Raw genomic sequence first — 57377 nt, 5'->3', positions numbered from 1 at the left:
TCGCTGGGCATGATCTACCGGGCCACGGGCAGCAATGCGCGCAGCGTCGGTGATCTCGATCGCTACCAATACGCGGTGCAACTGGCGCAGTCCATCATGGACTCGCGCGACTCGGTCTACGAAAGCGGCTGGAACGAATCGGGCCAGAGCAATGGCTACCAGTGGAGCGTGCAAAGCGCGCCGTTCAAGACCGGCGTGGACGAGAGCCCGAACATCCCCGTGTTGCATGAGGTGCACATCAGCGTGCACTGGGCCGAGGGCGAGCGCGCGCGCGTATTTGAGCTCACGACCTTGCGTGCGCAGCGCCGGCCACCCGACCCGGCAGAGAATGTGGTGCCACCAGGATGAGCCGCGTTCACCCGCATTTTTTTGTGCGCAGCCTGCATGGCCAGCGCCGCCAGGCCGCCGGCTTTACGCTGGTGGAGATGCTGGTGGCCATGTCCTTGCTGTCGCTGATCGTGCTGGGTTTGGCCGGCGCCATGGGCACCATGGGCCGGACGGAGACCAGCATCGACAACCGGCTCGAGCGCATGGATGAGTCGCGCGCGAGCACCGATTTCTTGCGCGCCGTACTGGGCCGCATCTCCGCCAAACGGGTGCAGGGGCTGCAGCAGCAAGGCATGCTCAGTGCCACGCCCTCGGTGTTTTTCTTTGAAGGCGCAGGCCAGTCGATGACCTGGGTGGGGGTGATGCCTGCACGTTACGGCGTCGGTGGCCGCTACCATTTCCGGCTAGCGATGGGCAGCTACGACGGCGCGCCTGCCGTCATGCTGAGCTACCTGCCCTGGATCGACCAGCAGACCCTGCCCGATTGGGGCGGGGCACAGACCTACCCGCTGCTGCAGCATGCAACGGGCCTGTCTTTCCAGTACCTGGACGGGGCCATTGACCCGCCGCAATGGGGCAGCGACTGGGGCGTGGTGGACCGGCTGCCGCAGGCGGTGCAGGTGGTGATGTCCACCGAATCGATGGTGCTGGCACCGGTGGTGGTGCAGTTGCGCGTGATGCCCGCGGGCGATCCCCGAGGAGGCGGCGGCGGCGCGAGCCTGGGAGGCTCGGTCGGATGATGCGCTTACAGATTCAACGCCGCACGGCCACAGCATCCTCCCAGCAGGGGATGGCCCTGATCGCCGTGCTTTGGCTGGTCGCGGCACTGAGCCTGATGGTCACGGGCGTCAGCGGTGTGGTGCGCCAGGAAGCCAAGATGGTGGGGGTTGCCAAGGACAAGGTGACCGCGCAGGCGGTGGGCGATGCGGCTGTGGTCATGGTGCTGCAGCAGCTGTCGGCCGACCGCACGATCTTGCAGGAAACCACCGAAACCTCGGTCAACTACCAGGGCGCGCAAGTGGCGGTCAGTGTGATGCCGCTCAATGGCCTGATCAATATCAATGGCGCATCGCTGCCGCTGTTGACGGCCCTGATGAGCGTTGGTGGCGGACTGCCAGAATCTGCAGCCCAGGAGCTCGCCGTGGCGATCCTTGATCGCCGTGAACGCGCGTCGCTCGATGGCCGCCGCCCTGAGCGTTTTGAGGCGATTGAAGACCTGATGCAGGTACCCGGAATCGATTACGACCTCTATGCTAGACTCGCGCCCTTGATCACCGCGTCAACCACTGGCTCGGGAGGCGCCACGGTCAATCCGCTGGCAGCTCCTCCGCAAGTTCTGCGGGTGCTGGCCAATGGCGACGAGGGTATTGCAGCCCGCATTGCCGCATCGCGCGGATCCGGCCAGACAGGCCTGGATACCACGGGCCTGGACGCCAACCTGGCGCGACCCGGCGGGGCGCAACGCCGTTACCGGATAACCGCCCAGGTGCCGATGGCCGATGGACGTATTTTTCTCGTAGATCGCAGTGTGTACTTTGGGGCCAGAACGCGGGACGGTCTGCCCTGGTACACGTTTGAGGCGCGCCAGATGCTGCAGCCAGCATCCTGATCGAAGCAAAGAACCCTTATGGCAATTTCAACTGAATCGCGCTTTTTTGGGCTGGATCTGAACCAGCTCAAGGCCGATGTTTTCAAGACATGGCGCAGGGCGCCGCAGTGGCCGCCGCTGTCATGGTTGCGGCCCGAGCAGATGCTGCGCCTGGTGCCTGCCGAAGGCGCGCCCAGCGTGGTGTGGGAGAGCGGCCAGCCTGTGGCCAAGGCCGGGCGGGAGCCTGGGTTTTGGGCGGTGGAGCTGCCCGAGCACATGGTGCTGCGCAAGACGGTGGCCCTGCCAGCCTTGGACCCCCAGGATTGCGCCAGCGCTGCCGAGCTGGAAGTGCAGGCGATCAGCCCCTTTGCCGCAGACGAGCTGCTCTGGGGTTACACCGAGCTGAGCCGCAGCAGCAAGGCGGTCAAATTGCTGGTGGTGCTGGCCTCCAGGACCCAGACCGAGCCCTATCTGCAGGCTCGGGTCGCGGAGCAACTGCACCTGCAAACGCTCAAAGGGCAGACCAAGGCCGAATCCTTGGAGCAGCCCGAGGTATGGGTGTTTGCTCCGGAGCGCATCCCCGTGGTGTTCCAGGGCTTTGGCGAACACGCCCGTTATGCCTGGGGCCGCAAGCGGCTGTGGTGGAATGTGAGTGGCGTGGCGCTCGCCTTGCTGCTGTGCGCTGCGATTGCTGCCACCCCTACGGCGCAGCTGCGGCTGCGCGCGATTGAGGCAACCCATGCCTATGAAGGCATGGCCGCCAAGACCGCCGATGTGGTGGCCAAACGCGAATCGCTGATCCAGAGTGCCGACAAGGTCGCGGGCCTGTCGGAGTTGCTGGGCGAACGCATTGATGGGGTCCAGGTGCTCAGCATGCTGACGAATGTGCTGCCCGATGATACGGCCCTCCAATCGGCGCGTATCCAGGGCAGCAAGGTGACGATATCTGGCTTGACCGAGAATGCCTCGGCCTTGATGCAAAAGCTGAGCAACCAGGATGGTGTCAAGGACGTGCGCGCCCCCAGCGCCGCCACGCGCATGGGTGGCGGTAATAAAGAGAGCTTTACCATCGAGTTGGGGCTGGATGCCAAGGTCTTTGGTCCTAAGACGATACAAGAGGTGGAAGTGGCGCACGCCAAACTGGAGCCAGCGGCATCTGTACCATCCACGCCGGCTGTGGATGCAGCGGCACCTGCAGCATCCGCGCCAGCAGCTACCGCGGCAGCAGCTACCGCGGCAGCAGCTGTCGGTGCGGCCGCACCTGCAGCAGCATCGGGTGAGCAAGGTCCCGCCAAGGCCAATGCAGATGGCAGCAAGCCTGGTCCGACACTGGGCGGCACAAAACGGGGCCCGACGCTGGGCGGAAGCAAACCGCAATCTCCTCCTGCCTCCGAATCTGGAGGGAAACAGCCATGATCGTTACCCGTCCCAATCGCAAAGAACTGCTGATTCTGGTTGCCACGGCCTCGCTGGTATTGCTGCCTTTGATCGGTCTTGGCAGCTATGTTGTCAGCAAACATATGTGGGCGCAGGCGCGCCTGTCGGAGTTCGAGCCTCGCTATGCGCGACTGCGTGGCCTTGATCTGCAGCGTGAGGAGATTGACCAGTCGCTCGAGCGCGCCCTGCAAATTCGCGCTGACTACATTTACCCAGGCAGCCAGGATGTGGCACAGACCGGCAATGCCGTGCAGCAGAAGGTGCGCAGCCTGTTGACCACAGCAGGGTTGACGGTGGTCAGCAGCCAAGTGTTGCCGGCCAAGGAAGAAAAGGGTTTTGACCGCATTCCACTGTCGGTACGCGCCGAAGGGGACTTGCTGGCCGTAGATAGCGCGCTGGCCGTGCTGAACGAGCAGCTGCCAGTGATGCTGCTGGCCGATGTGGAAGTCAGAAACCAGGGAACCTTGCAGGTGATGAATGAGAAGGCGGCGCCTCGCCTCACCCTTCAGATGACCTTGAGCGTATTGAGGGAGCGTCCATGAAGCGCTATATCAGTGTCATTCTGGTAGCGACCAGTGTTGTGCTGGCCTTGGTGCTGGCCTGGATGTGGTTCACGCCTAGTGGGGGGCTGAAGAATTCCCATTGGGAAATGCCCAGAGGCCAAAAGGCGAGTCTTGAAGATATCGTGCCCCGACTGGGCAAGGCACAGTCCATGGATCACAGCCAGTTTCTGGCCATGCTCGATCGCCCCTTGTTCTCTCCTACCCGGCGCCCGCCACCTCCACCACCGGTGGCTGCTGCAGAAGCGCCACCTCCGCCACCCGACTACCTGGCCGATGCCGTGCTGAGTGGCGTTTACATCGGGGAAGATGGCAAGAGTGGCGGCATCATCATCAAGTTCCAGGGCAAGGACAAGTCTCTGCCGCTGCGCGGCACGTTGGATGGCTGGACCTTGAGCTCGGTGGCCGACAACCGCGTGTATTTCACCCGCGCGGGCGTGACCAAGGAAATCGCTTTGCAGAAGGGCAAGCTGCAGCAGGGCTATACCCCCGCAGCAGAGCCCGGTGTGCCCCAGCGGGCCCTACCTGCCCAGATCGGACAGCAGCCCTCCGTTAGCGATACCCCCACACCCCGTCGCCGCGCGAGCATTGGCGGCACTACGCCTGCAAAGCGCCCTTGAGCGCGGCAGTCTTTATAAATAGATAGATCCTAGGGTTAGAACCATGAAGTCTCCCATATTTTTCAAGACTGCACTGGTGGTCGCACTGGGCCAGATGGGCATGCTGCTGCCGCTCCATGCGCAAACCGCTGCCCCGCAGCCGTCTTCTCCATCGGCAGCACAAGCAAGTACTCAGCTGCCGGTACTGCAAGCGCCCAATATCATGATCAGCCCCAAGAAGGGCGGCGATGAGGAAGAGGAGTCGACCGAGCCGCGCGTGCTGCGTGGCACGGACAAGTTGCTCAATATCGACAAGTCGACCCCCATTGCCGGCGGTGCGCCGGTCAGCTTCCGCTTTGAGGAAGCGCCAGTGGCCGAAGTGGTTCGTACCGTGCTGGGCGATATCCTCAAGATCGACTATGTGATGCACCCGCCGCTGCAAGGCACGGTGACCTTGACGACCCCGAAGCCGATCGACCCGGACAAGGCAGTCTTCCTGCTGGAGGCCGCGCTGCAGGCCAACGGTCTGGCGATGGTGCGCGATGCCCGTGGTACCTACCAGGTGGGCAAGCCCGAGGTGCTGCGCAGTCTGGTGGGCAATGTGCGTATGGCCGGTGCTCCCGGCAGCATGGCCCCGGGTTATGGCGTGATCGTGGTGCCGCTGCAATACATTGGCGCCACCGAGATGTCCAATATCCTCAAGCCCATCATCCCGGCAGAGGCCCTCATCAAGGTGGATACCGTGCGCAATGTGCTGATCATGCAAGGCACACGTACCCAGTCCGAAGGCTGGATGGAGATGGTCAAGACCTTTGACGTGGACCTGCTCAAAGGCATGTCGGTGGGCATCTATCCGCTCAAGCACGCCTCGATTGAAGAAGTCAGTGCGGCGCTGCAAATGGTTAACGGCGGTGGTGGCCAGGCGGGCCAGGGACAAGGTGCAGGCGGTACTGCTGGCATTGCGGGTGGTTCTGCGAGCGCTGCCGCTGCACGCCGCCCCGGCCAGGCGACTGGCGCCGCAGTCAGTGGAGGCAATAACCAGCTGAGCGGCAATGCGGCCGCCGCAGCTGCGCTGCTGACTTCGTTGGGTGACTCCAACCCGCTGTTTGGTGCGTTGCGCGTACTGCCCATTCCGCGCCTTAATGCGCTGATGGTGATCACGCCGCGTGCCTCCTATCTAGATGAAGCCGAACGCTGGATTCGCCGTCTCGACGTGCCAGGCTACGGCGGCAGCGAGCCCGAGCTCTATGTCTACCGCGTGCAAAACGGCAATGCCAAGTACCTGGCCCAAGTGCTCAACGGCATCTTTGGCGGCCAGCAGGGCGCTGGCGGCAACATGACCTCGGGTGTTGCGCCCGGTCTCAATGGCGTCAACAACAATAACAACAACCGTATCGGCAGCGGCTTTAACAGCTTTGGCAGCGGTTCGGGCTTTTCCTCGGGCTTTGGCAACAACAATGCCAACCGCTTGGGCACCAGCGGCAACAACCAGCAGCAAGGCGGCACCCCCACCATCACTGCGACTGCCATTGGCGATATCCGTGTCGTGGCTGATGAGTTCAACAACACCATCCTGGTCTGGTCCACCGGCTCCCAGTTCCGCAAGATCGAGTCCTCGCTCAAACGTTTGGATGTGGCACCTATCCAGGTGCTGATTGAGGCCAGCATCATCGAGGTGTCGCTCAATGAGAACTTGCAATATGGTGTGGAGTGGTTGTTCCGTAACAGTGGCATCGGAGGGCGCAATTTCTCGGGCACCGGCAGCCTTGGCACTCTGAATAACACGACTCCCGGCACTATTGCTGCCGCAGCGGGCAATTTCACCTATTCGCTATTCAACAGCGGTGGTGATATCGCCGCCCGCTTGAGTGCGGTGGCGGGCCAGGGGCAGGTGAAGATGCTGTCCAGCCCATCTGTGATGGTGATGGACAACCACCCCGCGACCATCTCGGTCGGCGAGCAGATCCCCGTCAAGGTCAGCAGCTACATCACCACCAATAGCTACTTGTCGGACAACTACCAGCTCAAAGACACGGGTGTGATTTTGAATGTCACCCCTTCGGTCAATTCTGGCAATATGGTCAGCTTGCAGATCGACCAGTCTGTCATCGATAGCGCGGGCCTTGACGCCGCATCGCAACAGACCAAGTTCTCCAACCGCCAACTGACGAGCAAGCTGGCGGTGCGTTCTGGTGAGTCGATCGTCATGGGTGGCTTGATCAAAGACCAGAATGAAGATACCAATTCGGGCATTCCTTTGCTGAAGGACATTCCTATCATTGGTAAAGCTTTCAGCAGCACTACCAGAAGTTCCAAGCGGACGGAACTTCTGCTGGTGATGACGCCTCGAGTGGTACGCACCGACGTCGATGTGCGCGAAGTCAGTGAAGAGCTGCGTGACCGCCTGCGTGGCTTGAATGACGATGATCTGTTGATTCGTTCGAATGCCTCTACGCGTCCTGCGTCGCAGGTCGCCCCTGTGCAGCCTGTGCAGGCACAGTAATAAGCTATGTTGTAAAGATATTGAAAAATGACTTCAAATTTGATGATTCAATCTGCGAAAGCTTTGTTTGCAATGGGGGCTGCGGCCTCCATGGTCGCCTGCGCCAGCCTGCAGCCGGCCACGCCTGAAGAGACGGTCGCCAAAAACGCACTGGCTTTCACCAACGCACGTATCAAAGGCGACCATACAGCTGCTTACGGCTATACCAATGCGGCTTACCAAAAGGCACAGACGCTGGAGCAATACAAAAAGGCCTATCCTGGCACATTTGCGCAGTCTGCCGCGATCCATGACGTCAAATGCAGTGAGGAAAAGTGCGACGTCGGAATCGATTTGAAGGTCAAACCGCCGCTGATAGGCAAAAATCTGGGTACCATTGACATGTATTCGAAGCAAACTTGGTTGCTCGAAGACGGTCAGTGGCGACTCTATCTGGAGCCCTGAGCTCGCTGCCAAGTCAGGCGAGCTGTGTGGAATGTAGACGGTTGTTGTAAATTCTCAACAGCTACTGCAAAAAAACAGGGCCCTGGCTTTGCAAACCGCGAAGGCGCTATGCTATTATTTCTTAGCGTAAACAATCGTGGTAGTTGCGCTGACTAACTTTTTTTAACTGGAGTGTGTTTATGAAGAAAAATGTTCTGGCTCTGAGCATTGCTGCCATGATTGGCGGTTTTGCTGGTGCTGCTTCCGCTCAAACTTTTACTGCCCCATCGGCAACCAAGTTCGAGCAATCTGAAGGCGGCGTGGGTCACATTTTGGTGGTTCCTTACTTCACCACGCAAAATGACAACATGACCGTGTTCCACGTGGTCAACACCGACACCGTGAACGGCAAGGCTCTGAAGGTTCGTTTCCGTGGCGCTGCCAACTCTGACGATATCTTGGACTTTACCGTGTTCCTGTCGCCTTACGACGTGTGGACCGGTTCGGTGCAAGCGGATGCCAATGGTTCGTACTTCATGACGGCTGACAACAGCTGCACGTACCCCAACATCCACAACACCAAGGTCAGCTTCGTGCAAGACCGTCTGTCCAGCAGCTGGACCGCCGAAAAGCGTGTGAACAACACGAAGGAAGGCTACGTTGAAATCCTGAACATGGCTGACGTGACTCCTACGTCCGACCTGTTCAAGACCATCAAGCACGCCACCAACGGCGCGCCTGCTTGTGCTGATTCCGTGCTGGAGCAGACGCTGGCTATCAACCCAGAAACCGAAGAAGCAGCTGTGAAGCTGGGCTACAACACGCCTACCGGCCAACTGACCGGCGACTGGTACATCCTGAACGTGAACCAAACCACCACGTTCTCCGGTGCTGCTACCGCTATCAAGGCTGTGGACGACGCAGGTGTAAACGCTCGCGGTCAATTCGTGGCTTTCCCACAGGATGACCGTGCAGTTGCTGTGGCTGACATCGGTGACTACACCGCTGACCCACTGTTCAAGGTCGGTTCCAACATCGTGTTTGGTGACGCAGCTACTGGCACCCCAGTGACGACTCCTCTGGTTCAAGCCGTGAACTACGACTTCCCAGATCTGTCGACGCCTTACCTGACCACCACCACTTCCGCTGAAGCTCAAGCTTCGCTGTTGACCCAAGCTGTGGCCAACAATGGTGTGTCCAACCAGTTCGCTACCGATTCCATCATCGCTGCGAAGACTGACTGGGTGCTGTCCATGCCTACCCGTCGTTACAGCGTGGGTGCAAACTATGCAGCTGAGAAGTCTGGCGAATACCGTGTGTTCAACACCGGTGTGGTTGCTGCCGACACCACCCGTTTCTTCTCGTTTGGTAACACCTCGGTGGATGCCGACGGTAACATCTGCGTGGACACCGCCAGCAACACCTTCTACGACCGTGAAGAATCTTCCGTGCGTAACGGCGCTGTGATCTCCCCCGGCACCGCTAAGGTGATCCGTCTGTGCGGCGAAGTGAATGTGCTGGCATTCAAGGACACCGGTACCTCCGTGCTGGGCGCTTCGGTGGCTCGTCAGACCGCTGATGTGAAGTACGAAAACGGCTGGGGCACTGTGAGCTACACCCGCTCGCTGCCAGTGGTTGGTTCTTCGTTCATCAAGCTGACCAACAGCGGCGGTCTGGCCAACAACTTCAGCGGTACCTACGGTATCACCTGGCCTCACCGTTTCTCCAAGTAATTCATACTGTGGCCGCAAGGCCATAGCTTGAATCGCTGAGAGAACAAGCCAAAGGGCAGAGAGCAATCTCTGCCCTTTTTACATTTCTAAAACACTTGCCAATGCCATGGCCTGACACCAGGCTGTTTGATTTGGTATCCTAGCCTTTTTGCCAGTAGGACTGTGAATGCGAAACCGTTTGTTTTTTGCCCCTGTGGGCATGCTGTTGAGTGCTTTTGCTCTGGCCGCTTCTGCAGCAGCCAGTGACAGTCAGGTGCTGGTGTCTGGTGTGCCAGGTGCCGAAGTCAAGACCATAGATGTACAAGCTGAAGTACAGCGCCTGCCAGCTGAGATGCGCGCTCCCTTCCTGGCCAACAAGGATGGCATCCAGCAAATGGTGCATGCGCTGTTTGTGCGCCGCGCTATGGCGGCCCATGCGCGCTCCATCGGTGTGGCGGATGACCCCGAAATTGCCGCCGCTGCACGCATCGCCGCAGACAAGGTGATCTCGGATGCCTACTTGGCCAAGTTCAATGCCCAGCATACCCCGGATCCCAAGGTGATCGAGGCGCAGGTCAAGGCCCACTATGCGGCGAACAAGGACAGCATGGCTACGCCTGAAGAAGTGCATCTGGCCCATATCCTGGTCAAGGGCAAGGATGACGCAGCCAAGAAAAAGGCCGAGAAGCTGTTGGCCGAAGCCAAGGCGGGTGCCGATTTCGCCAAGCTGGCCAAAGAGAATTCTGAAGACCCTGGCAGCGCCTCACGGGGTGGTGATCTGGGCTTCATCGCGCGTGGCCGCATGGTGCCCGAGTTTGAAAAAGCAGGTTTTGCACTGAGCAAGCCGGGTGAATTTGCCCCCGTGGTGGAAAGCCAGTTTGGCTACCACGTGATCAAGTTTATCGAGCGCAAGCCTTCTGTGCCCAAGACTTTCGAAGAAGCACGCCCGGAACTGGAGAAGCAGTTCACGCAAAAGGCTTTGGCTGCGGCGCGCGAGGCAGAGGTCGAGAAAGTGACCGAAAAGGCCAAGTTTGACGAAAAGGCCCTGGAAGCGTTCTTGGCACAATCTAAGGCAAAATAAACCCTTGGTCATGCCTAGGAGGCAAGGAGGAGGCTGAAACAGTCTTCTCCTTTTTTCATGGGCGCTTTGTTTTTCAACTTCCAACTTTGATGCGCACCTTTTTGCACAGTATCCAAGAGGTCTGGAACGCCCGGGCGCTGGTGGGCGTGATGACACGCCGCGAGGTAGCGGCACGCCATGCCGGCACCGCGCTGGGCGTCATCTGGCCCTACCTGCAGCCGCTGTTGTCTGTGGCGGCCTACTACCTGGTGTTCGACATCGTGTTTGCGATGCGGCTGGGGGAGGGCGCATCCAGCCATGCGGTGGGCACCTTCCTGATCGTGGGCGCGCTGCCCTGGATGGCGTTTTGCGATGCAGTCTCGCGCGGCATGGGCAGCTTGCTGGAGGCGGGCTCCATCTTGCAGAAGAACCCGCTGCCACCAGTGCTGTTTCCGGTGCGCTCGGTGCTGGCCAGCTCCTGGATCTTTGGCCCCTTGATGCTGCTGTTGGCGCTGTGCTATATCCCCGTGCACCATATGCAATGGGGGGTACTGGCCTTGCTGCCGCTGATGGCGATGCAGCTGCTGATGACCTTGCTGCTGTCGTATGCACTGGCGATTTTTGCCGCAGCTCTGCGTGATACCGTGCAGCTGGTGGGTTTTACATTGTCGGTGGGTATCTACCTGACGCCGATCCTATTTCCGATCACGATGTTTCCACAGGGCTGGCGCTGGCTGCTGTGGTTCAATCCGATGGCGTCCTATGTGATGGGCTACCAGTCGGCACTGTTGCAAGGCCAGTGGCCGGAGCTGCAGGTCTGGGTGGTGAGCGCCGTGTGGATTGCACTGCTTGCCGTGGTGGTGAATGTGCTGGTGCGGCGCAGCCGTGACCAGCTGGTGGACTGGCTATGACGGGCGTGCAGATGGCAAAGACGCAAGAGGCTGCTGCGGTGCTGGTGGTCAAAAACCTGGGCAAGGAATACAAGCTCTATGATTCGCCGCGCCAGCGCGTCAAGGCGCTGTTGACTGGGCGGGCCATGCATCGCAGCCACTGGGCGCTGCGCGATGTCAGCTTCAGTCTGGGGCGCGGCCAGTGCATTGGCGTGGTGGGCGACAACGGGGCGGGCAAGAGCTCGCTGCTCAAGCTCTTGGCCGGCACCATGCAACCGTCCGCAGGCTCGATTGAACGCTCGGGCCGCATTACCGCGATTCTGGAGCTGGGCGCTGGTTTTCACCCCGATTTCAGCGGCCGCGACAACCTGTACTTTGCCGGCAGCCTGATTGGCATCAGCCAAGAGGAGATGCGCAAGCTCGAGCCCGAGATAATTGCGTTCTCGGAGCTGCAGGATGCCATCGACCGGCCGGTGAAAACCTATTCTTCGGGTATGAATGTGCGCCTGGCCTTTGCGCTGGTCACTGCCGTGCAGCCCGATGTGCTGATCGTCGATGAGGCGCTGGCCGTGGGTGACCAGAGCTTTCAGAAAAAATGCATCGAGCGCATTCTGGACTTTCGCCAAAAGGGCTGCACCATCCTCTTTTGCTCGCACAGCCCCTACCATATCCGCCATCTCTGCGATGCCGCACTGTGGCTGGAGCAGGGCCAGGTGCAGATGTTTGGCGAGACCGAGGCGGTGCTGGCGGCCTACGATGCACGCACCCGCAATTTGCAAAAGGAGAAAGACCGCCTGCAGTGGGGTGAAGATGCGCCGACGGACGCTCTGGCTACGTCAGACCATCCGGATTCGGCTGGTCCGCCCGATGCCCCGGATGCGCCCTTCGTCGTCAAGCCGCCCGATACCAGCCGGGTCGTTCCGCACGAAGGTGCCTGCATCCTGTCTGCCGATATCGAGAATCTGGATGGCGGTGATCCCCCGGTGCTGCGCAGTGATGACCTGGTGGTGACGATCAAGGTGCGCGGCAATGGTGATGAGGTGCCCAATGTGGGCTTCATGCTGGAGCAAAAGGATGGCGTGGGCATCACCTGCATTGCCACCCACGAAGAGGGGGCTGAGCCGGTACGTCAGCACGATGGAAGCTGGCAATCGGTGCTACGGTTTACCGATTTGCCACTGCACAGCGGGGACTACACCGTGAGCGCCTATCTGTTCGATCGCTCCGGCCTCGCGGTGTATGATCATTGGTTCCAGTACCAGACCTTCCGGTTTGTGTACCCCAAGCCCTTGCCAGGCCTCGTTCGCCTCCCGCATTCCTGGAGCTGAGCGCTGCGCACTGGCCGGCGAGCGCATTCCAATCTAATCTTTATGACCACGAGCTCCGAACATCCGCTCATTGATGATGCCATGCAGCTGCTGGCCGATGGCAATCGTGCTGGGGCCTCTGAGCTGCTCCTGCGCGCCCGCGCTGACAAGGCAACCTTGCTACAGGCGCATGCCTTGATTGAACAGTACGGGCTGGACGGCTGCTTCAGCAATATCTTCGGCCTTGACTGCAGCATCTCCGACAAGGACGATATCTTTGGTTTCTTCTGCGGTCACCCATCGAGCAACAACCCCTTGCGGGACTACCTGGCCGACGGCTGGCGCACCCTTGCCGAGCTGATGACCTTGCTGGAGAGCGTGGACAAGCCTCTGATGGGAACCCGGAATTTTCTTGAATTTGCCAGCGGGCATGGCCGTTTTACGCGGCATCTGGCCAAGGCTTTGGGCCCTGAGCGTGTGACGGTCTCGGATGTGGTGGCCGATGGTGTGGCCTTTGCGAAGGTGACTTTTGGTGTGCAGGGCTTTGCCTCGGTTTCCAAGCCTGAGGAGCTGCAGGCGCCGCGCCAATACGATGTGGTGTTTGTGCTGTCGCTCTTCACCCATTTGCCGCGCGCCACCTGGAACACCTGGCTCAAGGCCTTGTACGACCTGGTCGAGCCTGGCGGCGTGCTGGTCTTCACCACCCACGGCGCCAAGGCGACGGCCTATGACCGGGTCGTGCTGGATGAGGAGGGCTTTTTCTTCACCCCATTCAGCGAGTCGAACGCGATCGATTTTCAGGAGTATGGCCTGACCTTTACCTCCGAGCAGTTCGTGCGCGAACAGATCGATGCGGTCATGGGGCTGGACAAGCTGCTGAGCTTCTCGCCCGTACATTTCTGGAACCACCAGGACGCCTTTGTCCTGCAGCGGCCACTTTAAAAAGGCGTCTGATGGCTTGGATGGATCGACTGCGTGAACGCCTCTGGGGTATGTCCCCTTGGGATGCCGGCAAGATTTCCGACGAATGGTTTCGTATCCATTTTGAGTACGCCGCCGACGTCACCCACCAGTGGATAGGCAGTGTGCTGGATGTCAAACAGTCCCGGCTGCTGCAGTTTGGCTGCGGTGACAGCGTGACCGATCTGGGCATTGTGCTGCGCCACGGTGCACGGTCCATCCACTGTGTGGATGTTATGCAGGGCTACCGCAAGCTTCCCGAAGTCGCGCTGGCGCAATTGGGCATGGCCCGCCTGCCCGCCGCGCTGAGCTATCAAACCATCCAGCCCGGTGAGGTGCTGGCTGGCCAGAAGCCCTTGTACGACGGCATCATGAGCTGGTCGGTGTTTGAACATGTGAATCGGGAGCAGGTGCTGCCGATCCTGCGCGACCTCTACCAATGCCTCAAACCAGGAGGCCACTTTTTCCTGCAGATCGAGCCGCTGTATTACTCGGCCTACGGCTCACACCTGCGTCGTTTCAGCGAGCTGCCCTGGCATCATCTGCTGGCCTCCGAAGACGAGCTGTGGGCAGCCGTACAGGCGCACCGCGATGCGATCAAGGCGGACGAAGCAGATCTGGCGCTCGAAGACCTGGGAATGGAGAAGTACAAGCGCTACATCTTCGATGAGTACCTGGCGCTCAACAAGTTGACGGCGGACGAGTTGGTCTCGCTTGTCAAACAGGCCGGTTTTGCCATTCTGCGCGAGAAGCGTGGCGACACCGAACCCACTGCGCCAATCCCGGAAGCACTGCTGCAGCGTTACCCGCGTGAGGTGCTGGTGAACAACGAGATATTTTTAATGATGCAGCGTCCCGCCTGAGCTGCGCGCCGGGCAGGAACGACACAAGGACGATGCCATGCAACTGCTGCGCCGATTGCAGGACAGATTTTTGGGCTTCTCCCCCTGGGACGACAGCCGAATTACCGACGAATGGTTCCGTTCTCACTTCCACTACGCATCCGATGTGGTGGCGCAGTGGCTCAGCCCAGTGATGGATGTAAGTACCGCCCGGCTGCTGCAGTTTGGCTGCGGCGATGGCATCACCGATCTGGCCCTGGTGCTGCGCCATGGCGCGGGGGCCATCCACGGCATCGATGTGCGCCAGGAATACGCCAAGCTGCCCCGCATTGCGCAGGAGCAACTGGGCATGCAGCGCATTCCGGCGGCGCTGAGTTTTCAGACCATCACGCCCAGCGCGCCGCTGGCGGGCCAGGCGCCGCTCTATGACGGCATCATGAGCTGGTCGACCTTTGAGCATGTGCAGCGCGACCAGCTGCTGCCCATCCTGAAAGACCTGCTGGCCTGCCTCAAGCCCGGCGGGCATTTCTTCTTGCAGATTGAGCCGCTGTTCTACTCGGCCTTTGGCTCGCACCTACGCCGTTATGACGATGTGGCTTGGCACCACTTGCTGGTGGACGAAGATGCGCTCTGGAAGGTCATTGAAGCTTACGACGGCGAACTCAGCCCCGATGAGGTGGACTTTGGCTTTGCCGATTTTGGGCCGGAGGGCTACAAGCGCTTTGTGTTCAAGGAATACCAGGAGCTCAACCGCCTGACCGCCGATGAGCTGGTGGCGCTGGCCAAGGAAGCCGGCTTTACGGTGGCACGCGAAGAGCGCCGCCACTATGAACCGGGGCCCGTGCCCGAGGCCTTGCTGGCGCAGTACCCGCGTGAGGTGTTGACCAACAACGAGATCTTTTTGCTGCTGCAGCGCCCCGTTTGACCGCTGGCCGGCAGCCCGCTCTGGGCCCCGGCCAGTTTTCCGTCAGGCGGCGGGTTGGGTGCCTGCCGCAGCTGCTGCCGGCTGCAGCGGTGCCGAGACGCTGGCGCTGTAACTCAGGCGCTGCATGCGCTGGCCCAGGCCGCTGCGGCTAAAGAGCCGGCGGTTGATCGAGGCCTCACAGTGCAGCGGCGTGCGCACCAGCCAGCAGGTATGGCGCACTTCAAATGCGGGGTGGAAGTACGGGTCGCCCTGGTCCAGAAAATCGCGCCAGCGGCTGGCGAACAGCGCCGAGTCCTCGGGGTGCGGGTCATAGCCTTCGGCCTTGCCCCGGGTGATCGACTCATGGTGCACCAAGGTGGCCTGCGGGCAGTACAGCACGCGCCAGCCCAGCTGCAGGGTGCGCAGGCACAGGTCCACATCGCCAAAGCCCACGGCCAGCTTTTCGTCATAGCCGTCGATGGCATCAAAGGTTTCCTTGCGCATCAACAGGCAGGCAGCGGTCACGGCCGATACCTCGTGCGTGCTCACCAAACGGCCCATGAAGGCGATGTCGACGCGGTCGGGCGGCAGCTTCAGGAACTTGCCATAGTGCTCGGCGATGCCAAAGGCGCCCACGCAGACACCGGCGTGCTGGATCGAGGTGCGGTCAGGGTAGAGCAGCTGCGCGCCCACCATGCCCACGCTCGGGTCTTGGCACTGCGACAGCATGTGCTCCAGCCAGCCGCTCTCCAGCGCCTCGATGTCGTTGTTGCAGAACAGGTAGTGGCTGTAGGGGCGGGTCAGCTGGCGCACGGCCCAGTTGTTGATGGCCGAGAAGTTGAAGGGCCCCTGGTAGCGCAGCACGGTGGCGGTTCCTTCTTGCTCCAGTTGTGCAAAGTAGTCGAGGCTGGCCTGCTCGGTCGATGCATGGTCGATCACGATCAGGTCATAGGCAGCATGCTGCACGGTGGCGCGGATGCTGTCCACGCACTGGCGCACGAGGCTGCCGTAGTTCTTGGTCGGGATGATGATGGCCACGCGCTGGCCATCGGCGATCTGGTGCTGCGTTTCAAAGAAGTTGAACGACACCCCGGGGGCCGAGCGCGCCGCCACGCCGCTGCGGTCCAGGTGGCGCTGCAGTACGGCGGTCGATGTGCTCATCACCTGGGCCATCTTGTCGTGGCCGGCCGAGCCAGTGTGGGTGCGCCATTGGTAGAGGATCTCCGGCAGGTGCACGATGCGGCTGGCCGCTTCGCTGATCCTCAGGATCAGGTCGTAGTCCTGCGAGATGCCCAAGGCCTCGTCAAAGCCACCCAGGCTGCGCAGCAGCGCGGTGCGAAAGCCCACCATGTGCACGATATAGGGGTGGCTGCGCAGGTATTCGGGCGAGAAGGCCGGGCGGTGGAAGTACTGCAGCACCTCTTTGCCATCAGGGCTGACCAGCACTTCGTCCGAGTACAGCATGTCCGGGTCATCGGCCATGACGCTTTGGGCGACGCGGTAGATGGCCTGGGGCTGGAGCAGGTCGTCATGGTCGAGCAGTACGACAAACGGAGACGTGGCCAGCGCCAGCGCCCGGTTGCTGGCGTGCGACACGCCATGGTTGTTCTCGCCCAGGTGCAGCTTGATGCGCGGCTCCTGCGCGGCCAGCTCCTGCAGCATCTGGCGCACATGGGGCTTGGGCGATGCATCGTCGGCAATGCACAGCTCCCAGTGCGGGTAGATCTGGGCGCGTACCGAGTCGACCATCGCGGTGAGCATGGCCGGGTCGGTGTTGTAGGTGGGCACCAGGATGGAGATGCTGACGGGCTGCTTTAACGCGGCAATCTCGGCGCGCAGCACGGGCAGCACTTCGCTGGCCAGGCGCTGCTGGTAGTCCTGCCAGGCATCGGTAGGGGCGACGGGCACCGTCGGTGCATCGGGATGGCCCAGCGACAGCAGCTGGTGCTTGAGCATCTGGGTGCCGCCCGTGCGCCAGGCGCGCCAGAGCCTGCGGCTGTTGCTGCCCAACTGGCGTGGATCGGCGGCCAGCAGGTACAGGCTGCGGCCCAGCTGGCGCAGCTTGTGGGGCAGCTTGCGCAAGGTAGAGAGAGTGGATGACAAGGAGTGGCTCTTTGTTTTTTGTAGCGGTGGGTGCTTGATTTGCAAGCACTATTGGCGCATTTTATTTAATTGGCAGACTGGCGCAGGCCCGTCAGGTAATCGTGTCCGTAGCTCCAGGGCTGCAGGTACTGGGCCTTCCGCTCGACCGCAGCCGCCGGCGCCGGCAGCGGTGGCTGGCCGTCAACGTACTGGTGCTGGCGGATGTCCTGCATCAGCGCCAGCCATTCGTCGGCCGAGGTGCTCCAGGGGCGCAGCCAGGTCCAGGGGCGACCTGCCAGGCGTTCGGGGAAGGCGCCGATATCGGGCGCGATCACCGGCACCCCCGCCTGCAGGCAGGCGCTCAAGGTGTAGCTATAGGTCTCGGGCCACAGCGCCGGGAACCAGACCACATCGGGCTGGAGGCGCGCCATCAGCGCGGGCAGGTCGGCATCGTCATAGGGGCCATGGATGGTCAGGCTGGCATGGGGCTGGGTGCGCATGCGGCGGTGCGGGTAGCCCAGCAGGTGCAGCTCGACAGGCGCTTCGCTTTGGGCGGCGGCCAGCGCTACGGCTTCCATCACATCGCCCCCCTTGGCCAGGCTGACGCCGCCGAGGATAAAGACGCGCAGATGGGCATGGGGCGCCAGCGGCTGGCCCTTGGGCACAGGCAGCGAGGCGGCATCGGGGATGTCATGGTGCGTGACATAGCGCACTGGCGCATCGGGGAAGTACTGGTGCATGCGCAGTGCCGCATCCTTGCTGGGCGCGAGCACATAGCGCGCCTGGTTCAGGAACAGGCGGTGGCGCATGCGCCAGGCATCGATGTACTCGCCAGTCGGCGCCGGCTCGGCGCCCGAGCACTGCGGGCACTGCGGCACACCCAAGGCTGCATAGCGCGGGTTGTGGGTGGGCTCCATCAGGTTGATCTGCGGGCAGATCGCGTAGTAGTCGTGGGCGGTGAAGTCATAGCGCACACCCAGCAGCTCGGGCAGGCGCATCACTTCCAGGTTCAGCCCCATCAGGTGGTGGAAGTGGACATGGCTCACGCCCAGCTCGCGCAGCAGTGCCACCAGCGCTTCCGATTGCGTAGGCCAGTGGAACTCCTCGTCATAGCCTTCGGCGGCATCGAGCCACTGCAGGCGGATGTAGTTGTCTTCCAGCGGGGTCAGGGCCAGCGATACCGCGCGGTCGCGCAGGCTGTGGGCCAGCTCCTTGACATGGCGCAGCGTGCCGCCGCCCGCGTTGTGCAGCACCATCAGCACGCGCGGCAGCGGGTGCTGGCGCAGGCGCGCCTTGTCGATGGCATTGCGCGCGGCCTGGGCCGGGTTGGCCTTGAGATGCGCTTGCACCAGGCTGTCGTAGCGGGGGTGCAGTTGCAGCAGGGTCTGGTAGGCGGCCTGCTCGCGCGGCGTCTTGCTGTCGCCAAAGCTGACGCCGCCGGTGTGCAGCACCACGCTGTCCAGCGCCAGCAGATGGCGCCAGCCCAGGTCATGGGCGCGCATGCAAAAGTCGTTCTCTTCGCCGTAGCCTTTGCCGAAATGCGCCACATCGAACAGGCCGGTCTGCGCCAGGCAGTCGCGGCGGATGTACATGCAAAAGCCCACGCCGGTGGGCACTTCGACCGTCTGCCCGGCATTGGCGCTGGCGGCTAGGTGGTTCAGGCGCAGCAGATCGGCGTCGGCCGGCAGCGCATTCTTTTCGCAAAAGCGCGGGTAGCTGCAGATCGTTGCGTTGTTGGACAGCGGCGTGACGCTGCCCACGTCGGTGGCGCTGTAGGCCGCCCGGTGCAGGCGGTCCAGCCATTCGTGCGACACCTCCGTGTCGCTGTTGAGCAGCAGCACATCATGGCTGGGGTTGAGCGCCATGCCGCGGTTGACGGTGGCCACAAAGCCCAGGTTGCTGTCGTTCTCCAGCAGCTGCACACGGCTGTCCTGCTGGGCCAGCTCGCGCAGCCAGGCGGTCAATTCCGGCTCGGGGCTGGCGTCATTGATCACCACCAGCTGGCTGTTGGTTTGCGTCGCCGCCTGCAGCACCGATTGCAGGCAACGCTGCGTATCGCCCAGGCCCCGGTACACCGGGACGATGATGTCGACCATGGCCGCGGGCTGGGCGGCTGCCAGCGGGCGCACCGGCTCGGCCAGGGTGTCAGCGGGCGCTGCTTCCTCGACCACGACGGCGAGCAGGGTCTCATCCTGCACCTCAGCGATCATCTCCGCTGCATCGACTGCTTGCACTGCATCCTGCACAGGCTCTGGCTCGGGCACATGCACGACGGCCGGGGCGGGCGCAGGCCGGCCGCGCAACCGGGCCTTGGCGCTGGCCAGTTTCTGGCCCACGCGGTAGGCCTCCGAGGCCTCGATATTGCCCAGATGGGTTTGCAGGTTGCCGATATGGGTCTGCTGGCCCTGGATATGTTCTTGCTGCTGGGCAATCGCGGCTTCCAGGTTGTCTTTCTGCGCCTGCATATGGGCCTGCAGCAGCCGCAGCTGGGTGTGGGCATCGGCCTGGGCCTGCTGGGCGCGCAGCACCTCGGTGTCGGCATGGCGGATGCGGGCCTGCAGCTCCTGGGCGCTATCGGCCAGCGCGGCGTAGTCGGCCGACATGGGCCAGCCCAGGCTCACTTCCAGCACGGCGCCCTCGGTCTGCAGGCAGTCCTGCAGCAGCGCCGGGTCAATCGGCAGGTGCAGGTGCGGGTCATCGCCGGTCAGCAACAGCAGGGTGCTGCCCGGCGCGGTGGCGGGGGCCGGCTGCCAGCTGATCTGGCTGTGCGGCACCTGGGCCAGCGCTTCGGGCTGGTCGGCGTCCCAGCGCCAGCGCAGCGCGCCGCTGGCGTCATAGAGGCGCATCGCATGCAGGTGCAAAAAGCCAGGGCGGTCGGCCGGGTCCCAGCGCAGGCTGGGTTGGGCGCCTTCAAAGCGCGGCAGCGCAAAGCGAATGCTCTGCTGCAGGGCGCCAATCTGGCCCTTGGCAATCAGCTTGTGCGATTCGCTGAACTGGCCGGCATCGGCCCAGTACAGGTTGGTGGTGAAGCTGGCATGCGCTGTGTTGGCCTCGCTCTCGATCGCCAGCAGCGCATGGGCCTGGGCGGCAGCGGCATCGCTGCTGGGCCGGATGCTGCAGATGAACTGGTAGGCCAGCGCATCGGGCTGGGCCAGCAGGTAGCGCATCACGGCGGGCGGCAGGCTGTCGGCGGTGGTGCGGGCAAATTCGGATTCGTCGAGCGGGCGGTCGATGGTCTCGATCGACTGCACGCTCCACTGGCCCGCTTGCATCAGCCGCAGCAGCGACTGGCGGGTGAAAAAGCGCAGGTGGGTGGCGTCGAGCAGGCCTTCTTCGCGGTAGCGCAGCTCGCCCTGCATCAGCTCCATCACCAGGCCGCAGTAGCCGGCGTTGGGGATCGAGACCAGGATTTCGCCGTTTTCTGCCAGCAGATCGCGGCAGTCGGCCAGCAGTTGCTCGGGCTGGCGCAGGTGCTCCAGAACATCGGCGCAGACGATATAGTCATACTGACGCCGCGTAAAAGCCTCCGCCAGGTTGATCTGTTCCAGATCGGCCACGGCCAGATCGCGATAATACGGCCTGGCGAGCGCGGCCTCCTCGGCGCTGAACGTCACACCATCGAGGGTACAGGCCTTGTGCTCGTGCAGGTACTGGCCCAGCACGCCGGGGCCGCAGCCCAGATCGAGCACACGGGCGCCCGGCGGTATCTTGTTCGCCAGCACGGACAGCGAGCTGCGCTGCTGGAGATCGATGTGGCGGGTGTAGACGTGGTGTTCGCGGGTCATGGATATGGGAATGGGTAGGAATTCTGCCGAGATAGGCCTGCAGATGCAGGTGAAAGATGAATGACTGACAAGCAAAATCGTGTGGCAATTCTATTGTCTACATACAACGGCGAGCGGTTTCTGCCTGCGCAGCTCGATTCCCTGCTGGCGCAAAGCCATGCGGGTTGCGATATCTGGGTGCGCGATGACGGCTCCAGTGACCAGAGCCTGGCCATTGTCCGGCGCTATGCCAGCATCCATCCCAACATCCACATCCAGGCCGGCGAGAACTTTGGTTTTGTAGCTAGTTTTTACGAATTATTGCAAAACGTGGGCGCGGGCTATGGCTTCTATTTCTTCTGTGACCAGGATGACGTCTGGCTGCCCAGCAAGGTGAGCCGCGCGCTGGCGCTGCTGGAAGGCGAACAGGGCTCCGCGCTCTACTGCTCGCGCACCCAGTATGTGGACCGCGATCTGCAGCCCATCGGCCCTTCGCCCGATTACGACCGCCGCTGCATTGGTTGGGGCAATGCGCTGGTGCAGAACATTGCGACCGGTTGCACGATGGCCCTCAACCGCGCGGCGCGCGAGCGCCTGCTGGCGCAGCGCCCCGGCTTTTGCCTGGCGCATGACTGGTGGGCCTACCTGGTGGTGTCGGCCTTTGGTCAGGTGGTGTTCGACAGCGAGAGCCATATCCTCTACCGCCAGCATGGCAGCAACACCATCGGCATGCAAAAGCAGGGCCTGGCGGGCCAATGGGCGCGCGTGCAGCGCTTTTGGCGCCGGCTGCGCCAGGCGGGCCCGGGCTGGATCGACCAGCTGAGCGAGTTCGACCAGCTGCATGGCGCAGACCTGGCCGATGCCCAGCGCCGCCAGCTGCGCATGCTGATCCGCTCGCGCAGCAGCTGGACGACGGCGCTGCGTGCCTCGGCCCAACGCTATTACTGGCGCATGAGCAAGGTCGACACCTTGATATTGCGTGTGCTGCTGGCGCTGCGCCTGTACTGAGGCGCTGTTACAACTGGCGCGCTGGGCTGATTTCAGCGCGGGCCGCTGATGGATAATGCCCGCTGATGTCCGCCAGCCCCACCTCCCCGCTCCTTCCCGCTATCGCCCTGTCTGTCGTCAGCCATGGCCATGGGGCGATGGTGCAGCAGCTGCTCGATGCCTTGGCGCTGCACGGCGCTGGCGGCAACGGTGTCAGCCGCGTGGTGCTGACCTTGAACCTGCCCGAGCCTGCGCCCCTGGCACCTGCAGGCGGCTGGCCTTTTGTGCTGGAGCTGCGCCACAACAGCGTGCCCCAAGGCTTTTCGGCCAACCACAATGCCGCCTTGGCCGGTGCCACCGAGCCCCTGGTCTGCGTGCTGAATCCGGATGTGGACCTGCGCGGTGGCAACCCCTTCCCCGCGCTGGTGCGCGCGCTGCAGCGCCAGGGCGTGGGCCTGGCCTACCCGATGCAGGTGGATGAAAACGGCCATCTGCAGGACAGCGAGCGGGAGCTGCCCACCCCCTGGTCCTTGCTGCGCCGCTATGCGGTCAAACGGCGCGAGACCCGGGCCGAATGGGTCAATGGCGCGATGTGGCTGCTGCCCACCCCCGTCTGGCAGGGCATTGGCGGGCTCAATACCGCGTACTTCATGTACTGCGAGGATGTGGATCTGTGCCTGCGCCTGCGCCTGGCGGGCTGGACCTTGGCGCGTGCTGATTGCGTGATAGGCCATGCCGGCCAGCGCGCCAGCCACCGCCGGGCCCGCCATGCTTTGTGGCATATTCGCAGCTTGCTGCGGCTGTGGGCCTCGGCAGTTTTTTGGCGCGCCCGGGCCTTGCTCCGGCGCACCCCCACGGCAGCACTCACGATGACTGAATAATGATTTTCCTGGCAGTGGTCGCTTTTCTCTGTACGCTCATTGGCGCGGGTTTCATCGTGCGCCGCATGCGCGGCCATGCCAAACGCTATGGCAAGGATTTGCCCCAGCGCTTCCACATGGGCAACATCCCCCGGCTGGGCGGTCTGGCCATGTTTGTCAGCCTGGTGCTGACGGTGGGCGTGGCCGGCCTGCAGAACTGGTGGGGCTACTACGGCAATGCACTGCACTGGAACCAGTGGGTGCTGTATTTCTTCATGGCGATGCTGCCGGCGGTGGCTGGCGGTATTGCCGAGGACATGACCCAGCGCATGACGGTGCGCTACCGCCTGGTGCTGACCCTGCTGACCGGCCTGCTGGCCGTCTACCTGCTGGGCATGACCGTGCCGCGCATGGGCCTGGTCTGGCTCGATACGGCGCTGAGCGCCGCGCCCTGGCTGGGCATGGCGCTGGCCGTGCTGGCCATTGCCGGCCTGCCCCATGCCTTCAACATCATCGATGGCTACAACGGCCTGGCAGGCATGGTGGCGGTCATCATCTGCGCGGCGCTCACCCATGTGGCGCTGCAGCTGGGCGACCGCGAGCTGGCGGCGATCCTGGTGATCACCGCAGCGGCCACCCTGGGCTTCATGTTCTGGAACTACCCGATGGGCCAGCTCTTTGCCGGCGATGGCGGCGCCTATGTCTGGGGCATCGTGATCGCCTTCTGCAGCATCACCTTGGTGCAGCGCCACCCCATCGTCTCGCCCTGGTTCCCGATGCTGCTGCTCATCTATCCGGTCTGGGAGACCATGTTTTCCATCTACCGCAAGCTCGCGCGCGGCGACTCGCCGGGCATGGCCGACGCGCTGCACCTGCACCAGCTGATCTACCGCCGTATCGTGCGCAGCGTGCTCGATGAAAACGCCGCCCGCCGCATGCTGCGCCGCAATAACCGGACTGCGCCGTATTTGTGGGCGTTCACTTTGCTCACCGTGGTGCCGGCGGTCCTGTTCTGGCGCAACACCTATATCCTCATCGGTTTTTGTGCGCTGTTCTGTGTCTCCTATGTCGCTGCCTATCTGGTGATCGTGCGCTTCAAGCTACCAGGCTGGATTCGCTGATCAGCAGGCAGGCGGCACTTTGGGGCACAATGCGCGTTTTGCATCTTCTCCGCTGCTGTAAAGGCCTGCAACCATGACGACTCCTTCTCTCTCCATTGCCCCGCGCGACAAGGCTGAAATTCTGGCGCAGGCACTGCCCTACATCCGCAAGTTCCATGGCAAGACCATGGTCATCAAGTACGGCGGCAACGCCATGACCGACCCCGAGCTGCAGGCCGACTTTGCCGAAGACGTGGTGCTGCTCAAGCTGGTGGGCATCAACCCTGTAGTGGTGCACGGCGGTGGCCCGCAGATCGAGAACGCCTTGAAGCGCCTGGGCAAGGAAGGCAAGTTCGTGCAGGGCATGCGCGTGACCGACTCCGAAACCATGGAAGTGGTCGAATGGGTGCTGGCCGGCGAAGTGCAGCAGGACATCGTGGGCCTGATCAACCAGGCCGGCGGCAAGGCCGTGGGCCTGACTGGCCGTGATGGCGGCCTGATCCGCGCCCAAAAGCTCAAGTTGAAGGACAACAAGGATCCATCGGTCGAGCACGATGTCGGCCAGGTCGGCGACATCCTGTCCATCGACCCCAGCGTGGTCAAGGCGCTGCAGGACGACGCCTTCATCCCCGTGGTGAGCCCGATTGGCTTCGGTGAGAACAACGAGAGCTACAACATCAATGCCGATGTGGTGGCCAGCAAGTTGGCCACTGTGCTGCAGGCGGAAAAGCTGATGCTGCTGACCAATATTCCCGGGGTGCTCGACAAGCAGGGCCAGCTGCTGACCGAATTGACCTCGCGCCAGATCGATGAACTGATTGAGGACGGCACCATCTCGGGTGGTATGCTGCCTAAATTGGCCGGCGCCATCGATGCCGCCAAGAGCGGTGTCAATGCCGTGCATATTGTCGATGGCCGCGTGCCACACGCGATGCTGCTCGAAATTTTGACTGACACGGCCTACGGAACAATGATTCGTAGTTATTGATACATTTGATTGCGTAATTGATTTGTGCATCTAGCAATGCACATGATTTTTATCATTTTTCTGCAGTTCTTTTGCAGTAAGATGTTACAGAGGGCCCAAGGTTGCGCTGGCAACCTGTGAGGCGAGTGCCTTACTTTTATCAATAAAAAATACCTGGCGGTGTTGGGAGACTGCGTCGGGTGCAGCCTCATATTCAACGCATGTCTGATCAAGAATCTTCTTTCGCCGCCGACCTCGTCGATGCGCCGCTAGAAGCCGCTAACCCGGCACCTACCCGTAAACGTCCAAAACCCGGAGAGCGTCGAATCCAGATTCTGCAGACGCTGGCAGCCATGCTGGAGCAGCCAGGCGCAGACCGCATCACCACGGCGGCACTGGCCGCGCAAATGTCTATCAGCGAGGCGGCCCTCTACCGCCACTTTGCCAGCAAGGCCCAGATGTACGAGGGCCTGATCGAGTTCATCGAGCAGTCCGTCTACAGCCTGGCCGTGCAGATCACCGGCCGCGATGTGCCCGACCCCGCCAAGACCGTGGAGCAGGGCATTGCCCAGGCCCATCGGGTGGTGGCCATGGTGCTGCAGTTTGGCGAGCGCAATCCCGGCATGGTGCGCGTGATGCTGGGTGACGCGCTGCAGTCCGAAAACCCCCGCCTGCAGCAGCGCATGCAGCAGTTCTTCGAGCGCATCGAGACCACCTTGCGCCAGTGCCTGCGCGTGGTGCCCGGCGGCGATGCATCGGCTACGCCCACCGTGGATGCCAATGTGCGCTCCAGCGTGCTGATGTCCTTCCTGATCGGCCGCCTCCAGCGCTTTGCGCGTTCGGATTTCCGCCGCCTGCCCACCGAGCAGCTCGACGCCTGCCTGTCCTTGATGGCCCACTGACGCCAGCCCACCCCATCGCAAAAGCTGCTGAGCCAGACCAGGCCAGCAGCTTTTTTCATGCGGGGCACGGCCGTTGCCGTGGTTTACCCTTGCTTTGCACACCAGCGGTTGGCAGCACACTGGGTTTGTGCAAGAATCAAAAAAAGAACGACCGTGCTATTTTTTGATTTATGACCAAACCCCTTGCTTCCACCCCAGGCCCTGCCGAGATCGCCAAGCTGGCCAAAGGCGCCCAAACCCGTGCTGCGATTGTGGACGCCGCCTTGTCTCTGGCTGCGCAAGAGGGGCTCGATGGTCTGTCGCTGGGCATGGTGGCCCTGGCCATGGGCATGAGCAAGTCCGGCGTATTTGCGCATTTTGGCTCACGCGAGGAGCTGCAGTGCTCGGTGGTGCGCGAATACCACGAGCGCTTTGAGCGCGAGATCTTTGTGCCAGCGCTGCAGGTGCCGCGCGGGCTCGCCCGCTTGCTGCACATGGCCACCGGCTGGATGGGCAGCACCGCCCAGCCCAACGATGCCAGCCGCCTCTATGGCAGCCTCTACATCAGCGGTGCGGTGGAGTTTGATGACCGGCCCGGCGATGTGCGCGATGCGCTGTCCGAGTCGGTGCGCATCTGGATGGATGCGATGCGCCGCGCAATTGTGCAGTCCCAGACCGAAGGCCAGCTGCGCAGCGATGTCGCGCCCGACCAGGTGCTGTTCGAGCTGCACGGCATCATTTTGTCGCTGCACTATGAAACCCGCTTTCTCCATGGCCCGCAGGCGCTGCGCCATGCTGCCGCTGGCCTGCGCGGCATCTTGCTGCGCCATGCGGTGAACCCCGAGCGCGAGGCTGCCCTGATCGATGCCGCGCTCGCCCCATGCCTGGCGGCGCAGCCCGATGCGCCCGCTTCCGTTTCTGTTTGACCTCGTCATTTTTCCAAAGGACTTTCCATGCCTCAGTACACCCCACCGCTGCGCGACATGCAGTTCCTCATGCAAGAAGTGCTGGGCCTGCCCGCCCGTTTTGCCCAATTGCCGGCCTATGCCGAGGTGGACACCGGCACCATGGATGCGATTTTGGAAGAGGCCGGCAAGTTTGCGGTCGAGGTCGTGCAGCCGCTCAACCTGCCTGGTGATGCCGAAGGCTGCACGCGCAACACGGCCGATTCGAGCGTGACCACGCCCAAGGGCTTCAAGGAGGCCTATGCCAAGTATGTGGAAGGCGGCTGGGCAGCCCTGTCGTGCGACAGCGCTTATGGCGGCCAGGGTCTGCCCTTTGTGCTGAACCAGTGCCTGTATGAGATGCTCAACAGCGCCAACCAGGCCTGGGCCATGTACCCCGGCCTGTCGCACGGCGCCTATGAGGCACTCCATGTGTATGGCTCGGACGAGCAGAAAAAGCTTTACCTGCCCAAGCTCACCAGCGGTGAATGGACCGGCACCATGTGCCTGACCGAGCCCCATTGCGGCACCGATCTGGGCATGCTGCGCACCAAGGCCGAGCCGCAGGCCGATGGCAGCTACAAGATCACCGGCAACAAGATCTTCATCAGCGCCGGTGAGCACGACATGACCGACAACATCGTGCACCTGGTGCTGGCACGCCTGCCCGATGCGCCCAAGGGCAGCAAGGGCATCAGCCTGTTCCTGGTGCCCAAGTTCCTGGTCAATGCCGATGGCTCGCTGGGAGCGCGCAACCCCATCAGCTGCTCGGGACTGGAGCACAAGATGGGCATCCATGGCAATGCCACCGCGCAGATCGCCATCGATGGCGCCGTGGGCAGCCTGGTCGGCCAGGCCAACAAGGGCTTGCAGGCCATGTTTGTGATGATGAATGCCGCGCGCCTGGGTGTGGCCAACCAGTCGCTGGGTCTGATGGCCGTGGCCTACGAGAACGCGCTGGCCTATGCCAAGGACCGGCTGCAGATGCGCAGCCTCTCGGGCACCAAGGCCAAGGACCTGCCGGCCGACCCCATCATCGTCCACCCCGATGTGCGCCGCATGCTGCTGACTGCCAAGGCCTACAGCGAAGGCGGCCGCGCGATGATGATCGCCACTTCGGCCCTGGTCGACGAAGAGCTGAACCACCCCGACGAAGCCCTGCGCAAGGCCCATGCCGCGCAGGTCGCCTTGCTCACCCCCATCCTGAAGGCCTTTTTGACCGACAAGGGTTTTGAGGTGACCGTGCTGTGCCAGCAGGTGTTTGGCGGCCATGGCTACATCCATGAAACCGGTATGGAGCAGTTTGTGCGCGATGCGCGCATCAACATGATCTACGAAGGCACCAATGGCATCCAGGCGCTGGACCTGCTGGGCCGCAAGGTGCTGGGTGACCAGGGTGCGGCGCTCAAGGCGCTGGGCAAGCTGGTGCAGGGTCTGGTCGAGGAAGAGGGCGTCAACGAGCGCATGGCCGATTTCATCAACCCGCTGGCGCAGCTGGCCGGCCAGATGACCGGTATCACCACCGAGCTGGGCCTCAAGGCACTGCAGAACCCTGACGAAGTGGGTGCTGCCGCGACCGACTACCTCTGCGTGATGGGTCACCTGGTGATGGGCTACTGGTGGGCACGCATGGCCCAGACCGCGCTGCGCGCACTGGCCGAAGGCGATGTGACGGGCAAGACTTTCTACGAAGCCAAGCTGCAGACGGCGCGCTTTTACTTTGCGCGCCTCTTCCCCGAGGCGGGCCTGCGTGTGCGCACCATGCGCACCGGCAGCAAGCTCTTGATGAACACCGACGCCGCGCTGGCTTGACCGCCTGCAGTGCTGCCGAAAAACACCGAAGGAGACCCTGATGCAAACCTTGCTGAAACCTGTGCTGATGGTGGCTGGCAGCTTGGCGGTGGCACTGCCAGCGCTGGCTGCCGAGATGTCGCCGGTGGGCCTGTGGCGCACCTTTGACGAGAAAAGCGGTGAGCCCAAGTCCGAGGTGCGCATCAGCGACAGCGGCGGGGTGCTCAGCGGCAAGGTGGAAAAGCTGCTGCGCAAGGGCGCCGATCCGCAGGCCGTCTGCGACCGCTGCAGCGATGACCGCAAGGGCCAGCCGCTCGTGGGGCTGGAGATCATCCGCGGTGCCAAGCAGGCGCAGGGCAAGGCGGTATGGGAAGACGGCAAGATCCTCGACCCCGAAAACGGCAGCAGCTACAGCTTGAAGCTCACGCCTGCCGACAACGGCAACAAGCTCGATGTGCGCGGATCGATTGGCCCCTTTGGCCGCACGCAGACCTGGTCGCGCGTCGAATAGGTTTTGACTGAAACTGGCTGCCAGCCTGCAATTGACAAGCGCTGGCAGCTCTCAAAAGTGGAGTAACCATGTCCCGATTTGTGGTGAAGAAAGTGGCGGTGCTTGGCGCCGGCGTGATGGGCGCGCAGATTGCGGCCCACCTCGTCAATGTGCGGGTGCCCGTGGTGCTGTTTGACCTGCCGGCCAAGGAAGGCCCCAAAAGCGCGATTGCCCAGAAGGCGATTGCCAACCTGAAAAAGCTCAAGCCATCGCCCCTGGGTGTGGCGGCGGAAGCCGATCTGATCACGCCCGCCAACTACGAAGAACACCTGGCGCAGCTCAAGGACTGCGACCTGGTGATCGAGGCGATTGCCGAGCGCATGGACTGGAAGCGCGACCTCTACCACCAGATCGCGCCCTTTGTTGCACCCCATGCGATCCTGGCCTCCAACACCTCGGGCCTGTCGATCACGGCCTTGTCGGAAGCCTTGCCCGAGCAGCTGCGCCACCGCTTCTGCGGCATCCACTTCTTCAACCCACCGCGCTATATGCAGCTGGTGGAGCTGATACCGACCGCAGCGACCGAGCCCCAGGTGCTGGACCAGCTCGAAAGCTTTGCGACCAGCCAACTGGGTAAGGGCGTCGTCCGCGCCAAGGACACGCCCAACTTTGTTGCCAACCGCGTCGGCGTGGCTGGCATGCTGTCGACCATCGCCGAGGCCGAGCGCTTTGGCCTGAGCTACGACGTGGTTGACGACCTGACCGGCAAAAAGCTGGGGCGCGCCAGCTCGGGCACCTTCCGCACTGCCGATGTGGTGGGCCTGGACACCTTGGCCCATGTCATCGCCACCATGCAGACCCAGCTGACGGCGCAGAGCGACTCGTTCTACGCCAGCTACACGACGCCAGCGGTATTGACCCAGCTGATCGCCAACGGCGCGCTGGGCCAGAAGACCAAGGCAGGTTTTTACCGCAAGACCAAGCTGGGCATCGAGCGCTTTGACCCCGAGCACCAGGCCTATGTGCCTTCGGGCGAAAAGGGCAATGACGTCTACACCCGCATGCTGAAAAAGCCGGCCGGCGAGCGCCTGCAGCTGCTGCGCAATAGTGAAGGCGCACAAGGCCAGTTCCTCTGGGCCATCTTGCGCAACAGCTTCCACTACGCCGCCGTGCATCTGAAGGACATTGCCGACAATGCCCGCGATGTGGATCTGGCCATGCGCTGGGGCTTTGGCATGCAGCAAGGCCCGTTCGAGCTGTGGCAAGAGGCCGGCTGGCTGCAGGTGGCCAAGATGGTGCAGGAAGACATTGACGCAGGCAAGGCGCTCAGCACCGAGCCGCTGCCGCAGTGGGTGTTTGAAGGCCCCGTGGCGGACGCCGGCGGTGTGCACACCGCGAAGGGCTCCTGGAGCGCCGCCGAGAACCGCTTTGTGCCGCGCCGCGATCTGCCGGTCTATGCGCGCCAGCTCTTCCCCGAGCGCGTGCTGGGCGAGGCGAGCGAACCCGCGCAGGACTGGCGCACGGCAGGCCGCACCCTGGCCGAGAGCAAGGCCTCACGCAGCTGGACCCTGGATGACCAGGTGCTGGTCTTCAGCATCAAGACCAAGATGCATGCGATCAGCCCCGATGTGATGGAAGACCTGCAGGCCGCGCTGGCGCTGGCCGAAAAGGACTTTGATGCGATGGTCGTCTGGTCGGGCGATGCACCTTTCAGCGTGGGCGCCGATCTGCAGGCGATGATGCCGGCCTTTGCATTGCAAGGCCCGATGGCCATCGACCAGATCGAGCAGGTGATGCAGCAGCTCTTCCTGTCGGTGCGCTATGCGCAGATCCCGGTGGTGGGCGCGGTGCATGGCATGGCGCTGGGCGGCGGCTGCGAGCTGCTGCTGCACTGCGCACGCCGCGTGGCGCATATGGAGAGCTATATCGGCCTGGTGGAGATGGGCGTGGGCCTGGTGCCCGGCGCCGGCGGCCTCACCAATGTGGCCTACCAGGCGGCACGCCATGCGCAGTATTCCACCGGCACGGATCTGCTGCCCTTCCTGGCCAATGGCTTTACGGCCGCCGCCAAGGCCACCGTCGGCACCAGCGCGCTGGAGTCGCAGGCGATTGGCTACCTGCAGTCCGATGATGTCATCGTGCCGCACCGCGACGAGCTGCTGTTTGTGGCGCTGACGCAGGCCAAGGCCATGGCGCAATCGGGCTGGCGCCCACCGCAGCGCAAGCCTTTTCCGGTCGCTGGCCGCAGTGGCGCAGCCACCTTGCGCAGCACCCTGGTCAATATGCGCGAGGGCGGCTTCATCACCGAGCACGACATGCTGATTGCCAGCCATATGGCCGATGTGGTCTGCGGCGGCGATGTGGATGCCGGCACCCTGGTGAACGAGGAGTACCTGATGGCGCTGGAGCGCAAGGCCTTCACCGACCTGATCGTGAAGGAAAAAACCCAGGAGCGCATTCTGGGCATGCTGAACACCGGCAAGCCCGTCCGTAACTGAGGCCCACCGTGGAAAAGCAACCCTTGTCCCCCAACTCCCTCTCCCGCTCGCGGGAGAGGGCAGGGGTGAGGGCGGATGTCAGTGTGCAACAAGCCCGCGCCTTGCGCCAAGCCTCCACCACGGCAGAGCAACTGCTCTGGCGCCACCTGCGCAACCGCCAACTGGCGGGCGCCAAGTTCCGCAGACAGCATCCGCTGGGGCCCTACATCCTGGATTTTGTCTGTCTGGAGCAGGGCCTGGTGGTTGAACTGGATGGCGGCCAGCATGCAGATCTGCAGGCGCAAGCCTATGACCAGCAGCGCTCTGCCTGGTTGCAACAGCAAGGATTGCGCGTGCTGCGGTTTTGGAACCATGAGGTTGTACAACAAACGAATGAGGTGCTTGCACGTGTGCTGCAGGCCCTCACCCCGGCCCTCTCCCGCGCGCGGGAGAGGGAGGTGAATACCGAGGACTAGTCATCATGAGTAAACAAGTTCAAGACGCCTACATCGTTGCGGCGACGCGCACGCCGATTGGCAAGTCGCACAAAGGCTATCTGCGCAATATGCGCCCTGACGATCTGCTGGCCACCACGATGAAGGCCGTGCTGGCGCAGGCGCCGGGGCTGGACCCGCAGGCGATTGAGGATGTGGTCTGCGGCTGCGCGATCCCCGAAGCCCAGCAGGGCCTGAATGTGGCACGTATCAGCGCGGTGCTGGCAGGGCTGCCGGTGGGGGTGGGCGGGGTAACGGTCAACCGCTTTTGCGCATCGGGCCTGACGGCCTTGCAAATGGCCGCCGACCGCATTCGCGTGGGTGAGGCCGATGTGATGATCGCTGCTGGTGTCGAGAGCATGAGCATGGTGCCGATGATGGGCAACTCGCCGTCGCTGTCGCCGTCCATCTTTGAGCGCGAAGGCGATGTCGGCATTGCCTACGGCATGGGGCTGACGGCCGAGAAAGTCGCGCAGCGCTGGAAAGTGAGCCGCGATGCCCAGGATGCCTTTGCATTGCAGTCGCACCAGCGTGCGCTGGCGGCGCAGCAGGCGGGCGATTTTGCCGCCGAGATCACGCCGATCACCGTGACCGACCGGGGGGTGGACATCGCCAAGGGGGAGGCGGTCAGCCGCTCGCGCACGGTGGAGCTCGATGAAGGCCCGCGCCCGGACACCTCGATCGAGGGCCTGGCCAAGCTGCGCACCGTGTTTGCGGCGCGCGGCTCGGTCACTGCCGGCAACAGCTCGCAGACCAGCGATGGCGCAGGTGCGCTGCTGGTGGTGAGCGAGGCGGCCCTCAAGCGCTTCAACCTGACGCCGCTGGCGCGCTTTGTCAGCTATGCCAGCAAGGGCGTGCCGCCCGAGATCATGGGCATCGGCCCGATTGAGGCGATCCCGGTGGCGCTGCGCCATGCCGGCCTGTCCTTGCAGGATATCGACTGGATCGAGCTGAACGAGGCCTTTGCCGCGCAGTCGATCGCGGTCATGCAGCAGCTGGGCATGGACCCGGCCAAGGTCAACCCCATGGGCGGCGCGATTGCGCTGGGTCACCCGCTGGGCGCGACGGGCGCCATCCGCGCGGCCACCGTCGTGCATGCGCTGCAGCGCAACAAGCTCAAATACGGCATGGTGACCATGTGCGTGGGCATGGGGCAGGGCGCGGCGGGCATTCTGGAGCGCGTCTAAACCGGCGCTGGCCACGGCATCTGTCGCCCACTGGGCTGCAACAGATGCCGTTGGCTGCTAATGTAGGGTGGCAGAAAATGCAACTGCAAGACAGGTCTTGAAAGGCTTGGTACGGGCACATGGCGTTTTCAGCGGATTCGAAAATTTCTGCGAAAGATGTCCGAATGAGTGAACTCTCCACCCCCAACGAACGCCATGCCTTTGACCGTGCGATGGCGATGCAACCCAGCGGCCAGAACCAGTATGCGGCGCAGGCCAGCCAGGACTACTGGAACATGGTGGGGCCCTACGGCGGCATAACAGCAGCCCAAGTGGCCCAGGCCGTGCTGCAGCACCCGCAGCGCCTGGGCGATCTGGTGGCGGTCACCGTGAACTACGCCGGCGCCGTGGGCGAGCGGCCTTATGTGATCGAGGCCATCCCCGCCCGCACCAACCGCAGCACCCAGCACTGGATCATCACCCTGCGCGAGCAAGACGCCGAGGGCCAGTGGTCCACGACGACCACGGCGACCGCGATGACCGCAGTGGCGCGCGATACCTGGTCGGACGATGAATATGCGATGCCCGAGGTGCCGCCTTCCAGCGCGGTGGCGCGCTACACCACCGATTTCCGCGTGGAATGGCTGAACCGCTACAACATCCGGCCGCTGCTGGGCGGCTATCCGACGGCGTGGGACGGCGCGAGCAGCCCGAGTCTGACTCGCATGTGGGTCAGTGACGAGCCCCCGCGCCCGCTCGATGTGCCGGCGCTCACCTCGCTGTGCGATGTCTTCTTTCCCCGCATCTGGCTGCGCCGTGCCAAGCGCGTGCCGGTGGGCACCGTGTCCTTGACGGTCTATGTGCATGCCAGTGCCGAGCAACTGGCCGCAGTGGGCAGCCAGCCGGTATTGGCCCAGGCGCAAGGCCAGGGCTTTCGGGATGGTTTTTTTGACCAGACCGCGCAGATCTGGTCGCCCCAGGGCGTTTTGCTGGCCACCAGCCACCAGCTGGTCTACTACAAGGAATAAGGCGCGCCAAATCCGGTTAGCATGCCAGCGTCTTCGGTGCGCGCCCTGGCCGTGGCCCGGGCTCAGCACCGACCCCTTTTTTGAGAGACTGTTATGACGATCCAATCCTCCTGCGACGATATCCGCGTGCTGGCCGAAGCGGGCATCTGCACCATCACCTTCAACCGGGTGGCCAAGAAGAACTCGCTGACCGGTGCCATGTACCTGGCCCTGGCAGAGATCTTGCAGCAGGCCGCCAGCAGCGCCGAGGTGCGTGTGGTGCTGTTCCAGGGCGATGCCTCGGTGTTCACGGCGGGCAATGACCTGGGCGATTTCCTCCACGGACCCAAGCCCGATGACAATGCGCCGCCGTTCCAGTTCCTGCAGGCGCTGGCGGCCTTCCCCAAGCCCATCGTCGCGGCCGTCAGCGGCCCGGCCGTGGGCATTGGCACGACGATGCTGCTGCACTGCGACCTGGTCTATGCCGGTGACAACGCGATGTTCTCGCTGCCCTTTGTCAACCTGGGCTTCTGCCCCGAAGGCGCATCGAGCCTGCTGTTGCCCCAGCTGATGGGCCACCAGCGCGCCTGCGAAGCCTTGCTGCTGGGCGACCCCTTCATGGCCGAGGCGGCACTGGAAGTGGGCCTGGTCAACCGCGTGGTGCCACCGACCGAATGCAACACCATCGCCCAGGCGCAAGCCGCCAAGCTGGCCGCCAAGCCACTGGCCTCGCTGATGGCCAGCAAGCGCCTGCTCAAGAGCGGCCAGATGGCGGCTGTTCAGTCGCGCATCGCCGAAGAAGGCCGTGTGTTTGCCGATCTGCTGCAGCAGCCCGCTGCCAAAGAGGCGATGCAGGCCTTTATGGAAAAGCGCAAGCCCAACTTCAGCGGTCTGTGATCCCTGCTTGGGCTGCTCAGGCTGGCTTGCCAGGCGCGAGCTTGCCAATGCGGCAGCCCTGCGCTGCCAGCAGCGCGCCAAACGCGGGCGAGCGCAGATAAGCCCATTCCACCGGCCGCTGCTGGCCAATGGCGTCGTCTGGCATCGGCGTTTGTGCCGGGTGGCACATCAACAAGCTGCCGTCTTGGCATTCGGCCAGCCATTGCGCCATCAGGCCGCCATAGGCGTCTTGCGTCGGCGCATCAAAACCATAGACACCTGCAAAGCCCTGGTTCGTCGCCCAGTGCTGGCGCTGCAGTTGGTGGCTGAGGCGCCAGCCGCCCAGAAGCGCAATCGTGGCCGATTTGGCCTGCCAGCGCAAAGCGCCCGCAGGGGCCGTGGAGCGGATCCAGATCCGCCGCGCTGCTGCGCCATAGCGCGCGTCAAGTTCAGCCAGCATCGCTTTGCGCACGCCGGGTAGCTGGTGTACATGCTGGTGGCCATCCACATAGACGGGCGGCATGCCCAGCGCATCCTCAAAGGCATCGAGCTGGCGGCGCCAGGCATCGCGCAGCGCAGCGGCAGACAGCCGGGCGGTATAGGCCTGGCTGAGAATGCGCGTGATGGGGGTATCGGGCGCTAGGCCATGGCCTTCGGTCAGGTTGAAATGCAGGCCCAGGTCCAGCTGGCCGCGCACAGCCGGCAAGGCGCGCGCCGCTGTGCGCCAGCCCGGTGCCGTGGTCATGCAGCTGGTGGCCGAGAGGCGGCCCAGCGCTGCCAGCTCCAGCACGGCGGCGTCGACGGCCGGGTGCAGCGCAAAATCGTCGGCGCAGAGAGTGATGTGTTTCATGGTGCTCAGTGCGGCGCAGCGTGGGCAAAGGCCCAGCATTTGGCTGCGGCAAAGGTGAATACCGCCACGACGACCAGCACCGCGACCAGGCTCCAGGCGTAGTGCCAGTGCAGCTGGTGCAGTGCCAGGTAGTACAGCAGTTCATTGAGGGCGAAGGAGCTGCAGGCGACCAGAAAGAAGCGCGGCAGCGCCTGGGCATGCGGCGCCTTTTTATCGGCAAAGGTCAGCCAGGCGTGGCCGCTGTAGCTGACCACAAAGGCGACCAGAAAAGCCAGTACATTGGCCAGCAGCGGCGCCATGCCTGTGCTGCCCACCAAGAGCAGCACCACCAGCAAATGCGTGGCTGCTGCCGAGCCGCCCACGGCAATAAACTGCAGGCCCTGGGGCAGCCTGCGCAGGCGCTCGAGCGCAGCAGCGATCCGCAAGCTCAGGACTCCGGTGGCATCGGCGCGACCGGTGCTGGCGCGGTGGCGGATGCGGGCACATGCGGCGGGGCAGCGGGCTCGCTGCTCACGGGGCTGCGGTCGTCGTTGTTCGCCACGATGTACAAAGGCCGGCGCTTGACCTCGTCATAGATGCGGCCGATGTACTCGCCCAGCATGCCGATGGACATCAGCTGCACGCCGGAGAACAGCATCAGGCCGGCGGCCAAGGTCGGCCAGCCGTCGATGGGGTTGTCCAGCACGATGGTCTCGATGGTGATGTAGATGCCGTAGATGATGGCCATCACCGAGATGCAAAAGCCCACCAGGCTCCAGATGCGCAGCGGCAAGGTGGTGAACGAGGTCAGCCCCTGGAAGGCCAGCGCGAAGAGCCGGTGAAAATTGAAGCTGGACTGGCCGCTGCGCCGGCTGTCGGGCACAAAGGGCAGCGCCACGCTCTTGAAGCCGACCCAGGCGTACAGGCCCTTCATGAAACGGTTGCGCTCGGGCAGCTGGCGCAGCGCATCAACCACCTTGCGGTCCATGAGCCGGAAGTCACCCGCGTTCTCGGGGATATGCACGGCGTTGTCGCGGTTCATCAGGTAGTAGAAGAGCCAGGTGCCCCAGCGCTTGGCCTTGGCCTCGCCGGCACGGTCGGCAATCACGCCATAGACCATGTCATTGCCGCTCTGCCACAGCTGCACCATCTCGGCAATCAGCGGCAGCGGGTGCTGAAAATCCGCATCGATCAACAGCACCGCATTGCCGCGTGCATAGTCGAGCCCGGCCGTCATCGCCGCTTCCTTGCCAAAATTGCGCGCCAGCTGGATGTAGTGCAGCGGCAGCTGCTGGCCCAGGCGCTGGGCCACCTCGTCGGTCGCATCCTTGCTGCCATCGTTGACCAGCACGATCTCGCAATCGACGGACAGCGCACGCACCGTCTCGTACAAGGCGGGCAGAAAGGCTTCCAGGTTGCTGGCTTCGTTATAGGCGGGCACCACGCAGCTCAGGCGCAAGGGCGGCCGAGGCGCCGTGCGGGCGGTGGGCGGAGCGGAGGGCAGGGTGTCAGGCATAGATGGGCTGTATTTGCGCGCAGTCTAGCGCATGGCGCAGTGGCATCCCAGCAGAATCTGCGATTGCCGTGCCGGGCGCTTGACTGCATACTGCGGTGGATGAGCACCGCCACCTTGCCCACCCCGCACCTCGAAGCACCAGCCTATGTCTCTATGCAGGGCCTGGATAACGCCTATGTCGAAGGCCTGCGCGACATTTTTGAAGAGCGCATCGTCTTCAACAAGCTCCTGGGGCTCAAGCTCCAGAACGTGCAGGACGACGCGGTCTGGGCCAGCCTGGAGATGCGCAATGAACTGATCGGCCACTTTGGTCTGCAGCGCGTGCATGGCGGCGTCATCAGTGCCAGCTTGGATGCGCTGGGCGGCATCGCGGTGATGGCGGCCTCTGGCGCCAAGCATGTGGGTGAGCCGGTGATGCAGCGCCTGATGCGCTTTGCCAAGCTGGGCATCATTGATTTGCGGGTCGACTACCTGCGCCCTGGAACCCATGGCCCCTTTGGGCTGCAGGCCCGGGTGCTGCGCTTGGGCTCACGCGTGGCGACGACGCGGTCTGACTTTTGCGACAGCAGCGGCCAGGTGCTGGCCACGGCCACGGCGGCCTATATCGTGTCCTGATGCGGGCTGGCGGCACTGTTGCGATGTTGGGAAATGTGAGATTTGTCCGACCGATGAAAATATTGATAGGAAAGGCCGCCATAGTTGCTGCCTGTTACGACTAGTGTCAAATTTTGTGAACACCCTAGCTATAAATTGAATAGCATGTAGAAGCTTTTCACAAGGAGAACCGATGGCTGTACAAAACCCTTTTTTCGGCGGACGCCGTGACAATGACTCTTCCGCCTCCAAGTTCATGGGAGGCAATGCCTCCAGTACATCGGGCAGCACCTTGCCCAGCACCGCAGCGGGCTCTGCCAGCTCCGTGCTCGGCGGCAACCTGAGCGGCCACAAGGCCGATGAGCCCAGCAACCCATCTCCTACCTCTTCCTATACCAGCACCGTGACCACTGATACCACCGCCGGCACCGGCAGCAAACTGACTGTTGGCCCCAATATCAAGCTCAAGGGCGTTGAGATCACCGATTGCGACACCTTGGTGGTGGAAGGCACGGTCGAGGCCACGATGGATTCTCGCGTGATCCAGATCACTGCAGAAGGCGCCTTCCGTGGCTCGGCGGAAATCGACATTGCGGAGATCCATGGCGAATTCGAAGGCAACCTGACCGTGCGCGACAAGCTGGTGATTTTTGGCAGCGGCCGTGTGCATGGCAAGATCCGCTACGGCAAGGTCATCATCGAAGAAGGCGGCCAGCTGACCGGCGAGATCGAGTGCTCCAACAGCACGCGCAAGCCCGTGGCCGCCAGCACCACCGCTACCAAGATGGAAAAGCCGGCTGAAAGCCTGGCTTGATCGCTGAGGCCCCGGCCTCCCGCTTGTGAAAAAGCCGCTGCAGCGCAGGTTTGCGTTGCAGCGGCTTTGGTGTTTTTAGGCCGGTCGCTGGCCCGTGGCCGGTCAGACCGGCAGCGGAGGCACGGTGCGGGGGTGGCCTTCGTCGTCGATGGCGACATAGGTCAAGGTCGCCTCGGTCACCTTGAAGAACTGGCCTTGCTTGGACAGGCGCTCGGCAAACACCTCGACCTGGACCGTCATCGACGTCGTGCCCACGCGCACCAGCTTGGCGTAGAACGACAGGATATCGCCCACGCGCACGGGCTGCTTGAAGATGAATTCATTGACCGCCACGGTGACGGTGCGGCCGCGCGAGTGGCGCAGCGGCAGCACCGAGCCGCCCAGGTCCACCTGCGACATGACCCAGCCGCCAAAGATATCGCCGTTGGCATTGCAGTCGGCAGGCATGGGAACCACGCGCAAAACCAGCTCTTTGTCCTGGGGAAGCGCGTTGGATGCGGTGCGTGGGGTATTCATGGTCACAATGGAGGTCTATAACAAACCCACCATTGTCTCCGATGCGACGTTATGCCGAGGCGCCCGCCGCCACAAGCCCTACCCCTAGTGATGGAAAAAATCTGACCGCTGGCGACGGCCGTACCTTGAAGCGGCTGCTGCCCTATCTCTGGACCTACAAGTGGCGCGTGCTCGCGGCCCTGGTGCTGATGGTGGGGGCCAAGGTGGCCAATGTCGGGGTGCCGGTGCTGCTCAAGCATGTGGTCGATGCGCTCGATATGCGGCCCGGCCAGCCCCAGGCCTTGCTGGTGGTGCCGGTGGGCCTGCTGCTGGCCTATGGGGGCCTGCGGCTTTTGACCTCGGTATTTGGCGAGCTGCGCGAGCTGGTGTTCTCCAAGGCCACGCAGGGCGCCGCGCGCGCAATTGCGCTGCAGACCTTTGAGCACCTGCATGCGATGAGCCTGCGCTTTCACCTCGAGCGCCAAACCGGCGGCATGACGCGCGATATCGAGCGCGGCGTCAAAGGGGTCGAATCCCTCATCTCGTACTCGCTCTACAGCATCGTGCCCACCTTGATCGAGCTGGCGCTGGTGCTGGGCATTCTGGCCGTGCAGTTCGATATCTGGTTTGCCATCATCACCATCGTCGCGCTCACGGTCTACATCACGTTCACCGTCGTGGTCACCCAGTGGCGCACGCATTTTCGGCGCGAGGCCAACCTGATCGACTCCTCGGCGCACAGCAAGGCCATTGACTCGCTGCTGAACTACGAGACGGTGAAGTACTTCAACAACGAGGCCTTTGAAGCCCAGCGCTATGACGGCGATCTGGAAAAGCTGCGCCGCTCGCGCCTCAAGAGCCAAAGCAGCCTGAGCCTGCTCAACAGCGGCCAGCAGCTGATCATCGCCGTGGCCTTGGTCGCGATGCTGTGGCGCGCCACCCAGGGCGTGGTCGATGGCCGGCTGAGCCTGGGCGATCTGGTGATGATCAATGCCTTCATGATCCAGCTGTACATTCCGCTCAATTTTCTGGGCACCCTGTACCGCGAAATCAAGCAAAGCCTGACCGACCTGGACCGCATGTTTGTGCTGATGGACCAGCAGCGCGAAGTGGCCGATGCCCCGACCGCCCAGCCGCTGGCGCTGCAGGCCGAGCCCGAGCTGCGTTTTGACGACGTGCATTTTGCCTACCACCCCGGTCGCCCCATTTTGCAGGGCCTGAGCTTTGTGGTGCCTGCGGGCAAGACGGTCGCCGTGGTGGGCCCCTCGGGCGCCGGCAAATCCACCTTGGCGCGGCTGATCTTTCGTTTTTACGATGTACAAGCGGGCGCCATCCGCATCGCCGGCCAGGACATCCGCGATCTGACCCAGGACAGCCTGCGCCGCGCCATCGGCATCGTGCCGCAGGACACCGTGCTGTTCAACGACACCGTCGCCTACAACATCGCCTATGGCCGGCCCGGCGCCTCGCAAGAGGAGGTCGTGCAGGCCGCGCAGGCCGCGCGTATCCACACGATGATCGCCGCCTCACCCGAAGGCTATGCCACCCGGGTGGGCGAGCGTGGGCTCAAACTGTCAGGCGGCGAAAAGCAGCGCGTGGCCATTGCCCGCACCTTGCTGAAGAACCCGCCGATCCTCATCTTTGACGAGGCCACCTCGGCGCTGGACTCGGCCAACGAGCGCGCCATCCAGCAGGAGCTGCAAAAGGCCGCGCAGGGCAAGACCACCTTGGTGATTGCCCACCGCCTGTCCACCGTGGTGGATGCGCATGAGATTTTGGTGATGGACGCCGGCCGCATTGTGGAGCGCGGCACCCATGCGCAGCTGCTGGCGCTGGGCGCGCGCTATGCGAGCATGTGGGCCTTGCAGCGCAACCAGGCGCAGCAATAGGTGAGAAGCCGGTTTAGCGCTTGCTGCGCGAGAGCCGCTTGGCGTTGCTCACCGCCTTGGCGTGGACGGGCGTGATGCCGGCATTGAGCACATCGGTGACGGCCCGTACCTGCTGCGTGACCATGCGCGATGTGGCCTTGCCCACGCCAAAGGCCGCGAGCGGGTTGCTGCTGCTGGGGGTGAGCAGCCCGGGGGCCGTGTACAGGCTGGCGGCGGTCTGCCAGTAGGCCGTGCAGGCCTGGGTCCACATGCCGATCCAGGATTCGTAGAAGGCGGCGACCTTCTCGTTGCCCATGCGGTAGAACTCCTGCTGGTCGCGTGCCGAGGGCTGGGAGCCCGCGAGCATCATGCGGCCGACGCGCTGTGCGACCACCTGGGGAGCAGCCAAGCTGAGCTCCAGGCTTTTGGTGGCCAGATTCTGGACCTTGGCTTGGGTAGTGTGTTGGGCAGTCATGGCTTCCACTGTGGGGTTGGTAGAGTGGAAATTGTAGAGAGCTTGCAAGAATGCTGCATTGCAACAATTTCACCAGCCTGCATCCATGGTTATTAATTAAGCTATTGAATAAAAAAGAATATTTCTATTTTTGCACCATGGTTGTGCAGTAGGCGCAACGCTTGCCATGGCCTAGGACTGCGCATTGTTTGCAATGCCTTGTGCGTCCTGTTGCTGCAGTGCCGCCAACTCCTCGTCGCTGAAGACGCGCGAGCGCGTATGGAAGGCCTTGCCCTCGGGCCCTTCGAGCGAGAAGGTGCCGCCGCCATGGGTGTCGATCACATCGATGATCAGCTGGGTGTGCTTCCAGTACGCATACTGGGAGGTGCTCATGTAAAACGGGCAACCGCCTATATCGCCCAGATAGACATCGCCCTGGCCAATGGTCAGCTCGCCGAGCAAATAGCAGTTGGCCGCGCTGTTGTCGCAGCAGCCGCCCGATTGGTGAAACATCAGGCCGGGGCCATGCTTGTCTTTGAGCAAGGCAATCAGCGCTTGCGCGGCCGGCGTGGCCACCACTTTTTCCACAACCATGTTGCTGTCTCCGGTGATGGCAGGCAAGGCATGGGCCATGCCTGCCGGTAGGGGTGGATTTGCACAGACCGGTGTGCGTGGCCCCAGTCCAAAGCGCCATGGCGCCCTGGGCCGGGCACACCGCCCAGCACACCGTTCTATTAGAAGAAGCCCAGCTTGTTTTCGGAGTAGGACACCAACAGATTCTTGGTCTGCTGGTAGTGGTTGAGCATCATCTTGTGGTTCTCACGGCCGATGCCGGACTCTTTGTAGCCGCCAAAGGCAGCGTGGGCGGGGTAGTGGTGGTAGCAGTTGGTCCAGACGCGGCCCGCCTTGATCGCGCGGCCCATGCGGTAGGCCAGGTTGCCGTTGCGCGTCCACACACCTGCGCCCAGGCCGTACAGCGTATCGTTGGCCAGCTCCAGCGCTTCTTCTTCGGTCTTGAAGGTGGTGACAGCCAGCACCGGGCCAAAGATCTCTTCCTGGAAGATGCGCATCTTGTTGTGGCCCTTGAACACCGTGGGCTGCACATAGTAGCCGCCGTCCAGGTCGCCGCCGAGCTTGGCTTCCGCACCACCAATCAGTACCTCGGCGCCTTCCTGGCGGCCCAGGTCCAGGTAGCTGCTGATCTTGATCAGCTGCTCCTTGCTGGCCTGCGCACCCATCATGCTGTCGGTGTCCAGCGGGTTGCCGTGCTTGATGGCGGCAATGCGCTTGAGCACCTTTTCCATAAAGCGGTCATAGATGGACTCATGGATCAGCGCGCGGCTGGGGCAGGTGCAGACCTCGCCCTGGTTGAAGGCGAACAGCACCAGGCCTTCGATCGCCTTGTCGAGGAAGGCGTCGTCCTGATCCATCACATCAGCAAAGAACACATTGGGCGACTTGCCGCCCAGCTCCAGCGTTGCGGGGATCAGGTTGTTGGCAGCGGCCTGGGCGATGACGCGGCCGGTGCTGGTCGAGCCGGTAAAGGCAATCTTGGCGATGCGCTTGCTGTTGGCCAGCGGCATGCCGGCCTCACGGCCATAGCCGTTGACCACATTGAGCACGCCGGCAGGCAGCAGGTCTTCGATCAGCTCGATGAGGATCAGCAGGCTGATGGGGGTGGATTCTGCAGGCTTGAGCACCACGCAGTTGCCCGCAGCAATGGCGGGGGCCAGCTTCCAGGCAGCCATGAGAATCGGGAAGTTCCAGGGAATGATCTGGCCCACGACGCCCAGCGGCTCGTGGTAGTGGTAGGCCACCGTCGTGTTGTCGATCTCGCTGATGCCGCCTTCCTGCGCCCGCAGCGCGCCGGCAAAGTAGCGGAAGTGGTCGGCCGACAGCGGAATGTCGGCATTGAGCGTCTCGCGGATCGCCTTGCCGTTGTCCACGGTCTCGGCGTAGGCCAGCAGTTCGGTATTCGCGTCGATGCGCTCGGCAATCTGCAGCAGCACATTGGAGCGCTCGGTGGCTGATTTCTTGCCCCAGGCGTCGGCTGCGGCATGGGCGGCATCCAGTGCCAGCTCCACATCTTCGGCGGTCGAGCGTGCGGCCTGTGTGTAGACCTGGCCGTTGATCGGCGAGATCACATCAAAGTACTGGCCTTTGACGGGCGCCTTCCACTGGCCGCCAATGAAGTTGTTGTACTGCTTTTTGTAGCTGATCTTGGCGCCCGATTGGCCGGGAAATACGTATTGCATGGTGTGTCTCCTTGGAAATGGATATCGCAAGCTGATTCGTGCCGGCTGCAATGCCGCTGAGGGCACGAGTCACACCAGATATATCAAGATGCATGCCAGGCCTGATTACGTGCCAAGTGGTTGATTTGTTTGAGCTTGCTGTGAAGCCCGGACAGCGGATGGAACAGCGCTGGACAAGGCAGGTGTTCCAATCTGGAACAGTCGGACAGCGTCATGGCTATTCGGGGCGACCCGGCGCGGCCGCTTTCCTATACTGTCCCCATGGGCCTGCGCAGACAGGCTTGCAAGGAGACAACATGGATCCCCAGATCACCTCCCAGGTGCTGCGCCAGGCACGGGTGCATTTGTTGGCACATGGTGAATGCCCGCCCGGGGCCGTGCAGGCGCGCATTGCCAGCTCCTGGCAGCGCAGCCTGCGCGCGGGGGTGCAGCCGGTCGGCCGGGTGTCTGGCGGTGACCCGCTCACCGGCTCCGAAATGCGCCAGGTGCTCACGCGCAGCGAAGACCTGCTCGCCATTGCCCGGCCGGTGATGGACTATGTGTTCGAGCAGATCCAGGACAGCCACAGCATGGTCATCCTGGCCAACGCCCAAAGCACCTTGCTGCACACCTTGGGTGACGCCCCTTTCCTGAACAAGGCCGAGCGCGTGGCGCTGCGCAGTGGCGCGATCTGGACCGAAGAGGCGCGCGGCACCAATGCGATTGGCACGGCGCTGGTGGAAGCCACGCCGCTGCGCGTCGAAGGCGCGGAGCACTTTCTGGAGGCCAACAGCTTTTTGAACTGCGCAGCCTCGCCCATCTTCAGCGCCCAGGGCCAGCTGCTGGGCGTGCTCGATATCTCCGGCGACCAGCGCCTGGCCCAGGCCCATACCTTGGGGCTGGCCACCACCGCTGCCCGCATGATCGAAAACCGCTGGCTACTGGCACGCCACCAGCGCGATTGGCGCATGCATTTCCACACCCAGGCCGAAGGGGTGGGCACTGCCGGCGAAGGCATTCTGGCGTTGGCGCCCGATGGCTTGCTGCTGGGCGGCAACCGCACCGCCATGCAAAGCCTCAAGATTGCTGCCGCTGACTGGGGCCATCTGCACTGGGACGATATCAGCGCGATGCCGCTGCGCGACTGGCTGGCCCGGGGCCCCACCCAGACCGAGCGCCTGCATCTGGCGGCCCTGCACACCGGCCGCAGCGTGTTTGCGCGCCTAGTGTTGCCCCAGGCGGCGCAGGCCACGCCGGTGGCCGCTGCACCGCCCGCGCTGCCAGGCGAACGCAGGGGCCGGATGCCGCTCGCGGCTGTGCCCCAGCCGTCAGCGCCGGATGCGCTGGCCCAGCTGGACACTGGCGACCCAGGCTGGCGCGCAGCCGCAGAGCGCGGCCGGCGCACCTGGGGCAAGGGCATTGCCTTGCTGGTGCAGGGCGAATCGGGCGTGGGCAAGGAGCTGTTTGCCCGCGCGCTGCACGACAGCAGCGCGCGCCATGCTGCGCCTTTTGTCGCCATCAACTGTGCGGCGATTCCAGAGCATTTGATCGAGGCCGAGCTGTTTGGCTATGAATCAGGTGCCTTTACCGGCGCCCGGCGCGATGGCCAGCTGGGCCGCTTGCGCGAGGCCCAGGGCGGCACGCTGTTTCTCGATGAAATCGGCGATATGCCGCTGGCGCTGCAAACCCGTCTGCTGCGCGTGCTGCAGGAGCGCAGCATCACGCCGTTGGGCGGCGGCAAGGCCCAGCAGCTCGATTTTGCGCTGGTCTGCGCCACCCACCACCAGCTGCGCGAGGCGGTGGCGCAAGGGCGCTTTCGGGCCGATCTGTTCTACCGCATCAATGGCCTGGCCTTGCAGCTGCCCGCGCTGCGCGAGCGCAGCGACCGCGAGGCCATCACCCGCCGTTTGCTGGAGCAGTTCAACCCCGGCCAGTCGGTGCGCTTGCACCCCGATCTGGCCTTTGCGATGGCGCACTACCCCTGGCCCGGCAATCTGCGCGAGTACGCCAATGCGCTGCAGACCGCATCGGCGCTGCTGCTGCCCGGCGAGGACACCATTGGCTGGTCGCAGCTCTCCGATGACCTGGCGCAGGAGCTGCTGCGCTACCGCGAAGGCGCGCCGATGGCGGTGGCCGCTTTGGCCGCGCAAGCGCAGCCGCCCAGCCTGCCGGCCACCGATCTCAAAACCCTCTCCCACACTGCGATTGCGCAGATGCTGCAGCAGTGCCGGGGCAATGTGTCGCAGGCGGCCAAGCTGCTGGGCATCAGCCGGCAGACCTTGTACCGCCGGCTCAAGGCGGCTTAGGTTGAGCTGCATGGCCTAAGATAGCTGCTGCGCCGGCACATGGTGTGCCGCCCTTTGTTGGAATGCCCATGCCCGCCTCTGAAAACCCTGCTGTCGCCACCTGGTCCTCGCGCTGGTGGGCGGATATCAGCACGCGCGAATTTGCCCAGGCGCAGACCAGCGGCCTGGCGGCCAGCACGGTGGCAGTGCTGCCGGTGGGCGCGGTGGAACAGCATGGCCCGCATTTGCCAGTCTCCGTCGATGCCACTTTGCTGCAAGGCATTGTGGCGGCCGCCATGCCGCTGCTGCCGGCTGATGTGCCGGTGCTGGTGCTGCCGGCGCAGAACATTGGCCTGAGCACCGAGCACCTGAACTTTCCCGGCACCCTGAGCCTGCCGCCCAAGCTCATCATCGACCTGTGGACGGCGCTGGGCCAGGCGGTGGCGCGTGCGGGCATCCGCAAGCTGCTGATGTTCAACACCCATGGCGGGCAGGTCGCGGTGATGGATATCGTCGCCCGCGAGCTGCGCATCGCCCATGGCATGCTGGTCTACAGCAGCAGCTGGGGCGGCCTGCCGTTGCCCGCCGAGGTCACAGGCCTGTTCAGCGCCGAGGAGCACCGCTTTGGCATCCATGGCGGCGAGGTGGAAACCTCGATGATGCTGCACCTTGCACCCGCGCAGGTGGATATGGCGCAGGCGGGTTGCTTCCATTCCACGTCGCAGGACCGGGCGCGGCGCTTTGCGATTGTGGGCAATGGCAAGAGCGCCAAGATGGGCTGGGCGATGGAGGACTACAACCCCTGCGGCGCCGTTGGCAATGCCGCGGGCGCCACGGCAGACAAAGGCCGGGCGGTGGTCGAGGCAGCGGCCCAGCAACTGGCCTTGCTGCTGCAGGAGATCCACCAGCTGGCGTGGACGGTAGTACCCCGCTGATGCCTTGCCGGCGCAGAATCAGCTGCCCAGCACCTGGCTGAACACGGCCGCATCCACATTGCCGCCGGTCAGTGCCAGGCCAATGGTCTGGCCGGCGATCAGTTCGCGCTCCTGCAGCGCGGCGGCCAGTGCAGCGGCACCGGCGCCTTCGGCCACATTGTGGGTGTCGGTGAACAAACAGCGCATGGCGTCGCGCACCTCGTCGTCGCTGACGGCCACCAGGTGGTCCAGGTGCTGGTGCAGCACGGGCAGGGCCATCGGGTCGGCGCGGCGCACGGCCATGCCATCGGCAATCTCGGTGCTGACCACCGCCTCGACCACTTCACCGGCGGCGATGGAGTCGCGGTAGGTGGTGGCGCCGGTGCTGATCACGCCGACAATGCGCACCGGGTGCTGCAGGGCCAGCTTGGCGGCCACCGCAGCGCAGGCGCCCGAACCCAGGCCAATGGGCACATAGACGGTCTGCAAATGCGGCACGGCGCGTAAAAACTCCCACCAGTAGGTGCTGACGCCACTGACCAGGTCCGGGTGGTAGCTGGGCACCATGTGGGCGCCGCTGTGCTCGGCCAGCGCCATCGCATGCTCGCGGGCGGACTGGAAGTCGTCTCCGTGCTCGATCAACTCCGCACCCAGCGAGCGCATCGCCATGTTCTTCTCGACCGAGTTGCCATGGGGCACGACGATGGTGCAGCGCACGCCATGGCTGCGCGCGGCCCAGGCAATGCTCTGGCCATGGTTGCCACGCGTGGCGCTGATCACCTGCGCGGGCAGGGTGCCGCGCGCTGCCATCTGCGCAAAGTAAGACAGACCGCCCCGGATCTTGAAGGCGCCGACGGGCGTGTGGTTCTCGTGTTTGAGCCAGCACTCGGCCCCCAGGCGTTCGCCCAGCAGCTGCCAGCGGTACTGCGGCGTGGCCTGGAACTCACGGTAAACGATGCGGGAGGCGGCCTCGATCTCGGTGAGGCTGGGCAGGGAAATGGCTTGCATAGGTCAAAAAGAGGGGTGCGTTGAAGGGCGGGTCAGAGAGGGCTGCGCAGCTGCACCGGCCTCTTGGGCGTGTGCAAATGCGCGACCAGCGCCGGCGTGGCGGCATGTTCCACCTGCAAGGCGGGGTGGCTGCCCAGGCCCAGGGCCTGCAGCGCGGTGTGCAGGGCTGGGGCATCGGGGTGCAGCAGTTGAAGCTGCTGCAGTGCAACGCCCTTGTCCGCCATGCTGGCTTCCGGGTGCTGCTCCCCCCATTCAATCAAGGTGGGCAGCAGGCCTTGGAGCAGGCGCTGGCCATCGGGGCGCAGCCCAATCTGCCAGGCCAGCAGGCCCCGGGGTGTTTGCCGGCTGGCGGCCTGGGGCGTGCCAGCGGCATGGCCGAGCGCGCGCAAGTCCTCGGTGGCCTGGCCGATGCCGTTGACGCGCGCGACCCAGTGGGTCAGCTGCGGGCCCTGGCTGCGCACTTCGGCCTGCAGCGCGGCATCGTCCATGTCAAACCAGCGGCGGTGGCTGCTAGGCGGCTGGCCTTGCGGGTCGATCGCGATGATCTCCAGGTAGCTGGCGGCAAAGGCCGGGCTGCTGATGCGCAGCAGGCGGTTGTGGGTGCCCATGAAGGCATGCTGGCCGCCCGCATCGGGCGTCACGCCCAAACTCGCCTCGCACCAAGCCAGGCCTTCGTCCAGGCTGGCCGCCATGACGACGAGGTGGTCCAGTCCGGCCTGGCTCACAGCAGCACCTCGCCGCGGATACCGGCGGACACATGCCCGCCCACCCAGACCTGGCCCGCCGCATCCTGCGCGATGTTGACGATGCCGCTGCGGTCCAGGTTGATGCCCTGGCTGGCGACATAGGGGGCCTGCAGATGGTCCTCGGCCAGCAGCCACTGGGCCAGGCTGGCATTGAGGCTGCCGGTGATCGGGTCTTCGCTGAGGCTGGTGCCGGTGTTGAACCAGACGCGCACCTCGATATCGGCCTCCGGTGGGCGGCTGGCCTGGCCTGTGGCGCCGTCAAAGGCTCGCGCCTCGCGGCTGGCGCGGCCGATCAGCGCCTTGCCCGCTTGCGGGTACAGCGCGGCCACGGCCAATTCCATGCCCAGGCCATGCAGCGCCGTCAGGTCGGGCTGGATCGCAAGCACGGTGTCGGGGTCATCCAGCAGCAGGGCCCAGAAAACGGGGCCGTTGTTGAGTTTTTGGCTGGCCAGCACCTGGTCTGCCTGCAGCCCGATGGCCTGCAGCACCGGGGCCAGCTCGGCAGCGCTGATGGCGCTGCGGCTGAGCGAGGGTGCGGCAAAGGCCAGCCGGCCATTGCGCGCGTCTTGCTGCAAGGGCACCAGGCCCTTGGCGCATTCCTGTACCACGCGGCCGGCCTGCTGCGGCTGGCCGCCGGCTGCCAGCCAGGCATGGCAGCTGCCCAAGGTGGGGTGGCCGGCAAAAGGCAGCTCGCCGCCGGGGGTGAAGATGCGCACCCGGTAGTCCGCACCCTGGGCGCGGCCCTGGGTTGTGGGCGGCAGCAAAAAGGTGGTTTCGGACAGATTGGTCCAGCGGGCAAAGGCCTGCATGGCCTCGTCGCTCAGGCCCTCGCCATCGAGCACCACGGCCAGCGGGTTGCCTCGGTAGGCGGTTTCGGAAAACACATCGACCTGCATAAAGGCACGTGTACGCATAAGAGTTTCCTTTCTTCGGTATTCAGAGAACGACTTGGCCGGTGACCACGCTGTGTACCTGGCCCTGCACCCAGATCTGGCCCTGCGCATCGGCCGTCAGGCGCATGCGGCCCGCGCGGCCGATGGCCGCCCCTTGCTGCACGCAGTAGGGCAGAGCGATATGGCCGGCTGCGCTGAGCCACTGGGCCAGGCTGGCATTGAGGCTGCCGGTGGCCGGGTCTTCGGCAATGCCGTGGGCGGTCAAGGTGATGCCACGCACTTCCAGCACAGGTTCTGCCGCCATCGCGCCGCTGCTGGGTGTGTGGATGGCGCAGAGGCCGGCCTTGACGCCCAGCGCCCGCAGCGCGGCCGCGTTGGGCTGGGCGCGTGGCAGCACCGCCGTATCGCGCAGCAGCACACCCATCCAGCGCGATCCATTGTCCAGCCACTGCGCGGCGACCAGATCATCGGCCTGCAAGGCCAATGCGGCCAGCACCTGCGCCTGCACACCGGCAGGCACATCGCTGCGCTGCAGCGGTGGCGCGGCAAAAGCCAAGCCTTCCAGGCCTTCCCGGTCGATGCTGCTCGCAGAGGGCGAGCGCTGGAGGCTGACCAGGCCCTTGGCGCATTCCTGCACCACCCGCTGCGCCTGGCGCGGCCTGCCGCCGGCGTTGAGCCAGGCCTGGCAACTGCCCAGGGTCGGGTGGCCGGCAAAGGCCAGCTCGCCTGCCGGGGTGAAGATGCGCAAGCGGTAATCGGCGCCACCGGCGGCCCCCTCCGCCGTGGGCGGCAGCACAAAGGTGGTTTCGGACAGGTTGGTCCAGCGTGCAAAGTCCAGCATCGCCGCATCGCTGAGGCCCTCGCCATCGAGCACCACGGCCAGCGCATTGCCCTGCAGGGCATGGTCGGCAAATACATCGAGCTGGGCAAAGCGGCGTGGCTGCATGGTGGTCGGTTCTTGCTGGGCAAAAAAGAGCAGGGCGCGCCGTTGTAGCGCGCTGCGGGGAGCGGGTTGGGCGGCGCTTATTCGATCGTGATATCCAGCACGCCCCGGCTGGCCGGGCGGGCCAGCATCGCGGCAAACCAGCGCTCCACATGCGGGTAGTGGGGCCGCTGGTAGGCGGCGGCAGGCAGGTTCCACCAGCGGTGCACCTCGCAGGCGATGGGGATATCGGCCATGCCGAACTGAGCGCCTTGCAAGTAGGGGTGGCTGGCCAGATGGCGGTCCAGCAGTTGCAGCAAGGGCTCCATTGCGGCGATGGAGGCGGCAATCTTTTGCGCATCGCGCTGCGCGGGGGCGGTGCGGATCAGCTGGATAAAGGCATCGCGCCCGGCGGGGTTCATCGTCGTTTGCTGCCAGTCCATCCAGCGCTCGGCGTCAAAGCGCTGGGCCAGCGCTGCCGGGTAGAGCACGCCGGGCGAGTAGCGGGCGCAGAGGTAGCGCACGATCACATTGGACTCGAACAGGGTTAGCCGCATGGCGCCTTCGCCGTCTTCGATGGCCGGTACCATGGCATTGGGGTTGCGGGCCAGGTATTCCGGCGTCTGCGTGCCGCCGAACTTGCCGCCGGTGTCTATGCGCTCAAAGGCAACGCCCACTTCCTGCGCGGCCCAGACGGCCTTGCGCACATTGATCGAGCTGATGCGGCCCCAGATTTTCAGCATGTCTCTTCCTTGGGATTGGCTTGCGGCCCGCGCACAGGCGGGCTGCGTGGTGGTGTGGCCAGAGTGCCTGCCATGCGGACTGGCGCTCTGGCGATCAGGCCAGCTGGCTTATCGGGCTGCCAGCGTGGCACGCACGGTATCGGCCAGCGCCCGGATGGCGATATGGATCTGCTCTTCCGAGGCCGTCACATAGGACAGGCGCATCGTGCGCTTGTCGGGCTGGCTGGCATAGAAGGCGCTGCCGGGCACATAGGCCACATTGCGCTCGACGGCGGCGGGCAGCATGGCGACGGTGTCAATGCCTTCGGGCATGCGCAGCCAGAGGAACATGCCGCCCGTCGGCGTGGTCCACTGCACATCCAGGTCCGCGAAATGCTCAGCCAGCGCGGCCAGCATCGCATCGCGCTGCTTTTTGTAGAGCGCGCGGATGGTGGGCACATGCTGGTCCAGAAAGCCGCTTTGCACCACCTCGGCCACCATGCGCTGGTTGAAGGTGGGCGTGTGCAGATCGGCCGCCTGCTTGGCCTGCAGCAGCTTGGTGTAGACGGCCTTGGGCGCCACCACATAGCCCAGGCGCAGGCCGGGTGCCAGCACCTTGGAGAAGGAGCCCAGGTACACGCCGCCCTCGGGGTTGCGGGCGGTCAGCGGGGCAGGGGGCGCCTGGTCGTACCAGAGGTCGCCGTAGGGGTTGTCTTCCAGAAACGGAATGCCTAATGTGGCCAGGCGGTCCACCACGGCCTGGCGGCGGGCGTCGTCCATGCTGCGGCCGGTCGGGTTCTGGAAGTTGGGCAGCAGGTAGACCATGCGCGCCTTGTACGCGCCTTCTCCGGCCTTGCGCACCAGATCGTCGGGGATCACGCCCTGGTCATCGCTGTCCACGCCCACCACCTGGGGTTGCTGGGGGGAAAAGGCCTGCAGCGCGCCCAGATAGGTGGGGGTCTCCACCAGCAGGCGGCTGCCCTCGTCGAGCAGGATCTTGCCCATCAAATCCAGGCCCTGCTGGGAGCCGGTGGTGATCAGCACCTGGTCGGGGCTGACGTCCCAGGGCAGCTGTTGGGCCACAAACTCGCGCAACGGCGCATAGCCTTCGCTGGCGGCGTATTGCAGCGCGGACGCGCCGTCTTGCAGCAGCACCTTGTCCGCCGCTTCCTTGAAGGCCGCGATCGGGAAGGTCTTGGGCGATGGCAAGCCACCGGCCAGGCTGATGATGCCGGGCTTCTCAGTCACTTTCAGGATCTCGCGGATCACCGAGGGGTTCATGCTGGCGGCGCGTTTGGCCAGGGTCCAGTTCGTCATCATTTCCTCATCTCATTGCAGGTGGCCGGGGCGACAGCGCCCTGGCCGGGGTGGATGCAGCGCAGCGCCACCGTAGGTTGGGGTATTGGCAGGGGCCGGGCGTCTGGGATGGCACACGGCGGGCGGCCTCTGCCGGCAGGCTTTTGGCCTGCATGATTCTTTGCGGGGCAGGCCTTATCTCGGGCCTGCCAGAGGGGCTTTGATTGTCTGATGGGTAGAGGGCTTGCGGGCATCGGCACAGACTTTGTTACCTGCAGGCTCAGGCCTTGACCATCCATGCCGCCGTCAGCACCAGGATCAGCGCCATGGCCCGGTTGAACCAGAGCAGACGCTGGCCCTGGGCCAGCCAGCTGCGCAGCAGCGCACCGACCGAGGCATAGAGAAAGTTGCTGGCAAAGGCGTAAAACAGCATCACCGGCAGCACAATGGCCAGGCGCATCAGCGCATCCTGAAAGCCGACAATCCAACCCGCGACAATGGCCAGCGCCAACAGCCAGGCCTTGACGTTGACGAACTGCAAGCCCACGGCCTGCCAAAAACCGAGCAGATGGCCGTTTTGGGCCTCAGCCAACCGGCCGCTGCGGCTGAGCTTGTAGGCCAGCCAGACCAGGTACACAATGCCGACCGCCTTGATAGCACCTTTGAGGGCGGGCGCTGCCATCACCAGCGCGCCCACGCCGCTGGCGCAAAGCAGCAGCAGGGCGCCCCAGCCAAGGGGCACGCCCCAGACAAAGCGCATCGCGGGTTTGAGCCCCCAGTTGGCGCCCATGGCTGCGGCCATCGTGGTGTTGGGCCCGGGGGTAAAGCTCATGGCCGTGGCCAGTACCAGAAATGCGCTGAACTCTACGGCGGTCATGGTCGTTGTCATGGTGATCGTATCTACGGCCCTTGGGGGATCCCATCATGCCCTGCCGCTGCAGCATTCCGGCAGAGCGAGAGCGCAGGCCGGTTGCGGCGGGGACAGTCTGGTCCTCTGGGCCAGGCTGGCCAAAAAATAATGTAGCGTTGATAGCAATACAGTTACAGTACAGACAGAAAATCAATACCATGAACTGTATTGGTGCCAAAACCAGTACATCTCAGTCTTTTGCCATGCTGACCCGCGATACCACCCATACCCTGACCGAGCAACTGGCGGCGCGCTTTGCCGAACGCATCCGCTCGCGCCTGTTACCGGCCGGCGCGCGCCTGCCATCGGTGCGGGCCTGCGCTGCCCAGCAAAGCGTGAGCCCCTACACCGTGGTGGCGGCCTATGACTTGCTGCAGGCCCAGGGCTTGGTGGAGGCGCGCCGCCAGCGCGGCTTTTATGTGCGTGACTATGTGGCCAAGGCCGTGGTCACCGCGCCGCCCGCTGCGCCTGCGGCCAAGGACAAGACCTTGAAGGATGCGGTATCGCTGTCGCTGCCGGCGGCCTCTGCCCGCATCAATGCGACCTCGCTGATCCGGGGCATGATGCACAAGGCCACGCACCCGCAGCCGGGGGCGGGCATGTTCCCGCCCGAATGGCTGCAGAACCAGTTTTTGCAATCGGCGCTGCGCAAGGTGGTGGGATCGGACGCGCTGCATGCCATGCACTGGAGCTACGGCGCGCCGATGGGCGATGAGCTGCTGCGCGCGCTGCTGGCCGATCGGCTCAAGGAGCTGGGCTTGCCGGTGGGGGTGGAGCAGGTGATGACCACGATGGGCGCCACCCAGGGGCTGGATATTGTCAGCCGCACCTTGCTGAAGGCGGGCGATGCGGTGATGGTGGAGGAGCCCGGTTGGTCGGTGGAGTTTGCCCGGCTGGCGGCGCTGGGCATGCAGGTGCTGCCGGTGCCGCGCGGGCCCGATGGCCCGGATCTGGCCGTCATGCGCCATTACTGCGAAACCCATGCGCCCAAGCTCTATGTCAGCGTCAGCGTGCTGCACAACCCCACCAGCTACAGCCTGCATCCGGCAGCCGCCCACCAGGTGCTGCAGCTGGCGCAGGCCTTCAATTTCTATATCGTTGAGGATGACACCTACAGCCATATCGCACCGGAGCATGCGACGCGGCTCAGCGTGCTCGATGGCTTGAAGCGCAGCATCTATGTGAGCGGCTTTGCCAAGATATTGGCGCCCAACTGGCGCGTGGGCTATATGGTGGCGCCGCCCGATCTGGTGGACCGCATGCTGGACACCAAGCTGCTGTCGACCTTGACCAGCCCGGCGCTGATGGAGCGCGCGATGGCGCTGTGCATGGAAAACGGCCAGCTGCGCCGCCATATCGAGCGCATGCGCAGCCACCTGGTGCAGGCGCGTAAGCACAGCGTGCCGCTGGCGCTGGAGTCTGGTTGCCGCTTTGTTACCGAGCCCGCAGGCATGTTCGGCTGGGTGGATACCGGCATGGATACCGAGGTGCTGGCCCAGCGCATGCTCGATGAAAACTACCTGATTGCGCCGGGCAGCCTCTTTCATGCGAGCCGCCAGCCGTCCACCCTGATGCGCATCAACTATGCCTGCACGCAGGACCCGAGCTTTTGGCGTGTCTACCAGCGGGTGCGTGCCGAGTTTGCGCAGGCCGAAACCATGCCGCGCTGAGCCGCTGAGGGAGCAGCGCAGCGCGGCGCCGGATCAGCTGGCCAGCTCTTCCCAGCGCATCAAGGCTTCGAGCAGCTGCTCTTCGAGGGCCGCATCGCGCTGCTGCAACTGCATCGCCTGGCCGTAGTCCTTGGTGTAGAGGCTGCCATCGGCCAGCTTGGCCTGGATGTCCTTTTGCTCGGCTTCCAGCTCGGCAATGCGGGCCGGCAAGGTATCCAGGTCGCGCTGGTCCTTGTAGCTCAACTTGCGCTTGGGCTGTGCGCTGGGTGCGGCTGCCGCAGCGGGCGCTGGCGCGGGGGCGGCTGCAGCGGCCTTGGTCTCTTTGGCCTGCTTGCTGGCTTGCACAGCATCGCGCTGCTCGGCAATCTCACGCGAGCGGCGCGACTGGATCAGCCAGTCCTGCACCGAGCCTTCGTACTCGCGCCAATGGCCATCGCCTTCGGCGGCGATGATGCTGGTGACGACATTGTCCAAAAAGGTCCGGTCATGGCTGACGAGGAAGACGGTGCCGTCGTACTGCTGCAGCAGGTCTTCCAGCAGGTCCAGGGTGTCGATGTCCAGGTCGTTGGTGGGTTCATCGAGCACCAGTACATTGGCGGGGCGGGCAAACAAGCGGGCCAGCAGCAAGCGGTTGCGCTCACCACCCGACAGGGAACGCACTGGCGAGTGCGCGCGTGCGGGCGAGAACAGGAAATCGCTCAGGTAGCTTTTCACATGCTTGCGCTGGTTGCCGATCTCGATCCATTCGCTGCCCGGGCTGATGAAGTCCTCCAGGGTCGCATCCAGATTGATGGCGTCGCGCATCTGGTCAAAATAGGCCACTTGCAGGTTGGCACCCTGGCGGATCGTGCCGCTGTCTGCGGCCAGCTCGCCCAGAATCATCTTCAGCAAGGTGGTCTTGCCGGCGCCATTGGGGCCGAGCAGACCGATCTTGTCGCCGCGCAGCACCGTGGTGCTGAAGTTGCGCACAATGGTTCGGTCGCCAAAACGCTTGCTGACATCGGTCAGCTCGGCAACGATCTTGCCCTGGTAGGCACTGCCCGTGCCCGAGGCAATGTCCATCTTCACACTGCCCTGGGCGGTGCGGCGTGCGGCATGCTCGTTGCGCATTACCTTGAGCCGCTCGATCCGACTCTGGCTGCGCGTGCGGCGGGCTTCGACGCCCTTGCGGATCCAGATCTCTTCCTGGGCCAGCAGTTTATCGGCCTTGGCATTGATCACCGACTCTTGCGCCAACTGCTCCTGCTTTTGCACGACGTACTGCGCAAAGTTGCCGGGGTAGCTGCGCAGCTGGCCACGGTCCAGCTCGACAATGCGGGTCGCGACCGCATCTAGAAAGGAGCGATCGTGGGTAATAGTAATGATGCTGCCCTTGAACTCCTTGAGCAGGTCTTCCAGCCAAGCGATGGAGTCCAGATCCAGGTGGTTGGTTGGTTCATCGAGAAACAGCACATCGGGGCGCAGCACCAGCGCCTGGGCCAGGGCCACGCGCTTTTTCACACCGCCGGACAGATTGCCGACGACCGCTTGTGGGTCCAGGTGCAGGCGCTGCAGGGTTTCTTCCACGCGCTGCTCCCAGTTCCAGGCATCAAAGGCCTCGATTTGGGACTGCAGTGCATCCAGGTCTTCGCCATCTTCGGCCGCAAAATAGCGGTCACGCACAGCGGATACAGCAGCCATCCCATGGGAGGCTGCTTCAAACACCGTGTGTTCCGGGTTCAGGTTGGGTTCCTGGGCCACATAGGCGATGCGCAAGCCGTTCTGCAATTGCAGATTGCCGTCATCGGCCTTCTCCATGCCTGCCAGAATCTTCAGCAGCGAGGACTTGCCTGCGCCATTGCGGCCAATGAGGCCAACCCGCTCCTGGGACTCCAGGGCGAAGTCTGCGTGGTCCAGTAAGGCAACGTGGCCAAAGGCCAGTTGCGCGTCTAATAAGGTAATCAATGCCATGTTGGCGCCATTATCGGGTGCGCGCCAACAGCGGCCCGGTTGCAGGGGGATCGGCGCTGGCAGGCGCTGGGTCTGCTGCTGCCATGGTCTTGCATCGTCATCGGTAGGTCATGCAGATGCTGTCCAATCAGAAATTTTCGCCAACTGCGTGACGCCTCGGGAAAACGCCTATACAATAGCGCCTATCGACAGCACGATGCCTTGCAAAGCTGCCAGACTCGAAAGAGGGCGGTTCGCAAGGTTTGTTTTTTTGAGGTGC

Annotated in this window: 51 protein-coding genes (1 of these 51 running past the window's edge); 34 read left to right on the top strand and 17 right to left on the bottom strand. The window is 63.7% G+C overall.

The window, feature by feature from the left end; all coding sequences use genetic code 11:
- The 15 genes from WH303_RS17580 to WH303_RS17510 all read left to right on the top strand — a co-directional run.
- Positions 1-348, top strand: partial view of a type IV pilus modification PilV family protein gene (locus WH303_RS17580; protein WP_021028971.1) — the 3' portion only. Its footprint begins 93 nt before the window's first position; only the last 348 of its 441 coding nucleotides appear in the window; the start codon falls outside the window, past its left edge; it ends in the stop codon at positions 346-348.
- Positions 345-1067, top strand: a complete 723-nt coding sequence (locus tag WH303_RS17575; protein ID WP_339520073.1) for a prepilin-type N-terminal cleavage/methylation domain-containing protein — start codon at positions 345-347, stop codon at positions 1065-1067. Before WH303_RS17580 ends, WH303_RS17575 begins: the two co-directional genes overlap by 4 nt.
- A 50-nt stretch (positions 1068-1117) precedes the next feature.
- The gene (locus WH303_RS17570) at positions 1118-1936 is read left to right on the top strand and encodes a type II secretion system protein GspK (protein ID WP_148293330.1); all 819 of its coding nucleotides are present in this window, start codon (positions 1118-1120) and stop codon (positions 1934-1936) included.
- Between the two features lie 18 nt (positions 1937-1954).
- On the top strand, positions 1955-3331 hold the full coding sequence (locus WH303_RS17565; protein WP_339520071.1) for a PilN domain-containing protein: 1377 nt from the start codon (positions 1955-1957) through the stop codon (positions 3329-3331).
- Positions 3328-3894, top strand: coding sequence for a type II secretion system protein GspM (gene gspM / locus WH303_RS17560; RefSeq protein WP_339520069.1), 567 nt, complete (start codon positions 3328-3330; stop codon positions 3892-3894). Before WH303_RS17565 ends, gspM begins: the two co-directional genes overlap by 4 nt.
- Positions 3891-4532 (top strand): hypothetical protein, encoded by a 642-nt coding sequence (locus WH303_RS17555; RefSeq protein ID WP_339520067.1) that lies wholly within the window; start codon positions 3891-3893, stop codon positions 4530-4532. The genes gspM and WH303_RS17555 overlap by 4 nt, the downstream gene beginning before the upstream one ends.
- Positions 4533-4575: 43 nt before the next feature.
- Positions 4576-7014 carry a type II secretion system secretin GspD gene (gene gspD / locus WH303_RS17550; RefSeq protein WP_339520066.1) on the top strand — a complete coding sequence of 813 codons (2439 nt, stop codon included), beginning with the start codon at positions 4576-4578 and terminating at the stop codon, positions 7012-7014.
- Positions 7015-7041: 27 nt separating this feature from the next.
- Positions 7042-7458, top strand: a complete 417-nt coding sequence (locus tag WH303_RS17545) for a hypothetical protein (protein WP_339520064.1) — start codon at positions 7042-7044, stop codon at positions 7456-7458.
- 179 nt (positions 7459-7637) lie between these two features.
- Positions 7638-9170 carry a cell surface protein gene (locus WH303_RS17540; protein ID WP_339520063.1) on the top strand — a complete coding sequence of 511 codons (1533 nt, stop codon included), beginning with the start codon at positions 7638-7640 and terminating at the stop codon, positions 9168-9170.
- A gap of 331 nt (positions 9171-9501) precedes the next feature.
- Entirely contained in the window at positions 9502-10230 is a 729-nt protein-coding gene (locus WH303_RS17535; RefSeq protein WP_339520061.1) for a peptidylprolyl isomerase, read from the top strand.
- A gap of 89 nt (positions 10231-10319) precedes the next feature.
- Entirely contained in the window at positions 10320-11120 is an 801-nt protein-coding gene (locus WH303_RS17530; RefSeq protein ID WP_339520059.1) for an ABC transporter permease, read from the top strand.
- An 11-nt stretch (positions 11121-11131) separates the two neighbouring features.
- On the top strand, positions 11132-12427 hold the full coding sequence (locus tag WH303_RS17525; RefSeq protein ID WP_339520058.1) for an ABC transporter ATP-binding protein: 1296 nt from the start codon (positions 11132-11134) through the stop codon (positions 12425-12427).
- Between the two features lie 42 nt (positions 12428-12469).
- A complete protein-coding gene (locus WH303_RS17520) occupies positions 12470-13348 on the top strand; it encodes a class I SAM-dependent methyltransferase (protein ID WP_339520057.1) in 879 nt (292 codons plus the stop codon).
- An 11-nt stretch (positions 13349-13359) separates the two neighbouring features.
- Entirely contained in the window at positions 13360-14229 is an 870-nt protein-coding gene (locus WH303_RS17515; protein WP_339520055.1) for a class I SAM-dependent methyltransferase, read from the top strand.
- 37 nt (positions 14230-14266) lie between these two features.
- Positions 14267-15133 (top strand): class I SAM-dependent methyltransferase, encoded by an 867-nt coding sequence (locus WH303_RS17510; RefSeq protein WP_339520053.1) that lies wholly within the window; start codon positions 14267-14269, stop codon positions 15131-15133.
- A 42-nt stretch (positions 15134-15175) separates the two neighbouring features.
- On the opposite strand, the gene WH303_RS17505 is transcribed toward WH303_RS17510, so the two are convergent.
- Both WH303_RS17505 and WH303_RS17500 read right to left on the bottom strand, forming a co-directional pair.
- The gene (locus tag WH303_RS17505; protein WP_339520051.1) at positions 15176-17215 is read right to left on the bottom strand and encodes a glycosyltransferase family 2 protein; all 2040 of its coding nucleotides are present in this window, start codon (positions 17213-17215) and stop codon (positions 15176-15178) included.
- A gap of 65 nt (positions 17216-17280) precedes the next feature.
- Positions 17281-20979 carry a methyltransferase domain-containing protein gene (locus WH303_RS17500; protein WP_339520049.1) on the bottom strand — a complete coding sequence of 1233 codons (3699 nt, stop codon included), beginning with the start codon at positions 20977-20979 and terminating at the stop codon, positions 17281-17283.
- Between the two features lie 81 nt (positions 20980-21060).
- Between WH303_RS17500 and WH303_RS17495 the strand changes: the two genes are divergently transcribed.
- The 13 genes from WH303_RS17495 (at position 21061) to WH303_RS17435 (ending at position 35019) form a co-directional block, all read left to right on the top strand.
- Positions 21061-21966: a glycosyltransferase family 2 protein gene (locus WH303_RS17495; RefSeq protein WP_339520047.1), complete on the top strand. Its 906-nt coding sequence runs from the start codon at positions 21061-21063 to the stop codon at positions 21964-21966.
- A 65-nt stretch (positions 21967-22031) separates the two neighbouring features.
- On the top strand, positions 22032-22826 hold the full coding sequence (locus tag WH303_RS17490; protein ID WP_339520045.1) for a glycosyltransferase family 2 protein: 795 nt from the start codon (positions 22032-22034) through the stop codon (positions 22824-22826).
- Positions 22826-23926 (top strand): glycosyltransferase family 4 protein, encoded by a 1101-nt coding sequence (locus WH303_RS17485; RefSeq protein WP_021028956.1) that lies wholly within the window; start codon positions 22826-22828, stop codon positions 23924-23926. Before WH303_RS17490 ends, WH303_RS17485 begins: the two co-directional genes overlap by 1 nt.
- A 73-nt stretch (positions 23927-23999) precedes the next feature.
- Positions 24000-24893 (top strand): acetylglutamate kinase, encoded by an 894-nt coding sequence (gene argB, locus WH303_RS17480; RefSeq protein ID WP_116926370.1) that lies wholly within the window; start codon positions 24000-24002, stop codon positions 24891-24893.
- A 200-nt stretch (positions 24894-25093) separates the two neighbouring features.
- Complete coding sequence (slmA, locus tag WH303_RS17475; protein ID WP_021028954.1) at positions 25094-25774, top strand: nucleoid occlusion factor SlmA; 681 nt, start codon at positions 25094-25096, stop codon at positions 25772-25774.
- A 170-nt stretch (positions 25775-25944) separates the two neighbouring features.
- Positions 25945-26679 (top strand): TetR/AcrR family transcriptional regulator, encoded by a 735-nt coding sequence (locus WH303_RS17470; RefSeq protein ID WP_339520040.1) that lies wholly within the window; start codon positions 25945-25947, stop codon positions 26677-26679.
- 27 nt (positions 26680-26706) lie between these two features.
- On the top strand, positions 26707-28509 hold the full coding sequence (locus tag WH303_RS17465) for an acyl-CoA dehydrogenase C-terminal domain-containing protein (protein ID WP_339520038.1): 1803 nt from the start codon (positions 26707-26709) through the stop codon (positions 28507-28509).
- Between the two features lie 40 nt (positions 28510-28549).
- Entirely contained in the window at positions 28550-28999 is a 450-nt protein-coding gene (locus tag WH303_RS17460) for a DUF2147 domain-containing protein (RefSeq protein ID WP_021028951.1), read from the top strand.
- A gap of 68 nt (positions 29000-29067) precedes the next feature.
- Entirely contained in the window at positions 29068-31476 is a 2409-nt protein-coding gene (locus WH303_RS17455; protein WP_339520036.1) for a 3-hydroxyacyl-CoA dehydrogenase/enoyl-CoA hydratase family protein, read from the top strand.
- Positions 31477-31484: 8 nt separating this feature from the next.
- Entirely contained in the window at positions 31485-31931 is a 447-nt protein-coding gene (locus WH303_RS17450) for an endonuclease domain-containing protein (protein ID WP_339520034.1), read from the top strand.
- Positions 31932-31936: 5 nt separating this feature from the next.
- On the top strand, positions 31937-33136 hold the full coding sequence (locus WH303_RS17445; protein ID WP_339520033.1) for an acetyl-CoA C-acyltransferase: 1200 nt from the start codon (positions 31937-31939) through the stop codon (positions 33134-33136).
- 164 nt (positions 33137-33300) lie between these two features.
- Positions 33301-34143, top strand: coding sequence for a thioesterase family protein (locus WH303_RS17440; protein WP_339520031.1), 843 nt, complete (start codon positions 33301-33303; stop codon positions 34141-34143).
- A 93-nt stretch (positions 34144-34236) separates the two neighbouring features.
- The gene (locus WH303_RS17435; RefSeq protein WP_339520029.1) at positions 34237-35019 is read left to right on the top strand and encodes an enoyl-CoA hydratase; all 783 of its coding nucleotides are present in this window, start codon (positions 34237-34239) and stop codon (positions 35017-35019) included.
- A 16-nt stretch (positions 35020-35035) separates the two neighbouring features.
- Here the strand turns inward: WH303_RS17435 and WH303_RS17430 are convergent, their stop codons facing one another.
- Genes WH303_RS17430 through WH303_RS17420 form a run of 3 tightly spaced genes read right to left on the bottom strand, consistent with a single transcriptional unit; the run spans position 35036 to position 37343 of the window.
- Positions 35036-35848, bottom strand: a complete 813-nt coding sequence (locus WH303_RS17430; protein WP_339520027.1) for a ChbG/HpnK family deacetylase — start codon at positions 35846-35848, stop codon at positions 35036-35038.
- Between the two features lie 5 nt (positions 35849-35853).
- Positions 35854-36279 carry a GtrA family protein gene (locus tag WH303_RS17425; protein WP_373604942.1) on the bottom strand — a complete coding sequence of 142 codons (426 nt, stop codon included), beginning with the start codon at positions 36277-36279 and terminating at the stop codon, positions 35854-35856.
- Complete coding sequence (locus WH303_RS17420) at positions 36276-37343, bottom strand: glycosyltransferase family 2 protein (RefSeq protein ID WP_339520026.1); 1068 nt, start codon at positions 37341-37343, stop codon at positions 36276-36278. The genes WH303_RS17425 and WH303_RS17420 overlap by 4 nt, the downstream gene beginning before the upstream one ends.
- Before the next feature lie 153 nt (positions 37344-37496).
- On the opposite strand from WH303_RS17420, the gene WH303_RS17415 reads away from it, so the two are divergent.
- Entirely contained in the window at positions 37497-37958 is a 462-nt protein-coding gene (locus tag WH303_RS17415) for a thioesterase family protein (protein ID WP_339520160.1), read from the top strand.
- 172 nt (positions 37959-38130) lie between these two features.
- On the top strand, positions 38131-38751 hold the full coding sequence (locus WH303_RS17410; RefSeq protein ID WP_339520024.1) for a bactofilin family protein: 621 nt from the start codon (positions 38131-38133) through the stop codon (positions 38749-38751).
- A 102-nt stretch (positions 38752-38853) separates the two neighbouring features.
- Here the strand turns inward: WH303_RS17410 and WH303_RS17405 are convergent, their stop codons facing one another.
- Positions 38854-39267 (bottom strand): acyl-CoA thioesterase, encoded by a 414-nt coding sequence (locus tag WH303_RS17405; protein ID WP_021028940.1) that lies wholly within the window; start codon positions 39265-39267, stop codon positions 38854-38856.
- Between the two features lie 41 nt (positions 39268-39308).
- On the opposite strand from WH303_RS17405, the gene WH303_RS17400 reads away from it, so the two are divergent.
- Positions 39309-41135 (top strand): ABCB family ABC transporter ATP-binding protein/permease, encoded by a 1827-nt coding sequence (locus WH303_RS17400; protein WP_339520022.1) that lies wholly within the window; start codon positions 39309-39311, stop codon positions 41133-41135.
- A gap of 13 nt (positions 41136-41148) precedes the next feature.
- Here the strand turns inward: WH303_RS17400 and WH303_RS17395 are convergent, their stop codons facing one another.
- The 3 genes from WH303_RS17395 to exaC all read right to left on the bottom strand — a co-directional run bounded on the left by WH303_RS17395 (position 41149) and on the right by exaC (position 43823).
- Positions 41149-41589: a polyhydroxyalkanoate granule-associated phasin gene (locus WH303_RS17395; protein WP_021028938.1), complete on the bottom strand. Its 441-nt coding sequence runs from the start codon at positions 41587-41589 to the stop codon at positions 41149-41151.
- Between the two features lie 171 nt (positions 41590-41760).
- The gene (locus WH303_RS17390; protein ID WP_027011387.1) at positions 41761-42162 is read right to left on the bottom strand and encodes a DUF779 domain-containing protein; all 402 of its coding nucleotides are present in this window, start codon (positions 42160-42162) and stop codon (positions 41761-41763) included.
- Positions 42163-42302: 140 nt separating this feature from the next.
- The gene (gene exaC, locus WH303_RS17385; RefSeq protein WP_116926383.1) at positions 42303-43823 is read right to left on the bottom strand and encodes an acetaldehyde dehydrogenase ExaC; all 1521 of its coding nucleotides are present in this window, start codon (positions 43821-43823) and stop codon (positions 42303-42305) included.
- A 296-nt stretch (positions 43824-44119) separates the two neighbouring features.
- Between exaC and WH303_RS17380 the strand changes: the two genes are divergently transcribed.
- Positions 44120-46108 carry a sigma-54-dependent Fis family transcriptional regulator gene (locus WH303_RS17380; protein WP_339520020.1) on the top strand — a complete coding sequence of 663 codons (1989 nt, stop codon included), beginning with the start codon at positions 44120-44122 and terminating at the stop codon, positions 46106-46108.
- Positions 46109-46176: 68 nt separating this feature from the next.
- A complete protein-coding gene (locus tag WH303_RS17375) occupies positions 46177-47022 on the top strand; it encodes a creatininase family protein (RefSeq protein WP_339520018.1) in 846 nt (281 codons plus the stop codon).
- Positions 47023-47040: 18 nt separating this feature from the next.
- Here WH303_RS17375 and WH303_RS17370 read toward each other — a convergent pair whose 3' ends face one another.
- The 7 genes from WH303_RS17370 to WH303_RS17340 form a co-directional block, all read right to left on the bottom strand.
- The gene (locus tag WH303_RS17370; protein WP_339520017.1) at positions 47041-48009 is read right to left on the bottom strand and encodes a threonine dehydratase; all 969 of its coding nucleotides are present in this window, start codon (positions 48007-48009) and stop codon (positions 47041-47043) included.
- Positions 48010-48041: 32 nt separating this feature from the next.
- Positions 48042-48734 carry a VOC family protein gene (locus tag WH303_RS17365; RefSeq protein ID WP_339520016.1) on the bottom strand — a complete coding sequence of 231 codons (693 nt, stop codon included), beginning with the start codon at positions 48732-48734 and terminating at the stop codon, positions 48042-48044.
- Positions 48731-49669 (bottom strand): PhzF family phenazine biosynthesis protein, encoded by a 939-nt coding sequence (locus WH303_RS17360; protein WP_339520015.1) that lies wholly within the window; start codon positions 49667-49669, stop codon positions 48731-48733. The genes WH303_RS17365 and WH303_RS17360 overlap by 4 nt, the downstream gene beginning before the upstream one ends.
- A 22-nt stretch (positions 49670-49691) precedes the next feature.
- Positions 49692-50594 (bottom strand): PhzF family phenazine biosynthesis protein, encoded by a 903-nt coding sequence (locus WH303_RS17355; protein WP_021029020.1) that lies wholly within the window; start codon positions 50592-50594, stop codon positions 49692-49694.
- Positions 50595-50671: 77 nt separating this feature from the next.
- On the bottom strand, positions 50672-51313 hold the full coding sequence (locus WH303_RS17350; protein WP_339520013.1) for a glutathione S-transferase: 642 nt from the start codon (positions 51311-51313) through the stop codon (positions 50672-50674).
- Positions 51314-51421: 108 nt separating this feature from the next.
- Positions 51422-52609, bottom strand: coding sequence for an aminotransferase-like domain-containing protein (locus tag WH303_RS17345; protein WP_339520011.1), 1188 nt, complete (start codon positions 52607-52609; stop codon positions 51422-51424).
- 259 nt (positions 52610-52868) lie between these two features.
- Positions 52869-53465, bottom strand: coding sequence for a LysE family translocator (locus WH303_RS17340; protein ID WP_021029023.1), 597 nt, complete (start codon positions 53463-53465; stop codon positions 52869-52871).
- Between the two features lie 236 nt (positions 53466-53701).
- Between WH303_RS17340 and WH303_RS17335 the strand changes: the two genes are divergently transcribed.
- Positions 53702-55168, top strand: coding sequence for an aminotransferase-like domain-containing protein (locus tag WH303_RS17335; RefSeq protein ID WP_339520009.1), 1467 nt, complete (start codon positions 53702-53704; stop codon positions 55166-55168).
- A 33-nt stretch (positions 55169-55201) separates the two neighbouring features.
- Here the strand turns inward: WH303_RS17335 and WH303_RS17330 are convergent, their stop codons facing one another.
- Positions 55202-57118, bottom strand: a complete 1917-nt coding sequence (locus WH303_RS17330; protein WP_339520008.1) for an ATP-binding cassette domain-containing protein — start codon at positions 57116-57118, stop codon at positions 55202-55204.
- Positions 57119-57377: the final 259 nt, after the last annotated feature.

Origin of the sequence: Comamonas sp. MYb69, assembly GCF_037479315.1 — a bacterium.
GTDB lineage: Bacteria > Pseudomonadota > Gammaproteobacteria > Burkholderiales > Burkholderiaceae_C > Comamonas.
This window is presented reverse-complemented; position numbering and strand designations above follow the sequence as displayed.

Bases quoted from the DNA above. Each gene is read 5' to 3' on its own strand.
- WH303_RS17575 (WP_339520073.1), top strand. From the start codon at position 345: ATGAGCCGCGTTCACCCGCATTTTTTTGTGCGCAGCCTGCATGGCCAG.
- WH303_RS17570 (WP_148293330.1), top strand. From the start codon at position 1,118: ATGGCCCTGATCGCCGTGCTTTGGCTGGTCGCGGCACTGAGCCTGATG.
- WH303_RS17565 (WP_339520071.1), top strand. From the start codon at position 1,955: ATGGCAATTTCAACTGAATCGCGCTTTTTTGGGCTGGATCTGAACCAG.
- gspM (WP_339520069.1), top strand. From the start codon at position 3,328: ATGATCGTTACCCGTCCCAATCGCAAAGAACTGCTGATTCTGGTTGCC.
- WH303_RS17555 (WP_339520067.1), top strand. From the start codon at position 3,891: ATGAAGCGCTATATCAGTGTCATTCTGGTAGCGACCAGTGTTGTGCTG.
- gspD (WP_339520066.1), top strand. From the start codon at position 4,576: ATGAAGTCTCCCATATTTTTCAAGACTGCACTGGTGGTCGCACTGGGC.
- WH303_RS17545 (WP_339520064.1), top strand. From the start codon at position 7,042: ATGACTTCAAATTTGATGATTCAATCTGCGAAAGCTTTGTTTGCAATG.
- WH303_RS17540 (WP_339520063.1), top strand. From the start codon at position 7,638: ATGAAGAAAAATGTTCTGGCTCTGAGCATTGCTGCCATGATTGGCGGT.
- WH303_RS17535 (WP_339520061.1), top strand. From the start codon at position 9,502: ATGCGCGCTCCCTTCCTGGCCAACAAGGATGGCATCCAGCAAATGGTG.
- WH303_RS17530 (WP_339520059.1), top strand. From the start codon at position 10,320: ATGCGCACCTTTTTGCACAGTATCCAAGAGGTCTGGAACGCCCGGGCG.
- WH303_RS17525 (WP_339520058.1), top strand. From the start codon at position 11,132: ATGGCAAAGACGCAAGAGGCTGCTGCGGTGCTGGTGGTCAAAAACCTG.
- WH303_RS17520 (WP_339520057.1), top strand. From the start codon at position 12,470: ATGACCACGAGCTCCGAACATCCGCTCATTGATGATGCCATGCAGCTG.
- WH303_RS17515 (WP_339520055.1), top strand. From the start codon at position 13,360: ATGGCTTGGATGGATCGACTGCGTGAACGCCTCTGGGGTATGTCCCCT.
- WH303_RS17510 (WP_339520053.1), top strand. From the start codon at position 14,267: ATGCAACTGCTGCGCCGATTGCAGGACAGATTTTTGGGCTTCTCCCCC.
- WH303_RS17500 (WP_339520049.1), bottom strand. From the start codon at position 20,979: ATGACCCGCGAACACCACGTCTACACCCGCCACATCGATCTCCAGCAG.
- WH303_RS17490 (WP_339520045.1), top strand. From the start codon at position 22,032: ATGTCCGCCAGCCCCACCTCCCCGCTCCTTCCCGCTATCGCCCTGTCT.
- WH303_RS17485 (WP_021028956.1), top strand. From the start codon at position 22,826: ATGATTTTCCTGGCAGTGGTCGCTTTTCTCTGTACGCTCATTGGCGCG.
- argB (WP_116926370.1), top strand. From the start codon at position 24,000: ATGACGACTCCTTCTCTCTCCATTGCCCCGCGCGACAAGGCTGAAATT.
- slmA (WP_021028954.1), top strand. From the start codon at position 25,094: ATGTCTGATCAAGAATCTTCTTTCGCCGCCGACCTCGTCGATGCGCCG.
- WH303_RS17470 (WP_339520040.1), top strand. From the start codon at position 25,945: ATGACCAAACCCCTTGCTTCCACCCCAGGCCCTGCCGAGATCGCCAAG.
- WH303_RS17465 (WP_339520038.1), top strand. From the start codon at position 26,707: ATGCCTCAGTACACCCCACCGCTGCGCGACATGCAGTTCCTCATGCAA.
- WH303_RS17460 (WP_021028951.1), top strand. From the start codon at position 28,550: ATGCAAACCTTGCTGAAACCTGTGCTGATGGTGGCTGGCAGCTTGGCG.
- WH303_RS17455 (WP_339520036.1), top strand. From the start codon at position 29,068: ATGTCCCGATTTGTGGTGAAGAAAGTGGCGGTGCTTGGCGCCGGCGTG.
- WH303_RS17445 (WP_339520033.1), top strand. From the start codon at position 31,937: ATGAGTAAACAAGTTCAAGACGCCTACATCGTTGCGGCGACGCGCACG.
- WH303_RS17440 (WP_339520031.1), top strand. From the start codon at position 33,301: ATGAGTGAACTCTCCACCCCCAACGAACGCCATGCCTTTGACCGTGCG.
- WH303_RS17435 (WP_339520029.1), top strand. From the start codon at position 34,237: ATGACGATCCAATCCTCCTGCGACGATATCCGCGTGCTGGCCGAAGCG.
- WH303_RS17430 (WP_339520027.1), bottom strand. From the start codon at position 35,848: ATGAAACACATCACTCTCTGCGCCGACGATTTTGCGCTGCACCCGGCC.
- WH303_RS17420 (WP_339520026.1), bottom strand. From the start codon at position 37,343: ATGCCTGACACCCTGCCCTCCGCTCCGCCCACCGCCCGCACGGCGCCT.
- WH303_RS17415 (WP_339520160.1), top strand. From the start codon at position 37,497: ATGCAGGGCCTGGATAACGCCTATGTCGAAGGCCTGCGCGACATTTTT.
- WH303_RS17410 (WP_339520024.1), top strand. From the start codon at position 38,131: ATGGCTGTACAAAACCCTTTTTTCGGCGGACGCCGTGACAATGACTCT.
- WH303_RS17405 (WP_021028940.1), bottom strand. From the start codon at position 39,267: ATGAATACCCCACGCACCGCATCCAACGCGCTTCCCCAGGACAAAGAG.
- WH303_RS17400 (WP_339520022.1), top strand. From the start codon at position 39,309: ATGCGACGTTATGCCGAGGCGCCCGCCGCCACAAGCCCTACCCCTAGT.
- WH303_RS17395 (WP_021028938.1), bottom strand. From the start codon at position 41,589: ATGACTGCCCAACACACTACCCAAGCCAAGGTCCAGAATCTGGCCACC.
- WH303_RS17390 (WP_027011387.1), bottom strand. From the start codon at position 42,162: ATGGTTGTGGAAAAAGTGGTGGCCACGCCGGCCGCGCAAGCGCTGATT.
- exaC (WP_116926383.1), bottom strand. From the start codon at position 43,823: ATGCAATACGTATTTCCCGGCCAATCGGGCGCCAAGATCAGCTACAAA.
- WH303_RS17380 (WP_339520020.1), top strand. From the start codon at position 44,120: ATGGATCCCCAGATCACCTCCCAGGTGCTGCGCCAGGCACGGGTGCAT.
- WH303_RS17375 (WP_339520018.1), top strand. From the start codon at position 46,177: ATGCCCGCCTCTGAAAACCCTGCTGTCGCCACCTGGTCCTCGCGCTGG.
- WH303_RS17370 (WP_339520017.1), bottom strand. From the start codon at position 48,009: ATGCAAGCCATTTCCCTGCCCAGCCTCACCGAGATCGAGGCCGCCTCC.
- WH303_RS17360 (WP_339520015.1), bottom strand. From the start codon at position 49,669: ATGCGTACACGTGCCTTTATGCAGGTCGATGTGTTTTCCGAAACCGCC.
- WH303_RS17355 (WP_021029020.1), bottom strand. From the start codon at position 50,594: ATGCAGCCACGCCGCTTTGCCCAGCTCGATGTATTTGCCGACCATGCC.
- WH303_RS17350 (WP_339520013.1), bottom strand. From the start codon at position 51,313: ATGCTGAAAATCTGGGGCCGCATCAGCTCGATCAATGTGCGCAAGGCC.
- WH303_RS17345 (WP_339520011.1), bottom strand. From the start codon at position 52,609: ATGACGAACTGGACCCTGGCCAAACGCGCCGCCAGCATGAACCCCTCG.
- WH303_RS17340 (WP_021029023.1), bottom strand. From the start codon at position 53,465: ATGACCGCCGTAGAGTTCAGCGCATTTCTGGTACTGGCCACGGCCATG.
- WH303_RS17335 (WP_339520009.1), top strand. From the start codon at position 53,702: ATGCTGACCCGCGATACCACCCATACCCTGACCGAGCAACTGGCGGCG.
- WH303_RS17330 (WP_339520008.1), bottom strand. From the start codon at position 57,118: ATGGCATTGATTACCTTATTAGACGCGCAACTGGCCTTTGGCCACGTT.